Raw genomic sequence first — 55,133 nt, 5'->3', positions numbered from 1 at the left:
TTGATGGTGTGCATCCGGTTCTCGGCCTGGTCGAAGACCAGCGAGGCCGGCGATTCGAAGACCTCGTCGGTGACTTCGAGGCCGTCGAGCCCGTGTTCCTCGACGAGTTCCGCGCCCAGGTCGGTGCGGCGGTCGTGCAGGGCGGGCAGGCAGTGCAGGAAGGCGGTGTCCGGATTTCCGGTGGCCGCGAGGGTCTTGGCGTTCACCTGGTAGGGCAGGAGCAGTTCGATCCGCTCCCGCCACTTCGCCGGCTCCTCCCCCATCGAGACCCATACGTCGGTGTAGAGGTAGTCGGCGCCGCGCACGGCCTCCTCGACGTCCTCGACGAGAGTGATCCGGGCACCGCTGCCCAGCGCGAGCTGTCGGCTCGCGGCGACCACCCGCGGCTCCGGCCAGAGCGCGCGCGGTGCGGCGATCCGCACGTCCATGCCCAGCAGACTCCCCATGGTGAGCAGGGAGTTGGCGGTGTTGTTGCGGGCGTCGCCCAGGTAGCAGAAGGAGATGTCGGTGAGCGGACGGCGGCTGTGCTCGCGCATGGTGAAGACGTCGCACAGGCTCTGGGTGGGGTGGCAGGCGTCGGTCAGGCCGTTGTACACGGGCACGCCGGCGTGGTTGGCGAGTTCGGTGACGGCGTTCTGCTCGAAGCCCCTGTACTCGATGGCGTCGTACATCCGGCCGAGGACGCGGGCGGTGTCGGCGATGCTCTCCTTGTGGCCGATGTGCGAGCCGTCCGGGCCGAGGTAGGTGGTCATGGCGCCCTGGTCGGCGGCGGCGACCTCGAAGGCGCAGCGGGTCCGGGTGGAGTTCTTCTCGAAGATCAGGGCGATCCTGCGGCCGGTCAGCCGGGGCGTCTCGGTGCCCGCCCGCCGGGCGGCCTTCAGCTCGGCGGCGAGGTCGAGGAGGTGGTGGATCTCGGCGGCGGTGAAGTGCAGTTCGCTGAGGTAGTGCCGGCCGCGCAGGTCGATGCTCATGGCTGTTGCTCCTCGGGTGGGTTGCTTCGCGGACGGGGTCAGCGGACGGCGTCGCGCTGGATCGGGCAGCTCATGCAGCGCGGGCCGCCCCGGCCGCGGCCGAGCTCGGAGCCGGCGATGGTGACGATCTCGACGCCCTGCTTGCGCAGGTACGTGTTGGTGGTGGTGTTGCGCTCGTAGCCGACGACGACGCCGGGCTCCAGGGCGAGGAAGTTGCTGCCGTCGTCCCACTGCTCGCGCTCGGCGGAGCGGACGTCCTGGTCGGCGGAGAGGAACCGGACCCGCTCCAGGCCGAGGCCCTCGGCGAGGGAGCGGGCGAGGTCGGCGTCGGGGCGGACGTCGAAGCCGGTGGGCCGGTCGGGGGCGGGCACCAGGGTCCACGACCGCAGCGGCTCGGCCAGGCCGGGGTAGCGGGCGAAGGTGTCCCGGTCGATCATCGTCAGGACGGTGTCGAGGTGCATGAAGGCCCGGCTCGCGGGCAGGCGCACGGCGATCACCCGCCGCGCGGCGCCGTACTGGAACAGCTTCTGGGTGAGCTGCTCGACGGCCTGCGGCGTGGTCCGCTCGCCCATGCCGACCATGACCACGCCCTCGCCGACCACGTGGACGTCGCCGCCCTCGATGGTGGTGCCCGTCTCGGGGGCGGTGCCGTCGAACAGCGGAGGGGCGGTCTCGGCGAACAGCGGGTGGAAGCGGTAGACCGCGGCGGTGTGCAGGGTCTCCCGGCGCCGGGCCGGGCGGGCCATCGGGTTGAGGCTGTAGCGGGCGCCGATCCAGCAGGAGTTGTCGCGCGGGAAGAGGTGGTTGGGCAGCGGCGGGAGGGCGAAGTCCTGCTCGCCGAGGGTGTGCCAGCGCAGGCTGTGCGGGTTGCGCAGCGGCAGGTCGTCCTTGAGTACACCGCCGATCAGGTACTCGGCCAGCGTCCGGCCGTCGAGTTCCTCGCACAGCTCCCGGACCGGGTCGACCAGGGCCGGGCCCACGGTCGCCGGGGTGACCACCTGCCCCAGCAGCCATGCCCGGGCCGGTGGCAGTTCGAGGGTCTCGCCGAGCAGGTCGGCGTAGTGGTGGACGCGGACGCCGTGGTCACGCAGCACCTGGGCGAAGGCGTCGTGCTCCTCGCGGGCGCGCTTGGCCCACAGGATGTCGTCGAACAGCAGCTCGTCAACGTTGCGCGGAGTCAGCCGGGACAACTCCAGGCCGGGGCGGTGCAGGATCACCTGGTGCAGGCGGCCGGTCTCGGAATCGACTCGCAGGACGGACATGGGCGGTACTCCTTCGTACTCGGTGCGGGTGGCACGTTCGTGCTCGGTGCGGGCGGCGCGTCCGTGCTCAGTGCAGGTGGCGCGGGGAGAGTGTGCGGCGCAGGGCGGCGGCCAGGCCGGTCGGCCGGGGGGTGGTGGCCCGGTCCGCGCCGCTCGGGGCGGTGTGCGGCCGCTTGAGCCAGATGTAGCCGGGGATGCCGAGCAGGACGGTGAACAGGCCGTAGTAGACGGTCTGGTAGCCGCTGCCCTGGATGGACCAGTACGAGAAGGCCAGGGCGAGCAGCGCGACGGTGACGTCCCGGGCGAACCTGCGGCGGTCGAGCTCGGCGCGGCCCTGGCGGACCAGCCAGTACAGCTGGGCGGCGGCCGACACCAGGTACGGGATGACGGCGGTGAGCACGCTGAGCAGCACGATCTCCGTGAAGACCTGTGTGAACCGGGTGTAGCTGACGACGGTGAGCACCGAGGCGAGGACCGTCGCGGAGACGATGCCGAAGACGGGCACCTCGCGCCGGGTCCTGGTGAAGGCGGCCGGGAAGAGCCCGTCCCGGGCCGCCGCCATCGGCATCTCGGCGCAGATCAGCGTCCAGCCGTTGAGGGCGCCGAGCCCGGAGATGATCGCCGCGGCCGCGACCAGGTTCCCGGCCCAGGTGCCGCCGGCGATGTTGTTCACGGCGTCGGTGAACGGCGCGGTCGAGCCGACGAGCCGGTCGTGCGGAACGGTCCCGAACACCGCGAGGGTGCCCAGCAGGTAGATGCCGGCGCAGGCGAGCGTGCCGTAGACCGTCGCGCGCGGCACGTTGCGCCGCGGGTCCCGGACCCGGCCGGCCGCCACCGAGGCGGTCTCCAGCCCGATGTAGCTGAACAGGGCGATCGCCCCGGCCGCCGAGACCGCCCCGAGCGCCGAGGTGCCCGAGGAGTTGAAGGCGCCGAAGTTGCCGGAGCTGATGAACAGCAGACCGGCCGTCGCCATGAACGCCAGCGGCAGGAACTTCAGGACGGTGGTGACCACCTGGAAGGCCCCGATGCTGCGCACGCCGGCGAGGTTGACGGCGGCGGGCAGCCACAGGCCGGCCAGGGCGATCGCCACGGACCCCCAGGTGTGGTGACCCTTGTTCACGAACACCTCGACGTAGCCGACCCAGGCCACCGCGATGGCCGCGTTGCCCGCCCAGGCGGTGATCCAGTACGACCAGGCGGTCAGAAAGCCCGCGAACTCGCCGAACGCCTCCCGGGCGTAGACGTACGGGCCGCCGCTGCCGGGCGTCCGCTCGGCCAGGCGCCCGAACGTGGCCGCGAGCGCCAGCGCGCCGACGGTCACCAGCGCGAACGCCACCAGTGCGACCGGTCCGTAGGGAGCCAGGGCGGACGGCAGGGCGAACACCCCGGTGCCGATGATGCTGCCGACGACGAGCGCCGTCGCGGCCGGCAGTCCGAAGGATCCGCTCTGCCGCGGCGGCCGGTCGGCCGGCGCTCTTCTGTGCTCGGCTGTGGACATGAAGGTGCTCCTTCGTGACGGGCCAAAGGCCGGGAGCGACTGCGGTTTCCGCGTTCGCTGAGGTTGATCCTCGAAGGGCGGGGGCCTCACGCAGCAGGGGTCAACGGTCCCTCCCGTGGTTGCCGCACGTCCCGGTGTGGACGTCCCGAGAGTCCCGGCAGGGCGCGCCGAACGACTTCGTGCTCCCGGTGCTCGACGTGTGCGCCCCGCGCTCGCCACCGCGCCTCGCGACCCCTCGGGACCAGTGGCCCCGCCTCGGGTCCCGTCGGTCCCTGGGCCACCGTCACGTCCGGCCTCGAGAGTGGCGTCCGGCCACCCACCGGGCGGCGGCCGTCCCCGGGACCCGGTCCCCCACGAAGGAGTTGACGGACATGCCCAGCACTTCCGGACTCGTACGGCCCGTCAAGCGCGCACGGTCGCTGCGCCACCATCTGCGCAGCGCCTGCGGCTCCGCGCGCAACCCGCTGTGCCGCCCGCTGGACCGGGCCCGGAGTCGCGCACTGCTCCTGGCCGCGCTCGCCCTGGTGGTGGCCGCCCTCGCGGGCACCGGCGTCGCGCTCACCGACCTCGCGGCCGGGCAGCGCGGGGCCGCGCTGGCGGCGGCGCACCGCCACCGGCTGGACGCCGTGCTGCTGGCGCCCGCGTACCAGGTGGCCGGTCTGCCCGACGGCATCACGCGGGCCCGGTACCAGGCCTTCGCCGAGTGGACCGCGCCCTCCGGTCAGCGCGTCAGCGACACGGTGGACGTCGACCGGCCGACGTCCACCGGCACCGTCACCCGGATCTGGGTGAACGACGACGGCCGCCCCGCCGCCGCCCCGCCCGGTGCGGTCGACGTCACTGCCCACGGCGCGTTCCTCGGGCTGTTCGTCCTCGCCGCCCTCGCCGCCCTGACCGGCGCGCTCCTCGGCATCCGTCTGCGCGCTCTCGACCGCCGGGCCGACCGGCTCTGGCAGCACTCCTGGACCCGGCTCGAACCGCTCTGGACCGGCCGCACCGCCCACTGACATCCACCGGAGCGTCCCGGCACCGGCCGGCGCGCCGCCACCCTCGACCGCCGACCAGCCCACCGGAAGGAGCCCGCCATGCCGGGACAGCCCCTCGACGACGGCACCGCGCACGCCCTCGTCGCCGCGGCCGCCGCCGCCCCGTCCATCCACAACACCCAGCCCTGGCGCTTCCGCCTCGACCCGACCCAGCGCACCTTCGAGGTGCACGCGGAGGACCGGAACGCCCTACCGCACTCCGACCCGGACGCCCGCGCGGTCCACCTCTCGATCGGCGCCGCGCTGTGCAACCTCGCCGCGGCGGCCGTCCACCTGGGCTGGGAACCCGTCGTGCGGCTGCTGCCCGGGCCCGGCGGTCCCGGTCCGCTGGCCACCGTCCGCCTCGCGGGCGCCCCGCGCGCCGCCCTGCTGCGCCGGCCCGACCTGAACCAGGCCATCTGGCGCCGCCGCAGCAGTCGGCTGCCGTTCCTCCCCGACCCGGTACCCGGCCCCGTCCTCGCCGAACTCGCCGAGGCCGCCCGAACCGACGGCGCCCAGCTCCGCCGCCCGGGCGCGGACGAGCGCGACAGGCTGCTCGACCTCACCGCCGAAGCCGAACAGCGCTCGGCCGCCGACCCGCACCGACGGGCCGAGAACCTCGCCTGCCTCGCCGCCCCCGGCGCGGCCACGGGCCTGCCCGGCTACGCCCTCGGCCCGCGGGACGGCGCCGGTCGACTGCCGGTGCGCGCCTTCGCAGACCCCACGGGCGGAGTGGCCGCGGAGCGGGCGGCCTTCGAAGCCGAACCGCAGCTGCTCCTGCTCACCACCCGCCACGACCGACGGGCGGACTGGCTGCGGGCCGGCCAGGCCGTGCAGCACGTCCTCCTGCTCCTCACCCTGCACGGCCTGCGCGCCTCCGTCCTGCACCAGGCCCTGGAGTGGCCCGACCTGCGGAGCCGGATGGCCGGCCCCGGGCCCGAGCGCGGCGCCCCGCAGATGCTGCTGCGGATCGGGTACGGACCGGCCGGCTTCCCCACCCCGCGGCACCCCACGACCGTCCTCCTCGAACAGCCCGGAGTCCTGACACCCGTCCGGTGACCGGTCCTCCTTCGACGACGAGGAGGCCCCTCATCGACTCGATCACGGCGGGCGCCACCGGCTACGCGCCGAAGCAGATCAGCGGGACCGACCTGGTCACCGCGATCCGCACCGTCGCCGCCGGTCAGTCCATGCTCGATCCCGACGCCACCGGCCGCGTGCCGGCCCGGCCGCGCCGCAACCACGCTCCGCGAGGGGCTGACGAACCGGCAGATCGGCGAGCGGCTGTACCTCGCCGAGAAGACGGTGAAGAACCACATCTCCCGGCTGCTCGCCGAACTCGGCGTCGAGCGGCGAGTCCAGGCCGCCCTGATCGCCAACCGGCCCTCACCCCCGCGTAACGCCGGGCCCTCGGCCCCCCCGGGCCCGGTCCGCTCGGCGGTCGGGCAGGGACCGAACGGCCCTCCCCCGTTCCGCGTGCGACGCGAACAATCGAAGGCATGGAACCCGACCGCATCCCCACCGCGCACGCGGCCCTGGACGAGCAGCACTGCTTCCGCCTGCTGGCCAGCAGCTCGGTCGGCCGCGTCGTCTACACGGTCGGCGCCCTGCCAGCCGTCCTGCCGGTCCCCTACCGGATCGGCGGGGACGGCAGCGTGCTGCTGCGCGTCGCCGCCCGCTCCGAGCTGGTCCGCGCGGTCTCCGGGGCGCTGGTGGCGTTCGAAGCGGGCGAGATCGACGGGACGGACGGAACCGGCTGGAGCGTGACCGTGCTGGGACGGGCCGACGTCTCGGAGGTCTCCGACGAGGAGGCCCCGTCCGGCGGCGAGGCCCCGTCCGACGAGGAGGCCCCGGCCGGCGGCGAGGCCCCGGCCGGCCGGGAGGCCCCGTCCGGCCGGGAGGCCCGCGTCGCAGAGGTGCCGTCCGCCCCGGTGGTCCGGCTGCCGCGCCAGGTCTCGATCCGGATCCGGCCCGAACTGGTCACCGGCCTCCTGCTGCCGGACACCCGGCCCTGACCGCGGGAACACTCCGGCCAACCGGTCAGACCGGTAGCGGGACCGACCAGACCACCCGGGTGCCCCCCTCCGCCGGGCGGACCAGCTCGAACGACCCGCCCAACGTCTCCGCCCGCTCCGCCAGGTTCCGCAGCCCGCTGCGCCGCCCCTGCTCGGGGACGCCGACCCCGTCGTCCTGCACGGACACCACCACCCGACCCGCCGCCGCCTGGAGCGTGACCTCGACCCTGCCCGCCCCCGCGTGCCGGGCCGTGTTGCTCAGCGCCTCGGCCAGGACGGCGAGGACGTGCTCGGCCACCTCCGACGGGACATCCGTGTCCAACAGGCCCTCCATGCTCAGCCGCGGCGCGAACCCGAGCACCGCCTGCGCCTGCTCCACCGTCCGGACGGCCCTGGCCCGCAGGCCGTGGCCGGTGGCATCCTCCCTGGCCCGGAGCCCGAAGATGGTCGACCTGATGATCTTGATGGTCTCGTCCAGGTCCCCCACCGCACGCAGCACCCGGTCCGAGGCGGTGGCGTGGTCGATGAACCGGGCGGCGCTCTGCAGCGTCATCCCCGTGGCGAACAGCCGCTGGATGGCCAGGTCGTGCAGGTCGCGGGCGATCCGGTCGCGGTCTTCCAGCATCGCCAGCTGCTCGGCGTCCCGGCGGCGTTCCGCCAGCTCCAGGGCCAGCGCGGCCTGGTCGGCGAAGCCCAGCAGCGGGCCGATCTCCCGCTCCGTGAACTCGGGCCGGCCCGCCTCCCTGGCCAGCAAGAGCACGCCGTCGATCTGCCCCTCGGCCCGGCCCAGCGGCACCGCGACCGCCGGTCCGAGCCCGGCGAAGCGGCTCGGACCGGCGGAGAGACGGGGATCGCCTGCCAGGTCCGCCGTGGTCACCGGCACCCCCGAGGCGCAGGCCGCACCCGACAGCGACCCCTCCAGCGGCACCACTAGGCCCGACCGGCCGGCCGCGTCGCCGCCGAGCGCCAGTTCCACCCGGACCGTTCCCGTCCCCGGCACCGGAACGGAGACGTCCGCCAGGTCCGCGCCGGTGATCTCCCGCGCCCGCTGAGCGATCAGCTCCAGCACCTCGGAGCGGGATCCGCCGGACAGCAGGGCGCGGGTGATCTCCGCACTCGCGCTCAGCCAGTGCTGCTGGCGCTGGGCCTCCTCGTACAGCCGGGCGTTGTCGACCGCCACCCCTGCCGCCACGGCCAGCGTGGAGATCACCGCCTCGTCGTCGGCGTCGAACTCCTCCCCGCCCTGCTTGTCGGTCAGGTAGAGGTTGCCGAACACCTCGTCGCGCACGCGCACCGGCACCCCGAGGAAGGTCCGCATCACGGGATGGTGCGCCGGGCAGCCCACCGACGACGCGTGCTCGGAGAGGTCGGCCAACCGCAGCGGCGCCGGGTGGCGGATCAGCTCGCCGAGCAGGCCCCTGCCGGTCGGGTAGGGGCCGATCCGTTCGATCTCCTCGTCCGACAGGCCGACCGTGTGGAACTGCGAGAGGGTCTCCCCGTCCGGCGCGATCACCCCGAGCGCCGCGTAGCGGGCGTCCACCAGGACGGCCGCGGCCTCCACGATCCTGCGCAGCACCTGCGTCAGGTCCAGCTCCCGGCCGACCGACAGCACCGCCTCCAGCAGGCTGTGCACCCGGTCCCGGGTGCCCCGGGCCGCGTCGATCCGGGCCTGGAGCTCCTCCAGCAGCTCGTCCAGCCGCAGTTGCGGCATCCGAGACCGTACCGCCTCGCTGCTCACGAGCACCCTCCTCATCGCCGCGGTCGCCGCCGATTGTCGCAGATGGCGCCGAACGGCGGGTGGCCACCACACCACTTCCGCCCTCCCCACGGCCCCTCGTCCCGGGACCTTCGGTTCGCGACCGGGGCTGGTCGGCCCCTGTATCCGGGCACCGACCCGGCGGGAGTCTGGTCACCGGACGGGACCGCGGCCGCCGGTGCCGCGGCCGTCCGCTGACCAGGGAGGTCACTGACATGTCGCACGACGTGGTGGTGGGGATCGACGGCTCGACGCAGAGCGCGGCGGCGGCCGGATGGGCCGCCCGGGAGGCCCGGCGGAACGGGCTCGCACTGCGGATGGTCCACGTCGCCGGGGGCGAGGTCGACGCCCTGGAGCGCGAACTGGGCGGCGGGAACGCGCTGCCGCGGCCGGTGGCGGCGATCCGGGACCGGATCACGGCCGCGCTGCCGGAGCTGGCGGTCTCCTGCGAGATCGTCCCCGGGAACCCGGCCTACGCGCTGGCCGCCACGTCCCGGCGGTCCTCGGTGCTGGTCCTCGGGTCGCGTGGCCTCGGCGGCTTCACCGGGCTGCTGGTCGGCTCGGTCGGGCTGCGCGCCGCCGCCCGGACCGACTGCCCGGTGGTGCTGGTCCCCGCGGGAGCGGGCGGCCCCGCCGAGTCGGACGGACCCGCGGGACCGGAAGTGACGGAGGAACCGGCCGCAGCGCCCGGCGAGGTCGTCGTCGGCGTGCAGGGCGACCGGCCCTGCGACGCCGTGCTCGCCTTCGCCTTCCAGCACGCGGCCGCCACGGGCGCCCGTCTGCGGGTGATGGAGAGCCGCGACACCTACCACGGCCCGTACACCACCGAGGCGCCGGTGGGCGTGTGGGAGATCGGGGAGTCGCTGGCGGCCTCCGAGCAGGTGCGGCTCCAGGACGCGCTGGCGCGCTGGCGGGACAAGTTCCCCAAGGTCCGCACCGAGGCGGAGGTGTGCGCCTGGAGCCCGGGCCGGATGCTCGTGGAGGCCTCCCGCACCGCCTCGCTGGTCGTGCTCGGGCGGCGCGCGCCCGCGCACCCGATGGCCGGACCCCGGCTGGGGGCGGTGGCCCAGTCGGTGCTGCACCACACCCACTGCCCCGTCGCCGTCGTGCCGCACCGTTGAACCACCGGTCGCACCCGGGTCCCTGACACGGGACCAACCGCGTAGCGGACCCGGGACCTTCGGCCGCGAGCGGGTCCCATTGGGCCGATCCCCCGGCGCCCCGCACGAGGAAGCCTGGAGGGGACGGCGCGCGCGGCACCCGCCCGGCGCCCTGACATCGGACGATGATCCGGAAAGGCAGTCCAGCATGGCCCGTCGCCCGCTTCCCGAGTCGAAGGCGGCTCCCGAGAGCAGCAGCCTTCCCACCCCCGAGCCGACCGCCGTCGACGCCCTGGTGCGCAACGCGCTCGACGCGCTGGCCGCGTACGCCTCCTTCACCCAGGAGCAAGTCGACCACATCGTCAAGAAGGCCTCGCTGGCCGCACTGGAACGGCACACCGCGCTCGCGGTGCTGGCCGTGGAGGAGACCGGCCGCGGGGTCTTCGAGGACAAGGCGGTCAAGAACGTCTTCGCCTGCGAGAACGTCACCCATGTGATGGCCCGGACCAGGACGGTCGGGGTCGTCCACCGGGACGAGATCGACGGCATCGTGGAGATCGCCGAGCCGGTCGGCGTGGTCGCGGGCATCACCCCGGTGACCAACCCGACCTCGACCGTGATCTTCAAGTGCCTGCTGGCGCTGAAGACCCGCAACCCGATCGTCTTCGCCTTCCACCCCTCGGCCCAGCGCTGCTCCGCCGAGGCCGCCCGGATCGTCCGGGACGCGGCAGTGGCGGCCGGCGCGCCGGCGCACTGCGTCCAGTGGATCGCCGAGCCGTCGATGGACGCCACCCACGCCCTGATGAACCATCCGGACGTCGCCACCATCCTGGCCACCGGCGGCAACGCGATGGTGCGGGCCGCGTACTCGTGCGGCAAGCCGGCCCTGGGCGTCGGCGCGGGCAACGTGCCGGCGTACGTCGAGCGCGGCGCGGACCTCAAGCGGGCGGTGAACGACATCGTGCTGTCCAAGTCCTTCGACAACGGCATGATCTGCGCCTCCGAGCAGGCCGTCGTGCTGGACGCCGGGATCCGGGACGCGGCGCTGGCCGAGTTCCGCAAGCTGAAGGCGCACCACGCGAGCGCCGAGGAGAAGGCGCTGCTGGAGCGGTACCTGTTCGGGGCCGGCGACGGCGCCTCCTGCTCGGGGGCGCGGCTGAACTCCCAGGCGGTGGGTCGCTCGGCGGCGCAGGTCGCCGAGGCGGCGGGCTTCGTGGTGCCGGCCGACACCTCGGTGATCCTGGCCGACTGCGACCAGGTGGGGCCGCAGGAGCCGCTGACCCGGGAGAAGCTGTGTCCGGTGCTGGCCGTGCTGACCGCCGGTTCACGTCAGGAGGGCGTCGAACTGGCCGCCGCTATGGTGGAGTTCGACGGCCTGGGACATTCCGCCGCGGTGCACACCGAGGACGCGGCGTTCGTGGAGGAGTTCGGGCACGCGGTCAAGGCCTGCCGGATCATCTGGAACGCGCCCAGCTCGCACGGTGGCATCGGCGACGTCTACAACGCCTTCACGCCCTCGCTGACCCTGGGCTGCGGCAGCTACGGGCACAACTCGGTGTCCGGGAACGTCTCGGCGCTGAACCTCCTCAACATCAAGCGGATCGGGCGGCGCAACACCAACATGCAGTGGTTCAAGGTCCCGCCGAAGATCTACTTCGAGCGCAACTCGGTCAAGTACCTGGCGAGCATGCCGAACGCGCACCGGATCGTCGTCGTCACCGACCGGACCATGGTGGAGATCGGCCACCTGGAGCGGATCCGGGGCGTGCTCGGCCGGCGCCGTGACCCGGTCGAGGTGCGGGTCATCGACTCCGTCGAGCCGAATCCGAGCATCGACACCGTCCGCAAGGGCGCCGCGCTGATGCGGGAGTTCGAGCCGGACACGATCATCGCGCTGGGCGGCGGCTCGCCGATGGACGCCGCCAAGGTGATGTGGCTGATGTACGAGCACCCGGAGGTGGAGTTCGCGGACCTGAAGGAGAAGTTCTTCGACATCCGCAAGCGCGCCTTCACCTTCCCCGACCTGGGCGAGAAGGCCAAGCTGGTGTGCGTTCCGACCACCTCGGGCACCGGCAGCGAGGTCACCCCGTTCGCGGTCATCACCGACACCGCCACCGGCCAGAAGTACCCGCTCGCCGACTACGCGCTCACCCCGAGCGTGGCCATCGTGGACCCGGCGCTGACCACCCGGCTGCCGAAGGACGTCACCGCGGACACCGGCTTCGACGCGCTCACCCACTGCATCGAGACCTACGTGTCCGTCTACGCCAACGACTTCACCGACGGGCTGGCGCTGCAGGGCATCAAGCTGATCTTCGAGAACCTGGAGCGCGCGGTCCTCGACGGCCCGGACGACCCGGTGGCACGGGAGAGGATGCACAACGCCGGGACGATCGCCGGAATGGCCTTCGGCTCCGCCTTCCTCGGGGTGGTGCACGCCATGGCCCACACCCTCGGCGGCACCTTCCACGTCGCCCACGGCCGCACCAACGCCCTACTGCTGCCGCACGTGATCCGCTGGAACGGCTCCGCCCCGGCGAAGGTCACTGGCTGGCCGAAGTACCGCAGCTACACCGCCCCCGAGCGCTACCAGGCCATCGCCCGGATGCTCGGCCTGCCGGCCGCCACCCCCGAGCAGGGCGTCGAAGCCCTCGCGGCGGCGGTCGAGGAACTACGCGACAAGGTCGGCATCCCGCGCTCCTTCAAGGCGGCCGGAGTGGACGAGGCGGCCTTCCTCGTCGCCCTGCCGCAGCAGGCGATGAACGCCTACGAGGACCAGTGCGCCCCCGCCAACCCCCGGATGCCGATGGTCGCCGACATGCAGCAGCTGATGCGCCGGGCCTACTACGGCGACCAGGCCTGAGAGAGGACACCGCGATGACCACCTCGCAGCACAAGCGGACCACCGACATCGCCGGCGCCTGGGACGGCTTCAAGGGCGGCCTGTGGCGCGACGCGATCGACGTCCGCGACTTCATCCAGCACAACTACACCCCGTACCGGGGCGACGCGGCCTTCCTGGCCGGCCCGACCGAGCGGACCACCGAGGTGTGGCGGCAGATCACCGCCCGCTTCCCCGAGGAGCGGGCCCGGGGCGTGTACGACGTCGCCCACGACATCCCGTCCACCATCACCGCGCACGCGCCCGGATACATCGACCGGGAGCGCGAGTTGATCGTCGGCCTGCAGACCGACGCCCCGCTCAAGCGGGCGATCATGCCCAACGGCGGCTGGCGGATGGTCGCCGGCGCGCTGCGCACCTACGGCTACCCGGTCGACCCGGAACTGGAGAAGGTCTTCACCCGGTACCGCAAGACCCACAACGACGGCGTGTTCGACGCCTACACCCCCGAGATCCGGGCCGCCCGCAAGGCCGGCCTGATCACCGGCCTGCCGGACGCCTACGGGCGCGGCCGCATCATCGGCGACTACCGCCGCGTCGCCCTCTACGGCGTGGACCGGCTGGTCGCGGCCAAGCTCGCCGAGAAGGCCGGGCTGGACCCGGCGCCCACCGACCCGGCGCGGCTGGAGGAGACCATCCGCGGGCGCGAGGAACTCGCCGAACAGATCCGGGCGTTGGGCGAGCTCAAGGAGATGGCCTCGGCGTACGGGTACGACATCTCGGGCCCGGCCGCGACCGCCCGCGAGGCGATCCAGTGGCTCTACTTCGCCTACCTGGCGGCGATCAAGGAGCAGAACGGCGCGGCGATGTCGCTCGGCCGCACCTCGACCTTCCTCGACGTCTACCTCCAGCGCGACCTGGCCGACGGTCTGCTGACGGAAAGCCAGGCCCAGGAGCTGGTGGACGACTTCGTCATCAAGCTGCGGATCGTCCGCTTCCTGCGCACCCCCGAGTACGACGAGCTGTTCTCCGGGGACCCGACCTGGGTCACCGAGTCGATCGGCGGCATGGGCGCGGACGGGCGGACGCTGGTCACCCGGACGTCCTTCCGCTACCTGCAGACCCTCTACAACCTGGGGCCGGCGCCCGAGCCCAACATGACGGTCTTCTGGTCGCCGCAACTCCCTGCGGGATTCAAGGAGTTCTGCGCCCGGGTGTCGATCGACACCTCCTCGGTGCAGTACGAGTCCGACGAGCTGATGCGCCCGCGCTTCGGCGACGACACCGCGATCGCCTGCTGCGTCTCCGCCATGGAGGTCGGCAAGCAGATGCAGTTCTTCGGCGCCCGCGTCAACCTCGCCAAGACCCTCCTCTACGCGATCAACGGCGGCCGGGACGAGCTGACCGGCGCCCAGGTCGGCCCGGCCACCGAGCCGGTCGGCGGAGCAGTGCTCGACTACGACGAGGTACTGGCCCGCCTCGACGAGCAGTTGGAGTGGCTGGCCGGGACGTACGTCCACGCGCTCGACGTCATCCACTACATGCACGACAGGTACGCCTACGAGCGGATCGAGATGGCCCTGCACGACCGGGACGTCCGGCGCACCATGGCCTGCGGCATCGCCGGACTCGCCGTGGCCGCCGACTCGCTGTCCGCGATCAGGTACGCCGAGGTCAGGCCGGTGCGGGACGAGACCGGCCTGGTCACCGACTACCTGGTCGACGGCGACTACCCGGCGTACGGCAACAACGACGACCGGGCGGACGCCATCGCGGTGTGGCTGGTCGAGGAGTTCATGGCGAAGGTGCGCAAGCACCCCACCTATCGGGGCGCCGAACACACCCAGTCCGTCCTGACCATCACCTCCAACGTCGTCTACGGCAAGAAGACCGGCAACACCCCGGACGGACGGCGGGCCGGCGAGCCCTTCTCCCCCGGCGCCAACCCGATGAACGGGCGTGACGCCCACGGTTACGTGGCGAGCGCGCTGTCCGTCGCCAAACTGCCCTACGACCACGCCGAGGACGGCATCTCGCTCACCAACACCGTCACCCCGGACGCGCTCGGCCGCACCCCCGAGGACCGGGTGAGCAACCTGGTCGGCGTGCTGGACGGCTACACCACCTGCCGCGGCTTCCACATGAACGTCAACGTCCTCGACCGGGACACCCTGCTGGACGCCATGGACCACCCGGAGAGGTACCCGCAGCTCACCATCCGGGTCAGCGGCTACGCGGTCAACTTCGTCCGGCTCACCCGCGAGCAGCAACTCGACGTGATCGGCCGCACCTTCCACGACGCCCTGTAGCCCTCGCCCCCGCTCGCGGTGCCGACGCCTCCCCGACCGAGGGCGTCGGCACCGCGCCTCGCAGGAAGAGCCCCCATGCCCTCCACCGCCAAGCCCCCGGTCACCGGCGTGCTGCACTCCTGGGACCTGTCCACCGGCGTCGACGGCCCCGGCACCCGCTTCGTCGCCTTCCTGGCCGGCTGCCCGCTGCGCTGCCTCTACTGCCACAACCCCGACACCCGGTCGATGCGGCACGGACGGCCCTGCACGGCCGACGAGATCGTCCGGGAGGCCGCCAAGTACACCGCCTTCGTCCACGCCTCCGGCGGCGGTGCCACCATCAGCGGCGGCGAACCACTGCTCCAACCCGCCCTCACCGGCGAGCTGTTGCACCGCCTCAAGCACGAACTCGGCCTGCACACCGCGCTGGACACCTCTGGCTTCCTCGGTGCCCGTGCCACCGACGCGCTGCTCGCCGACACCGACCTCGTCCTGCTCGACATCAAGTCCTGGGACCGCGCCCTCTACCACCACCTGACCGGGCAACGGCTCGCCCCCACCCTGGACTTCGCCCGCCGCCTCGCCGACCTCGGCACCGAGGTCTGGGTCCGCTTCGTCCTCGTCCCGCACCTGACCGACCCCGCCGCCAACGTCGAGGGCGTCGCCGCCTTCGCCGCCTCGCTCGGCAACGTCACCCGGGTCGACGTCCTGCCCTTCCACAAGCTGGGCGCCCCCAAGTGGCACGCACTCGGCCTCGGCTTCCCCCTCGCCGACACCCCGGTGCCCACCCCGGCGCAGGTCGCCGAGGCCCGATCGGTGTTCGCCGCGCACGGACTGCACGCGGTCTGAACATCGGCGTCGGCCCGGAGCCCGCGCGGGGCATCGCCGCTCGCCGTCCTCGTTCAACCCGACGTGGCCGGGCGAAGGCGCCTGCGGATGTGGCGAGGAGTCAGCAGGTCCTGGTCCGCGAGGATGTCCAGGAAGGCGGCGCTGACGGGGTCCGGGGTGGTGCGGGTGTAGGCGGTCAGCGGACGGCTGACCGGGGGGTCGGGGCGCAGGACGGCACCGTTGAAGTGGGGCGGGATGGCGTTGGCGGGGACGAGGGTGGGGCCGAGTCCGGTGGCGGCGTACTTGGCCGCGGCGGGGGCCTGTTCGGTGCGGACCGCGGCCTCGGGGCGGAAGCCGGCGGTGGCGCATGCCCGGTCGAGGACGTCGGCCAGGCCGCTGTCGGGCGTGTAGTGCACCCACTCCCGCTCGGCGAGGCCGGCCAGATCGATGCGGGGCGCGCGCGTGTTCCGGGCCGCGGGGTCGTCGGTCCGGGTCACCACGAGGAATTCCTCCGTGCCGAGGTGGCGGACCGGCCCCTCCCAGCCCGGTGGCGGCGGTCCGACGGCGATGTCGGCCTCACCGGCGGTCATGGCGGCAGTCAGCTCCTCGGTGCGTCGGTGTTCGAACAGGCGGACCCGTACGCCCGGGTGGTGGCGGCGCCAGGTGCCGAGGGCGGCGGGCAGCAGACCGTGGCTGATGGAGTAGAGGGTGGCGAGGTGGAGTTCGCCGGTGGCGAGGCCGGCGGCCCGGCGGGCCGCGGTGGTGGCGCGCCGGGCCTCGGCGAGTGCGGCGCGGGCGTGCGGGAGCATGGCCCGCCCCGCGGGGGTGGGGCGCACGGCGCGGGGCAGGCGTTCCAGCAGCGGGCCGCCGATCTCGCGTTCCAGGGCCTGGAACTGGTGGGAGAGTCCAGGCTGGGTGATGTGCAGGCGCTCTGCGGCGCGGGTGAAGGAGCCCTCGTCGACGATCGTCACCAGGTACTCGAACTGTCGCAGCGTTGGCATGTGCTCAGCCTATGGGTTTCATAGGAAACATTCCTTGGACGCATGGCGGCCCCGGTTCGCAGGATGGTGCCCTGACCGGCGACCGGTGCCGCCCGCGCCGCGCTCGCGCAGATCGTCTCGACCCTGCGCGAAACGCTCCACCCACGACAGGAGACCCCGTGAACACTCCCCCGCCCGGGCCCGCGATCACCGTGGGCAACATCGCCCTGTCCTTCCACCGCGCCGCCGCGGCCGTCACCCGCCGGGTCCTGGAGGCCCACGGCCACCGGGTCGAGAGCATCGAGGCCCCGCACGAACAGCTCTTCCGGCTCCAGGCCGACGGCCGGGTCGACGTCCTGGTCTCCGCCTGGCTGCCCTCCAGCCACGACACCTACCTGTCGGCCCACCGGGAGCGGGTACACGTGCTCGCCCCGCACTACCACCCTCACTGCGTGTGGGCGGTGCCGCCGTACGTCCCGGCCGACGCGGTGCGCGAGGTACGCGACCTCTCGCGCCCCGACGTGGCCGCCCGCATGACGCGCGCCATCGACGGCATCAACCCGGGCGCCGGCATCAGCCGTTTCTCCGCCCGGGTGGTCGCCGCCTACGGCCTCGACCGGGTCGGCTACACGTTCACCCCCGGCACCGAGGCCGGGTTCATCGCCCGCGTCGAGCAGGGGATCGCCGACCGTGAGTGGTTCCTCATCCCGCTCTGGCGCCCGCAGTACCTCAACCGCCGTCACGACCTTCGCCCGCTGGCCGAGCCCAAGGGCCTGCTGGGCACCGTCGACGCCGCCTCCCCCGTCATCCGACGGGCGAGCATCGACCTCGTCCACCCCGACGCACTGGCCCGCCTCGACGCCCTCCACCTGGGCAACGACGGCGTCGAGGAACTCGACGCCTGGATCAACGACGACGGCCTCACCCCGTTGCAGGCCGCCGACCGCTACCTCACGGCCCACCCGTAGGCCGCACGCGGACCGGGCGGTCCGGGACGAGGCCCGGTGGACTGCCGCAGGTTCCGTCGGGGCGGCTAGGACGACAGCGGCGGGGACTGCGCAGGAGCGTCGGCACCTCCGTGGCGCAGCGTCTCCAGGGATGAGCCGCGTCGGCGCCGGACCAGCTCGCGCAGGGTGCTGACGTTGCGGTAGCCGACCCGGCCGGCGATGGCCTCGGCGCTGAGCGTGGTGGTGCGCAGCAAGAAGGTGGCCTCGTCCAGTCGGATGTCCTGGACGAAGTCCAGGGGTGATCTGCCGAGGACGGTCTGCGCGGTGCGCTGCAGGGTCCGCTGGCTCACGCCGAGCGTGCGGGCGGCTTCGGCCAGCGGGGGCGGATCGGCCAGGTGTGCGCGGGCCCACCGTTCGAAGGCGGCCATCAGCGGATCCGCCTGGGCCAGCTGGGTGGGGAGCGCGAAGGCGGCCTGCGACGGCCGGTCCCCGATCAGCAGGTACCGGGCGACGAGGTCGGCGAGGGCGGGGCTGTACCGCTGCACCACCCACAAGGCGAGGTCGATGTGGGCGAAGGCCGCGCCCGCGGTGGTGACCGGGCCGTCCTGGATCAGTGTCCGTGAGTCCTCCAGCACCACACCGGGGTACCGGGCGCGGAAGGCGGGACCCAACCACCAACTCGTCGTCGCACGCTTGCGCTCGAGCGTGCCCGACTCGGCCAGGAAGAACGCTCCGCTGCACGCGGCGGCCAGCGGGGTTCCGGAGGCGGCGGAGGCGGCGGCGAGGTCGAGCAGCCAGGCATTGGCGGGCGCGCGGACCGCCGCGACCACCCGGTCGGGGGCCTGGAAGCCCACCGCCGGCATCAGCAACAGGTCGGTCACGTGCGTGAGCTCCCCGGCCGGAACGGTCGCCAGGCTCAGCCCGTTCCCGGTGCGGACCTGCGGCCCGCCGCCGACCACGGTCACCGAGAACGGCGGCGCGCCACCGTCCCGCGCGCTCAGCGAGTTCGCCGCGCCGAGCACGTCCATGATCGCCGAAAGTCCCGAGTCGAAGACGCCGTCCACCGCCGCCATCACAATCCGCATGGCGCAAACGGTACTCGAAACGTCGTTTCCGCCGCTCGCGGCAGATCGACCGTGACCATAGCGTCTTCCCCGGGCCGGAATTCCACTCTCCGGCCCGCCACCGCGAAGCCATCGAGGGCGTCGCGGCTTCCCGACTCACCATGGAGATCCCGTCATGACCCTGAAGCTCGGAGTCCTCGCACTGCTGACCGCCAAGCCGGGCAAGGAAGCGGACCTGGCCGCCTTCCTGGACGCCGGCCGCGCCGTCGTCGAGGACGAACCCGGCACCCGGGTCTGGTACGCGTTCCAGGTCGACGGCGCGACCTTCGGCATCTTCGACGCCTTCGCCGACGAGGACGCGCGCCAGGCCCACCTCACCGGCCGCATCCCGGCGGCCCTGTCCGAGGTCGGCCCGGAACTGCTCGCCGCCGCCCCCGACATCCGCCTGGTCGACGTCCTCGCGGTCAAGAACGCATCCTGAAGGAGCTGCCGCCGCGCCCGGCCTCTGCGCCGGGTGCGGTTCGCCGACGCCCGCGTCGCCCTGGAGGCCTGGCGGTGACGCGCCACGGCCACGGGATCAAGGTGTAGGTGCGTTGCCGTAGACGTATTCACGTGGTCCCTCTGAGGTCTGTGCGCGTCGGGCCGGACGCCCGGCGCCGGCGTAGAGTCAGGTGCCCGTGCCTGGCGGGCCATCGGGGTCGTCGGGGTACACGGGGGCATCGAGGAGGGGCCGACCAGCACGCCGACGTGATCAACCACCCCGCGACATCACCAGTTCGACCTCAGCAGTCGGCCTCCAGCAGCGGGGCTTCACCTTGCCGACGTTGTGCGGAAGCTCCCCTCCCCGGCTTCCCTCGGCGGGTTCGCTCCGCCCATGCGGCCACCGGAGGTCCTGCCGCACCCAGGCCCGCGAAGAAAGCGCCGAGGAGCAGCCAACCCGCGTGTCCGAGCGCAAGGACTGCTCCGGTCAGGATCATCGGGGCGAGGGCTTGGCCTGCGTCGAAGCCGATACCGAAGAGTCCCTGATACTGCCCTTGGGCATGGTCGGGTGCGAGACCGAAGCCGAGCGCGAAGCCGCCCGACGACTCCCACACCTCTCCAACGCTGTGGATGCACACGGCCAGGACCGCGAGCACCGGTGCGACCCACGCGGGAACCTCAGCTGTCAGTGCCATCAACGGACAGCTGATGAGGAACAGGAGCCCGGCGAGACGGAAGGCGCGGCCGCCCTGTCGTGGGGTTTCCACCTTGGCGCCGAGTCTGCTCTGGAGCAGCGCGCAGACGCCGCTGTTGATCGCGTAGACCGCTGCCACGGTCCAGCGCGGTGCGTCGGTGTGGCCGGTGAGCCAGATCGGCAGCAGTAGGGAGACGGTCTGGTACTGCAGGCCCATGGCGCTGTAGAGCGCAACGAAGGACACGTACGGCCGGTCGGCCAGGACGGACCACTGACGGTGCTCCTCGGGCCGGGGCAGAGGCCGGTAGCTCGGGACGCCCAGGAATGCGATCAGTCCCGCGCAGGCGAAGCTGGCGGCGTTTGCGAGGATCAGCCAGGTGTAGGCAGGGCGAGTGTTGATCTGGATGGCGAAGGCCGCGCCCAGGGTGCCCACGACGACGCCGAGATTGACGAAGGTCCGGAGTCTGGCCCGGAAGGCGGCAGGGCGTTCACCACCGACTCTTGCGATGAGCGCACCGCCTGCGGCGCCGCCTGCCGTGGCAGCCAGCCGGTCCAGAGTGGCGACGAGCGTGAACGCGAGCCAACTGTCGATGAAGACGAAAGCCGCCATGGTGGCGGCCTGCAGGGCGAGGGCCATCAGCCAGATCGCGCGTGGCCCGTACCGGTCGGCCAGATTCCCCGCCGGTATGCCGGCCGCCAAGCCGCTGAGGCCGGCGATCGTCAGACCCGCTCCTACCTGTGTGGCGGGCAGGTGCACCACGAACGTGAAGTAGAGGATGGCAGCGGTGTTGAAGAGACCATTGCCCACCCTGTTGACGAAACTGGCGGTGATCAGCGCTCGCTGCGGGCCGAAAGTCGGCTCGCCGAAAACCCGTTGCCCGGACCCCCTCCTGACCATGTCGATCAGGCTAACAGGGCACATCGTGTGCGGTCGACGTGACCCGGCCCCTGTGTCCGCTCCGCACGATACGGTTCATGGCCTGCAACTGGAGGTGGGGCATGGGTCGTTGGGGAATCGGGACAGGGTACCCGAATGATCAGCGAACCTGACCAGCACCCGAACAACCCGCGGATTCCGGCGGCTCCGCTCACCATGCGCTGATGACCGGCGCGTCGGGTTCGTGCTGCCGCCAGGCCTCGTCGAGGCGCGCGAGCCGGTCCGCGGCGGCGATGCCGCGTAGGGACGCGACCTTGCCGTCGCTCACTTCGAACGCCACGGCGCCCACGACCCGGTCGCCGACCACGGCGAGGACGGCCGGGGAGCCGTTGACCAGCGCGATGTGCATCGCGGGGGAGCCGCCGGCCAGCCGCCGCTTCGCCGGAGTCGGCTTGAAGCCGGCCCGCACGCAGAGGGCGACGCGCTCGCGCGTCTCGTACCGCAGCAGCCGCCTCGCCAGTCCGGCGCCGTCCGAGACCATGGTCACGTCGGCGGTGAGCATCGCCACCAGTCGTTCGGTGCGCCCCGACGTGGCGGCGGCGAGGAACGCCTCGACGATCCGGCGCGCGGACGCCGGGTCCACCTCGCCGCCGCGGCGCTCGGCGGCGACCCGGCGGCGGGCCCGGTGGACATGCTGCTGGCTCGCGGACTCGGTGATGCCGAGGATCCCGGCGATCTCGGCGTGGGGGTAGGAGAAGGCCTCGCGCAGGACGTAAGCGGCCCGCTCGACCGGCGAGAGGCGCTCCATGAGGGTCAGTACGGCCAGGGACACCGATTCGCGCTGCTCGAAGGTGTCGGCGGGGCCGAGCATCGGGTCACCCTCGAGGAGGGGCTCGGGCAGCCAGTCCCCGACCGCGCGCTCATGGCGCGCCTGCGCCGAGCGGAGCCGGTCGAGGCAGAGATTGGTGACGACCTTGGTCAGCCACGCCTCCGGCACCTCGATACGGTCGCGGTCCGCGGCCTGCCAGCGCAGGAACGCGTCCTGCACGGCGTCCTCGGCGTCGGCCGCCGAGCCGAGCAGGCGGTACGCGAGCGAGGCCAGCCGACCCCGGCCGGCCTCGAACCTGTCGATGGCTGCACTGTCCATGCGGAACAACCTACGCGGTGACCGTCACACCGGCCCGGCCGGGCGCGGTGGCCAGGCGGCGCTTGCGCGTCGGCATGCCGAAGGTCGGGTGGGCGACGCTCCACCCGGACCCCTTGAGCACACCCGACTTGAGCCGCGCGGCGGTCCGGCCGCCCAGGTACCAGGACTTCGACCGGACCTCCCCGTCCACCATCTGGAAGATCGCGTCCCGCCGGCCCAGGCTGATGTGGTTGCCGTAGTACTTCAGCCCGACGGTCGGGACCTTGCTGTCCGTCAGGCGCGCGATGATCGCGGCGGTCGCCTGCATGTTGGTGAAGCCGGCCGAGGCACAGGACATCGGCAACGGCCGGCCGTTCTCGCCGATCGCGTAGGCGCAGTCACCGGCGGCGTAGACGTCCGGGTGCGAGACCGAGCGCATCAGGCGGTCGACGACGATCTGGCCGGTCCCGGCGACCTCCAGGCCACTGGCGGCCGCGATGGGGTGCACGGCGAACCCGGCGGACCACACGGTCACGTCGGCCGGGATGGACCTGCCGTCGGCGGCGATCGCCCGTGCCTGCTCGACGGCTTCGATACCGGTGTGCTCGTGGACGACGATGCCGAGCCGGTCGAAGGCCTGGCGCAAATGACGGCGGGCCTTCGGGGAGAGCCAGGCACCCAGCTCGCCGCGGGCGGCGAGCGCGACCGAGAGGTCGGGCCGGGACTCGGCGAACTCGGTCGCGGTCTCAATGCCGGTCAGCCCCTCACCGACGACCAGCACGGTGCCGCCCTCGCCCAGTCCGGCCATGCGCTCGCGCAGACGCAGCGCCGCGGACAGGCCCGTCACGTCGAAGGCGTACTCGGCCACGCCGGGGACGCCGTGGTGGGCTACGGAGCTGCCGAGCGTGTAGAGCAGCGTGTCGTACGCGAGCCCGTCGTCCCCGCCCTCACCGCCATCGCGTCCCCCGCCGTCCTCGCTTGTCAGGGCGACGGTCCTGGCGTCGGGGTCGACGCCGGTGACGCGCGCCAGGCGCAGCCGCACCCCGGTGCCCGCGAATACGTCGGCGAGCTTGCGGAACGCGAGGTCCTGGCCGATCGCGAGCTGGTGGAGTCGCATCCGCTCGACGAAGTCGGGCGCGGCGTTGACGACGGTGATCTCGGTGTCGTCGGGCGAGAGCCGACGGGCCAGGTTTCCGGCGGCGAAGGCCCCGGCGTATCCGGCGCCGAGTACGACGATGCGGTGCTTCATGGCGTTGCCCCTGTCTCGTTCGCGTGCCCCTTGAGTTCACGTGCCCCTTGAACGGGACAGCTCCCCGATTGCTGACAGGGGCCGGGTGTGACACCGGTCACCGGGCCGAGACGAGCGGCCGGGGCTACGGCCGGTCGGCCCAGCGCGCGCCGGTGAGCCGTGGGCCCGGGCGGGTGGCGCGCCTGTCGTGGGCTGGTGACCGATCATCGGACTGTTCGGCCCGTTGTGCGTCGCCCGTGCAGGGCGAGGGCGGCAGGGGGCGGGCCCACGGGCGACGGGCCCCCGACCCTGGCGGGGACGCTCACCCCTGGCAGGGTCGGACCGGCCTCGACCTGGCGCCGCTCACCACCGAGCGACTGGTGGGGCCGCACCTGGGCGAGGCTCCACCGGTGCTCCCACTCCTCGCGGGGCAGTGAGTGCCAGAGGTCCAGCCGCCTCGATGCACACCGGCACAGTGCGCAGACGCGATCGGGTAGCCCGTCGGGCCGGTCTGAGTACCCGTACTCAGGCCGGCCCTGCCGTGGCCACCGGAGCATGGGGGCATGCAACCAGCAGCGACGCCGAGGATCGGCATCACCGCCGTCGGCTCCCACCTTCCGGCCCGGCGGATCACCTCCCAGCAGCTCCAGGACGAGGTCACCGCGGGTGGCCGACTCGCCCTGCCGGAGCGGATGTTCGAGAAGGCGACCGGCATCCGCACCCGGCACCTCGCCGCCGACGAGGAGTACGCCTCCACCCTCGCCGTCGGCGCCGCCCGGCGCGCCCTCGACGCCCGCGGCCTCGACCCGCAGGACGTGGACCTGCTGTTGTTCGCCTCCGCCACCCGGGACGTCTGCGAGCCCGCGACCGCCCACATCGTCCAGGCCGAACTCGGCACCCGGGCCCACGCGTTGGATGTCAGCAACGCCTGCAACAGCTTCCTCAACGGGATCGACCTGGCCCGCGCGATGATCCTGGCCGGACGGGCCCGGCGCGCCCTGGTCGTCACCGGCGAGACGCCCAGCCGGGCGATGCGTCGCGACCCGTCCGGCGCCGCCGAGTTCCGTGACGGCTTCGCCGGCTACACCTTCGGGGACGCCGGGGCGGCCGTCGTCGTGGAGGCGGTCGAGCGCGGGGGCATCCTCCACGTCGAGGCCGAGACCGCCTCCGAGCACTGGAAGGCCGGCGGCATCCCCGGCGGCGGATCGCGCCACCCGCGCGGCGACGAGCACAGCTACTTCCGGGGCGGCGGCAAGGAGTTGCGCGGGATCTTCGAGCAGATCGGCCCCGCCGTCCTGGCCCGCCTCGCCGCCCGTACCGGCCTCGGCTGGGACGCCTACGCCCGGGTGCTGGTGCACCAGGTGACCGTCCCGTACCTGGAGCGCTTCGTCGAGCTGACCGGGGTGCCGGCCGGGAAGCTGGTGCTCACCGTGCCCGAGCTGGGCAACATCGCCAGCGCCACGCTCGGCGTTCAACTCGGCCGCATACGACCGGAGTTGTCGCCCGGCGAAAAGGTGCTACTGATCGGCCTCGGCGGCGGCGTCAGCCTGATGACCATGGTCTGGGAGGCGTCGTGACGCTCTGGGTGATCATCCCCGCGTACCAGGAGGAAGCCCGGATCGGCGCCACCCTGCGGGCCCTCGCCGCCCAGCGGGACCGGGACTTCACGCTGCTCGTCGCCGACAACGGCTCCACCGACGGCACGGTGGACACGGTCCGCGCCTTCGCCGCCGGCGCGCCGTTCCCCGTCGAGGTGCTGGTCGAACCGGAGAAGGGCGTCGGCTCCGCGGTCGACACCGCCTTCCGGTACGCCATCGCGCACGGCGCCACCCTGCTCGCCCGCACCGACGCCGACTGCCTGCCCGAGCGGGGCTGGACGGCCGCCGCCCGGGCCGGCCTGCGCGCCTGCGGCGGGCTGGTCTGCGGCCGGGTCACCGCCCGGCGGGACGAACACGGACCGGCAGGGCGCGCGGTGTTCCGGCTGCTCGTCGCACTCGGCGCGTTCTTCGGCCGGATCCGACCCGCCCACCGCCGACGGCACGGCTACCTCGCCCCGTACCGGATGCACGCCGGGAACAACATGGCGATCACCGCCGAGCTCTACCAGGCCGTCGGCGGCATGCCCCGGCGTCCGTCGCCCACCGACCGGGCCTTCCTCAACCGGGTCCGCCGGCACACCACGGCGATCGTCCGCCGCCCCGACATGGTCGTCCAGAACTCCACCCGCCGGATCCGCGCGTACGGCGTCCTCGGCACCGCCCGCTGGTACCTGGAGCGCGGCGCCGGCCCGAACGCCGTCGACGTCCGCTGACGCCACAAGCCGCTTAGGAAGCCCATCATGCTCGACCGGCTCGCCCACGCCCTGCGCACCGACCACCCCGACCGGCCCGCCGTGCTGCACCACACCCTCACCGGCGCCACCAGGACCGCGATCCGCCGCGGCGAACTCGCCGACCTCGCCGACGGCTACGCCGCCGCCCTGCACACCCGCGGCCTCTCCCCCGGCGCCACGGTCGGCGTCGCCGTCCGGCCCGGCCCGCGCGCGCTCGCCGTGATGCTCGCCGCACACCGGCTCGGCCTGCGCATCGCCGTCCTCGACCCGACTGCGGGCCCGGACGTGCTCGCCGCCCGGCTCGGCCTCGCCCGGCCCGAGCTGGTCCTGGCCGACGCCGCCGCCCAGGCCCTGGCCAGCTGGGCCGGACCGCTCGCCCGGCGTGCCGACCTCGCGCTGCCCCGACTCGCCGCCCTCGGCCCGGTCGCCACCCTCGGGCGCCGGCTGCCCGGCTGCGCGCCCCGGCTCCGACCCGCCACCGCCCCCGTGCCGGCCGGGCGCGACGAACGCGACAGCGACGCCGTGATCGTCTTCACCTCCGGCACCACCGCCCGCCCGCGCGCCGTCGTCCACACCCGCGAGGGCCTCGCCGCCGGGCTTCGCACCGTCGCCGACCTGGTCGCGCCGCAGCCCGGGACGACCGTCCTCGGCGGTACCTTCTTCGTCCTCGTCCCCGCCCTCGCCGCCGGCGCCACCGTCGCCCTCCCGGCCCGCAGACCCGAAGCCCTCGCCCGCCAACTGGCCCGACTGGCCCCCGCCCACACCTACCTCACCCCGCCCCAGCTGCGCACCGCGCTCGCCGCCGGGGCCCGCTTCAGCGGCCGGGTATGGACGGGCTCCGCGCCCGCCGACGCCGCCCTGCTGCGCCGCGTCAAGCAGGCCGGAGCCGAACAGGCCTGGAGCGTCTACGCGTTGACCGAGCTCTTCCCCGCCGCCGCCGTCGAGGAAGCGGACAAGAGCGCCCACGACGGGGACGGCGACCTCGTCGGCCACCCGCTGCCCGGCGTCCGCGCCCGCCTCGCCGACGACCGCGAACTCGTGCTCACCGGACCCGGCGCCCGCCACCGCTACCTCGGCGAGGAACCCGACCCCTGGGTCCGCACCGGCGACCGCGCCGCCCTCACCCCCGACGGCCGGATCGTGCTCGCCGGCCGCCTCAAGGACATGGTGCTGCGCCGCGCCGAGAACATCTACCCGGGCCTGTACGAGCCGGCGCTGCACGTCCCGGGCGTCGAACTCGCCCTGCTCGTGGGCGTTCCGGACGGGCACGGCGACGAACGGCTGGTCGCGCTCGTGCAACCCGCGCCCGGGGCGGATCCGCGGCAGCTGCGCGCCGCGCTGAGCGTCCCGCTCGACCGCATGGGCTCCGCCCGGCCGGACGCCGTCCTGTTCGGCACCGTCCCGCTCGCGGGCCGCTCCCGCAAGCCCGACCGGAGCGCCGCGTCCGCCCACTGCGCAGGGGAGTTGACCCGATGAACCCGCCCGACCGCGCACCCGTCGCTCCCGGGGCCGCCGCTTCCCGGGACGTCGCGTCCCTGACCGCCGCCTCCCGCCGGGCCCGCCGCCGCGACCGCCGCGTCTACCTGCGCAGTCACCCCGTGCTCTTCGCCCTGCTCTGCGCCACGCGCCACCGCCCGGTCCTGCGGCTCGGCCGCACCCTGCTGGTCCACGGCACCGACGCCTACCACGAGGCTCTCACCCGCGTCCCGCTGCAACGCACCGCACCCGGCACCACCGGCGGCGCGGCCGCCCGGCTCACCGACGGCGGCCTGCTGTTCGACCAGGACGGCGACGACCACCGCGCCGCCCGCCGCACCCTGGCCGCCGACCTCGACACCGCCGCCCGCGCCCGCATCCGCCCGCTCTGGCAGGCCGTCCTCGCCGAACGCGTCCCCGACCTCTCCACCGGGCACCTCGAACTCGTGGACCTCGTACGGGATCTGGCCGGGACCACCGCCGCCGCCCTCACCGGTGCGCACCCCCCGGCACGTCGACTCGCCCACGCAGCAGCCGAAGCCGCCGCGGCAGCAGCCCGCGACCACCTGCCCGGCCCGCGCACGGGCCGCACCCGTGCCGCGGCCGACGCCGTCGACGCCGCGGCCCGCCTCACCGCCCTGCTGCCCGACGCACGCGACGCCATGGTCGCCGTCGCCGCCGTCAACACCACCCTCGCCGCCGTGCCCCGCGCCGTCGCCTGGTGCGCCGACGCCCGCCTGTGGCCCGCCGTCGACGAGACCACCGCACCCCGCCTGGCCGCCGAACTCCTGCGCCTGACCGCGCCCTCACCGCTGCTGCCCAGGGCGGCCGCCGCCGACGCCACCCTCGCCGGACACCCCGTGCGGGCCGGCGACCGGCTGATCCTCGTCGCCCGGCACGCCGCCCATGCCCACCGCAGCGTCCCGGCCGGCCATCCCGCCGCCACCCAGGCCATCTTCGGCGCCGGACCGCACGCCTGCCCCGGCGCGGGCCTGGCCCGCACCCAACTCGCCGACGTGCTCCTCGCGCTGGCCCCCCACCGCCCGGTCGTCGCCCGCGCCCGGGTCGACCGCCGATCCGCCCTGCCCGGCTACGCCGAACTCATCCTCCGACGGGGAAGGTCCTGATGCGCATCGCCGTCACCGGCGCCACCGGATTCTGCGGCGCCCACCTCGCCCGGACCGCCGCCGCCCTGGGCCTGGACGTCACCTGCCACGGCCGCCGCCCCGGCCCGGTCGGCCGCCACCGCCCCTGGGACGCCGCCACCGCCGATCCCGACTTCACCGGCACCGACCTCGTCGTCCACTGCGCCGCCGCCGTCGCCGACCTGCCCCCGGGCCACCCCGCCGAAGCCCACCAGCACGCCGTCAACGTCACCGGCACCGAACGCGTCCTGCGCGCCGCCGGCGGCCGACCCGTCGTCCACGTCAGCAGCGCCAGCGTCTACGACCCGCGCACCACCGCCCCCGTCCTCACCGAGGACCACCCCACCGCCACCGGCCACCTCAACGCGTACGGCCGCACCAAGGCCGCCGCCGAACGACTCGCCCTCGCGGCCGGCGCCGTCGTCCTGCGCCCCCGCGCCGTCTACGGCCCCGGTGACCCGCACCTCGTCCCGCAGCTGCTCGCCCGCGTCCGGCACGGCCTTCTGGCGCTGCCCGGGCGCGACATCCCGCTCAGCCTGACCGCCGTCGCCAACCTCACCGACGCCTGCCTGGCCGCCCTCGGCCTCACCGGCACCCCGCCCTGGCCGCCCGGCGCCTACAACATCGCCGACGCCGTCCCCTACCGCCGCGACGAGGCCCTGCGCCACGTCCTCACCGCCCACCGCCTCCCCGCCCGCATCGCCCACCTCCCCGCGCCCCTCGCCCGCCTCGCCGCCCGCACCTCCCGCATCCCCGGCCTCACCCCCTACACCGTCGACCTCCTCACCCGCAGCGTCGTCCTCGACCTCACCCGCGCCCACACCCAGGGTTGGCAGCCCGCCCACGGCCTCGCCGGGTACCGTCCGTGACACCCGGTTGGACTGAACCACCACGCGCTCGCCCCGCGCGACCGGTCGTCAGCTCGCCGACCGCACGAGCGCCCCGAGGGACGGCTCGTCCCTAACGCCGACCCACCCGAGCAGAAGCACCTCGACGCCGCCGGCCTCGACACGCCCGCCGCCCGAAACCTGATCGAGCAACTGTCCAGCCGAACGGGTGAAATGGGTGACGGGTACGCGCTGCGTGACCTCCTCGTCCACCAAGGCGTCCGCGACCGCCTCGAACCCGGCCGGGCGGCCATTCTCGAACAGGCTCTCGCCGCCTGCGCACTGGGCTCCGCCGTCCTGTCCAAGGCCGCTTACGACCAGCTGGAGGACGCCCTTGCTCGCGCCCGGGGTGTGCTCGATGAGTCCCCGTTCGACCCGGGCTCGCCCGGAGGTAATCCGCTTGAACGGCACACTCGAACAGCACCATCACCTCGAACTCGTCCACACGCTGCACCACCTCGACGCCGACGGCGGGCGCAGCCGTCTCCAACTCTTCTTCCGGGCCGCGCGCTACGGCGGCCAGGTGCGCAACGCGGAGCCGCACAAGTGCGAGGAGCTGCGTTGGTGGCCGCTCGAACAGCTGCCGGCCGACATCGTGCCCTACACCGCGCACGCCCTCGCCGAGATCGCCCGCGGCAACCCACTCTCCACCGTCGGCTGGCCGGCATGACCGCCCCCCGCCCTCCCGACGACGCCGACCGCCCGCTGCGTCCTGGAACAGCTGCGCCCCCCGCGCCAACCGGCTGAAGTTCCCATCCGTTCAGCCACTTTGGAGGCAGCACTGTGACCCTGCCCGCGGCTTGGCGCCGCACGGGGTTCCAGCCGGGGCCGGCGGGGAAGCCGTTGGTGCCGGCGTCCGGGTGCGGGGGCAGCCGGACGGCTGCCCCCGCACCCGGACGAGTCGGGTGTCGCCGTCGGGCCGGTCAGGGCCGCCGCAGCCCCTGGAGGAGCAGTTCGACCAAGCGCCTGGGATCGTAGTGGGAGTCCGTGTCGCGTCCGATGCAGAGGTTGCCGATGCCGCGCATCAGCTCGTAGGGCTGCGTTCCGGGCCTGATCTCGCCGGCGTCGACCGCGGCATTGAGCAACTGGGCGCAGACGGGCAGCAGGCGGTCGAGGAAGTAGGTGTGCAGCGCGGCGAAGCGGTCGCTGTCGGACTGCAGGGCGTCGGCGAGTCCGTGCTTGGTGACCAGGAAGTCGACGAAGAGGTCGATCCACTGGCGCAGCGCGTCGAACGGGGAGTCGACGTCGGCCAGCAGGTTCGGGCCGGCCTCGGCGCACGCCTCGATCTGGTGCTGGTAGACGGCGGTGACGAGATCCGCCCGGGTCGGGAAGTGGCGGTAGATCGTGGCCATCCCGACGCCCGCCCTGGCCGCGATCTGCCGGATCGGGGCATCGACTCCGGAGATGACGAACACTTCGGCGGCGGCGGCGAGCACCGTCTGCCGGTTGCGCTGGGCGTCGGCCCGCTTGCCGGGGGTCGACGGCTCCCTGGCGGGACCCTCGGCGGGGATCGCGTTCTCCTTCGACACCACTTGCTCCTTCGACACCGCTTGACAAAACGGAGCGCTGATCCGGATATTAATTGGAGCAGCGTTCCGTTTAGCTTAGCCGAACCGGCCGCCGCAGATCGCCCTGTCCGCGGCCGGCCACGGGAGACCGACGACCGGCCGTACGAAACCGGCGAACGGCCGGTCGCACAAGGCCGGCGAACGGCCGGCGCCTCCGAAAGGGAACCCACATCGTGAGCACATCCACCGCCACCATCGCCGACGCCCTGGGCACGCCCGTGCCGGTCCTCTCCTACAGCCCGCTCGTGCTCCCCGTACCCGGACGACCCGTGGACCTCCGGATCCGCGTCTCCGCACCCGTGACCGGAAGCGGCCTCCCCGTCCTCCTCCTCTCCCACGGCCACGGCCCCTCCAACAACCTCTCCTCACTGAACGGCTACGCGCCGCTCGTCGACTTCTGGGCAGCACACGGATTCGTGGTCATCCAGCCCACCCACCTCACCTCCAGGACCCTCACCCACCTGGTCGCCGACGCCCCCGGAGCCCCCTTCTTCTGGCGCTCCCGCACCGAGGACATGACGCACATCCTCGACCGGCTCGACGCGATCGAGAACGCCGTGCCCCAGCTCGCCGGGCGGATCGACCACACCAAGGTCGCCCTGGCCGGACACTCGCTCGGCGGCTTCACCGCGAGCCTGCTGCTCGGCGCCCGGCTCACCGACCCCGAGACCGGGGAGCGAGCGCACCTCGCCGACGACCGGATCAAGGCGGGCGTACTCCTCGCCGCGCCCGGCAGGGGCGAGGTCCAGAACGGCCCCATGGCCGAGCAGTGGCCCATCCTGCGGGGCATCGACTTCTCCACCATGACCACCCCCGCACTGGTCGTCACCGGCGACAAGGACGACCCCCGGCACTTCACGGACATGGGTCCGGACTGGCACGCCGACCCCTACACCCTCGCCCCCGGCAGCAAGACCCTGCTCACCCTGTTCGACGCGGAGCACGGACTCGGCGGAATCGCCGGGTACGACGCCGCCGAAACCACGGACGAGAACCCCGAACGGGTCGCCGCCCTCGCCCGACTCACCGCCGCCTACCTGCGCACCGAACTCCACCCCGGCGACCGCGCCTGGCAGACCGCACGCGAGGCACTGACGGCCGGCGCCGACCCGATCGGACGGGTCGAGTCCAGGTAACCAGCCCGCAGGCCGCAGCCACCGGACGGTCCGGGCCGTCGTCACCTGCCGCCCTGACCGCCCGCTGCGGGAGCAGTGCCAATGGCCTGTGACCAAGGCGCAGTTGGCCGTTCTGACCGAGGTGGCCGGGGAGCTCAGGGCGACCGTCAACCAGGTGGTGCTCGCCTGGCTGATCGGCCACCCCGTCCCGACCGTCCCGGTGGTCGGCGCCAGCTCCGTCGCGCAGTTGGACGAGAGTCCGACCGTCCTGGACCGGGGGATCAGGGGCAGTGGTAGGCGAAGGAGGTGACTGCGGTCCGAGGGGTGGGCGAGAGGACCTCCAGGGTGGCGGTGGCCTGGAGTGAGCCGTGGCCCTCAAAAGTCCAGCGCAGGACCAGGTCGGTGTGGTGGGGGCCGGCAGGCAGGTCCTGGGCGATCTCGGCGGACGTGGTGCCGTCGCTGCGCAGCCAGCGGTAGCGGAGGGTGCCGGTGCCGCCGTTGGTTTCCACGGCTGCGGTGATCACGGCGGTGCCGGCGCAGCCGGGGCCGGCCGGGTCGGTGGTCACGTCGGCGGCGGTGACGGCGAGGGCCGGCGCGTGGAAGCGCCAGAACAGGAGTGCCAGGATCGCCAGGAGCACAGCCGCCGGTACCAGCCACCGCTGGATCCGGCGGGGCCGTCGTGACCGTGGCTGGTCCGGTGCCGTCTCGCCGCGCCATACGGCGGCGGCTTGCGGCGGGACGCCGGGGCCGAAGCGGCGCAACTCGCCGGGGGCGAGCGGCTGTTCGTCCGGGGCGGCATCGACGGGGGTGGTGCCGGACGCGCGCGTGGCGCCGTGCCGCACCGTGGCGGCAGCTTCCGCGTCCGCCTCGGGTGACGGCGGGGCGGGGGTGGGAAGCGGCGCGCTGCCCCAGACCCGGGGATCGAGGAAGGTCGCGCTCTCGGCCTCATGGCCGTCGAGGCGGACCGTGGCCTCAGGATCCCGTGCGCCGCGACCCAGCCGGACGGTCCGGCCCTCCCCCACCGGGCCGGGCTCCAGGCGGAGCGTCTGTTCGCCGTCGCCCGCGCCCGGACCGAGCCGAACGGTCTGGTCTGCGCCCGAAGCGGGGGCGGAGTCGGGACGGGGCGTGGGCATGGCTTCTCCAGGACGATGGGCGGGTGACGGACCAGCAGGCACGGCAGGGGTCAGCGGGGCGGGTTGCAGAGGAAGGCGTTCATCTCGGCCGACGTCCGGCCCGGCTGCGCCGGCGCCGGGGTGGTGCCGATGCGCACGCCCCAGGTCGGAAACGTGTCGGCCGAGCCGAAGTCGTGGGTGCGGGTGATGGTGGCGCGGCCGTTCTGGACCGCCACCGTGTCGGTGGCGACGGTGACCGCGCGTCCGCCCGAGCTGTGGTACCAGCTCAGCGTCAGCGTTCCGGTGGCGGCTCCCTGGGCGGCCACCGTGACCGTGGCGGTCAGACTCCAGCGGCCGCCGCAGGCCAGGGAGTCCAGGTTCACCGTGCTGACCGTGATGGTGGCCGGGGCGACGGTCGGGCTCGGCGTGGAGGGGCTGGTCACGGGGCCCGGCCCGGCCTGGGTGGGGGCGGGGTCGGCGGGCGGCGCCGACGGCGCTCCGGCGGGGCCGGGCGGTGCGGGGTTCGGGCCGGTGGCGGGGGCGGTGGGAGGCGTGCCCGGCGCCGTGGACGTCCTGCCGGGAGGCGCGGCCGTGGCGTTGCCGCTCGGGGTGCCCGGGGTCGTCGACGCGGCGGCCGTCGGGTCCGCCCAGGCGGACGGTGTCGGGCCCGGGGTGTCGGCACCGCTCGGCGCCGGGGAGGGACCGGCCTGGTCGTGCGTGGCGAGGCTGGTGGTCGCCTCCGGGGAGGCGCCGCCGACAACCGTACGGGCACCGCCGTCGGCGGCCCCCGCGATCGCCACGCCGGCCAGCGTGGCCAGGGTGACGGCGCCGGCCACGACGCCGACGAGCACCTTGCCGCGGGTGCCCAGGCGCGCACCGCGTCGGGTCAGGATCCGCAGCGCGGCAACCGGGACGGTGTCGGCGGCCGGGACGGCGCTGACCTCGGTGCCGGAGGAACCGGAGGAGCCGTCGGCCCCGCCCAGCGAGGTGTGGGCCAACGAGGTGCCGCCAGCGGCCCCGCCCCCTGCGCCGGGCAGCAGCAACGCGAGCAGGGCGACCAGGGCCGTCAGATCACGGCGGCCCTTCTCCTCCCACTGCGGCCCGTAGCCGGCCGCCGCGACCGCCTCCAGTTCCTCGACGAACGCGGCCGCGCCGTCGGGCCGGGCCTGCGGGTCCTTGGCCAGGCCCGCCAGGATCAGCGGCCGGACCGGGTCGGGGGCCAGCTCGGCCGGGATCGGGGCCTCGGTGTGCTGGACGGCGAGTTCGGCGATGGTGGTGCCCGCGTAGGGGCGGGCACCGGTGAGGCACTCGAAGAACGTGACGGTGGCGGCGTAGACGTCACCCGCCGGGGACGCGGGCCGGCCGGCCCACTGCTCGGGCGGCATGTAGGCGGGGGTGCCGGAGACGTCGCGGTCGGCGCCGCTGGCCACCGCGATGCCGAAGTCGACCAGCTTCGACGTGGCGGCCGTGTCGACCAGTACGTTGGCGGGCTTGTAGTCGCGGTGCACCACGCCGGCCGCGTGGGCGGCGGCCAGACCCAGCAGCGAGCCCTTCAGCACCACCAGGGCGGCCTCCGCGGTGGTGGCACCCTCCGCGCGGAGCAACTCGCGCAGCGCGATCCCGTCCACCAGCTCCATCACGATCGCCGAGCCGCGCTCCCCCTCCACGTACTCGTAGAGCCGGGTGACGTGCGGGGAGTCGACCCTGGCGAGGACCTGCGCCTCCGCGCGCAGCGCGGGCGTGCCGGCGGAGGCGTGCAGGTACTTGATCGCCACCGGCGTGCCGGTCTCCCGGTGGCGGGCGAGGACGACCCGGCCGCTCGCGCCGGCGCCGAGTTCCCGCTCGTGGAGGTAGTCCGGGAGCTCCCAGCGGCGTTCGTCCCCGGGCGTCGGGGCACCGCCCGCGGCGGGTGCCGTGTCGTCCCCGCCCGGTATGTCGTCCTGGGCCTGTCTGTCGCCCTCGGTCTGTCTGTCGTCCATCGCCTTGCGCTCTTCCCGTCACTGCCTGCTCGGCTTCGCGGCGACGCACCTTACGGCACCGCAGCCGCTGGCTGGGACGCAGCCCGTGAACGGCGGGTTGCGGGCCCTCCGGTCCGGGAGGTCACGATTCGGGTGATTCGCACAGCGTCCAAACCGTTCGGCCTCGTGTCGGCTCCTCAGAAGCAGGTGCGGGCTCGGGCGAGCAGATCCGGTACTGCATGATCCGGTAGTTCTTCGGGTCGTACCCCCGACAACCTGCACGCCCGGCCCGTCGAGCAGACGGCCACCGACCACCGGTCCCTCAACTCCGAATTGCCACACCTGCTTGAGGCCGCACTCACCACCGTCTCTCCCGAGACGCCGAATCGCCCTGGCGGCGATTCGGCTATCCCTGAGCCCCCCAGCCTCCGGCCGGGGGAGACCCCCATCGCGGGAAGCCGAACCCCACGGGATGTGGTCGGTCGAGCCCCATCCCGGAAGGCCCGTCGTGGTTCAGGCCGCCCCGCCGGCCACCAGGCCGTCCAGCGCGTCGGGGTCGACGCTGAGCGTCACCCCTCCGTACGTCTCGTCGGCACTGCCCCGGTACTGGTGGATGCGGTGGCCGGTCCACAGGTCGTCGGGCAGCCCGTCCTGCCCGCTGGTCGTGGGGCGCCGGTCCCAGCGGGCGTACCAGATCGCGTCGGGCATCGGGGCGCGGCCGGCCCGGGCGGCGGCGATGATGTCCGCGATGCCGGAGTCCATGCTGGAGTAGAAGCCCGACCGGTACCCGGCCGCCCGCAGCGCCCGGGTCCAGCCGACGGTGAAGTCGACCACCGCCTGGCTGCACACCGCGTCGCCCGCCGGGTAGGCCTCCATGTCGAGGTACACCGGACTGCCCGGCCCCAGCCCCAGCGCCTGCAGCGCCGCTGCCGCCTCCCCTGCCTCCTGTCCGCCCTGCTCCTCGGCCCGGGCCGGGTCGATCCGCAGCGGTTTGTCCGCGCGCTCGGCGCAGGGCGCCTGGAGCCCGACGTGCGTGGGCACCAGCTGCCACCCCATCGCCCGGACCGTGGCGACCCACTGCGGCGTCAGCCGGGGCTGCCGGCAGCCGCGTTGGCTGCCGCTGCTGTAGATGTTCACCGCACCGTACGGCGAGGCGGTGCTCCAGACGGACAGGGCCTCCGCTGGCGGGGCCGAGCAGGCGTCGAACCCGGCCCCGGTGAACCGGTACTCCGGCAGCGGGTCCGCGGAACCGTCGGGCGGCGCGGCGAGGGGCGCGGGACGGGCGGGCGAAGGTGCGGCCGCCCGTACGGCGGCCGGCTCCCACCTGCCGGGCACGCGCCCGTGGACGGCACTGGGGAACATGACGAGCGAAGCCGCCAGGAGGGCGGTCGGAGGCAGAAGGCGCATCCCTCCGTCCTAGCCGTCCACCGCGCGCCTCCCGTGCCATCGTGGCGACGCGCCGCAGCCGTTCACCCGGAATCCGCACCCCCGACCCGCCCACCTGGGGCCGTGACTGCGCCTCAGCACTCCCCAAGGGGTGGCCGTCGAATGCCCGTCCCCGGCCGATCGGCACCTACTCCCCCGCCCGACCTGCCGCGTCGCGCTCGGCGAACACCTCGCGGGCGGCCGCGATCCCGTTGAGGGCGGCCGGGAAGCCCGCGTAGACCGCCATCTGGACGATCGCCTCGATCGCCTCCTCCCGGGTGCCGCCGACGTTGAGCAGCCCGTGCAGGTGGACCCGCAGCTGCGGGCCGGCGGTGCCGAGCGCGGTGCAGGCGGCCACCGTGGCCAGCTCACGGGTCTTCAGGTCGAGGGCGGGACGCGAGTAGACGTCGGCGAAGGCGAAGTCGACGATGTAGTCGGCCAGGACCGGGGCGATGTCCGCCAGCGAGGCGACGACGCGTTCCCCTGCCTCCCCGTCGACCCGGGCGAGCGCGTCGATCCCGCGCTCGTGCCGCTCGCCCAGCGTCTGCGTGCCGTCGGTGTCGCTTCGCGCAGGGGTGAAATCGAGCTCCGGCCGGGCCGCGAAGGCGGCCTTGGCCACGGCCATGCCGTTGAGCGCCGCCGGGATCCCGGCGTAGACCGCCATGTGGAGGACCGTCTCGACGATCCGGGCCGGCTCGACGCCGATGTTGAGGGCGCCGTCGATGTGGAAACGCAGCTGGGGAGCCGCGGTGCCCAGCGCGGTCAGGGCGGCGACGTTGATCAGCTGCCGCTGGGCGAGGGTGAGGCCGGGCCGGGCGTACACATCGCCGTAGCCGAACTCGACGGTCAGCCGGGCGAGGTCGGGGGCTGTGTCGCCGAGGCCGTTCAGGATGTCCGAGCCCTCGGGGCCGGCGATCTCGCACAGGAGGGCCAGGCCCCGCGAGAAGCGGTCGGTGGACGGGGAGGCGGGCGTGGACGCGGACGAGGAGACGGACAGGGGCGGGGATGCGACAGCGGTCATGGCGGTCTCCTTGCGGCTCGTGAAGAGGAGCAGACGTTACGGAACGTTCCGTAACGCCACGAGGCTAGGGCGCCCCCTGCCCATTGTCAAAACGAAACGTAACGTCACGCCTGGGCTAGACTCGGGCCATGACCCCCCAGCCGAAACCCGAACGCCGAAGCGAACGCGCCCGCCGCGCCATCCTGGACGCCGTCTTCGAGGTCGCCGGGACCAAGGGATACGGCAAGACCACCATCGAGGCCATCGCCGCGACCGCGGGCGTCGGCAAGCCGACCATCTACCGCTGGTGGCCGTCCAAGGGCGCGATCGCCCTGGACGCCGTCAACGACCGGATCGGCGACTCCATGGACTTCCCCGACAGCGGGGACATCGCCGCCGACCTCACCGCCCAGCTCAGCGCCGTGGCCGCCATGCTCACCGGCGACACCGGGACGCTCTACCGCGGCATCATCGCCGAGGCCCAGAGCGACCCCGACCTCGCCGCCGCCCTTCGCGCCACCTTCCTCGAACCCCGGATCCAGCGGTGCGTCCGCCGCCTCGACGCCGCCGTGGCCGCCGGCCAGCTCCGGGCCGACCTGCCCACCCGCACGATGGTCGACATCCTCTACGCCCCGGTCTACTACCGGATCCTGCTCGGCGCCGGCCCCGAGGAGACCCTGCGCAGCCCCCTCCTCGTCGAGACCGTCCTGGAAGGCCTGCGCCCCGCCTGACGCCCGCAGACCCACGGCAGAGGACGGCCCGTGTCGACGGGATACCTTGATCGCTGCCACCGTGTGCCGATGTCCCCCTCGCCCCTCCCCGAGCCGTGGCTGCGCGGTGTCACCGCCAATCCGGCGCTGAGCAGTCGGACGGCCTCGCTCGGGGGGCAGGCCCCTGACTAGGGTGAAGCAGCACGTCAATGGCCATGGACGGCCGGGGAGGGCACAGGACAGTGAAGAACAAGGGCGAGCTGGACGACCTGCGGGCACGGCTGGCAGCACTGGAGGCGGAAGTCGACCGCCTGCGCGAGGAGTCGGCGGCGACCCGCGCGTCGGCGGCGTCGGCCGACCGTGACGGCGCGGCGGCCCGCTCCTCCGCGCCCGCGCGCACCCTGGTCCCGACCGCGGAGCGCGCGGACCATACCGAGCAGCCCCAGTCGATGACCCGCCTCGCCGATGCCGTCGGCGTCATGGTCTCCGACCAGACGGAGCAGACGATGCTCCTGCGAGCGCAGACCCAGGCCCTGGAAACCCAGAGCAGCACGCTCACCAAGCACGGCCGGTTCCTGGAGAGCCTCCTGGAGGGCCAGTCCGCGCTGTTCGAGGAACTGCGCCGGGACGGCAGGTAGACACCTCGGGCGACACAGCGGTGGGAGGGGCCTGGACGAACGGCCGCCCCCCACTCTCGTGTTCACGAGCTGTCAGGCCGTCGGGACCCCGTCCGAGGGCTGCTCCGCCGGGGCCTGGGGAGGCGTTCGTTCCGAGCGCAGGGCCAGGCCCACACCGGCGGCGGCCGTGACCAGACCCAGCACGGCGAGGGGGCGGGACCACTCCCCCGCCATGGTAGGGGCGAAGGCCGGCGGCAGGACCAGCAGCGAGGCGGCGAGGGCGGCGGCCGCCGAGGCCGGGCGGATGCTCGGGCGGCTCGGGCCGAGCGCGTCGAGCAGCAGCAGGTGGCCGGCGAGCAGGACGGTCACCGCGAGCGCCCGCCACCAGGACGGCTCGCCGAGGGCGGCGAGCAGGACGGATCCGGCGGCGAGGAGGGTGCTACGGGCGGCGGACAGCCGCGCGTGCCAGGTCGCCGGGGGCGGGCCATCCGGTGCGGGGGCGGCGGCCCAGAGGGCGCCGACGGCGACCGGCAGGAGGCAGACGGGCCCCAACCGGTCGGTGAGCGTGCCGGTTCCGGTGCCTGCGGCGGCGAGGGCGAGGGCGGTGCCGATGCCGCGCAGCGCCGCGCGTTCGAGGCGCGGGGCCCGGTCGGCGCGGTGGGCCGTACGGGAGTCGTGGGTCGATGGGATCGGATTCGTGGCGCGTGGCGGGACGGTCATCGGGCGGCTCCCGTGATCCGGCGGCGCAGCAGGGGCCCGAGGGCCAGGTCCAGGGTCTCACCGGGCGAGTGGCGGACCACCGGGATGCCGCGGCCGCGCAGGGTGGCGCGCATCGCCTCGCGTTCCGTGTGCCACAGACGCAGCGCGAGGGCGTCGACCTCGTCGTCGGGGCGGGCCGCCGGCTCCCCGGCCGGGATCTCCACCACGACGAGGGGGTTGCCGCGTTCGCGGACCTGGCCGAGGACGTCGAGGATGCGCTGGTCGGCGAGCGGGGTGAAGGCGTAGACGAGGGCGTGGCCGGGCAGGGCCGCGAGCGGCAGGGGCGGGAGGGGGCCGCGGTGGGGGCGGTCCTGGCGGACCTCCAGCACGCTCTCCACGATGCGGTAGAGCTGCCGGTCCCCGGTGGAGGCGGTGAGCTGGCGCAGGCGTCCGCCGACGGCTACGAGGCCGATCCGGTCGTGTCGGCGCAGGTAGGCGCGGGTCAGGCCGGTGGCGGCGCGCAGGGTCTCGTCCAGGCTGCGCAGCCCGGTGGTGGTGTCGATGTAGTCGGCGAGGGTGTCGAGCAGGACGACCGCGTCGGCGGCGCGCTCGGCGGCGAACTGGTTGATCTGGACGGCGTCGCGGCGGGTCGTGGACGGCCAGTGGATCCGCCGCTGCCGTTCGCCGGGCACGTACGGGCGGACGCCGACGACCTCGATGCCGGTGCCCTCGTGCGCGGTGGTGTGCTCGCCGATCCGTTCGGGCAGGCGGACCGGGATCGGGGTGAGCCGGGCGGTCTCGGGGACGGGGAAGACGTCGACGGTGCCGAGGTCGGTGCGGACGGTACGGCGGGTCAGGCCGCGGGCGTCGGGCACGTCGAGGTCGACGACGCCCAGGTGACGGCGGCCCCAGCTGTCGGCGTGGAGGACGAGGTCGACGCCGGTCGGGGTGACGGTCAGGGCATCCAGGGCCATGCCGGGGCCGAGCGCCACGGTGGGCTCGGGCGGGCCGATCCGGCCGTCGTGGTGCACGGTGACGTGGACGGTGACCGGTTCGCCCTCGAAGCAGCGCTGTGGCCGGGCGGTGCTCTCGGCGGACAGCCGGGTGGGGCGACTGTGTCCGGGGGCCGCCAGTGCGAGCAGGACGGCCGCGAAGGCGGCCGGGGCGAGCAGCCAGGCGTGGCCGGTGAGCAGGGCGGCGACGGCCGCGACGGTGGCCACCGTGAGCAGGCGCAGGGTCTGCTCGCCGGGCCGCCAGTGTGGTGACGGCGGGCTGTCGGGCAGGCCGGCGGCGCTGGCACGGGCGCTGCGGGCGACGGCCAGGGCCCGGGCGCTGCGGGCGAGGCGGTCCGTGCCGACGGCGTCCGGGGCGGGGTCGGCGTCCGGGGCGGCCGGGGCGGGGTTCACGATGTCACCGCGCGGGGCAGCGTCCGGGGTGCCGGGACGGAGGCGACCAGCCGCGCCAGCACGTCGTCCGCCTCGATCTGCCGTACCCACAGTTCCGGCCTGAGCGTGATGCGGTGGGCCAGGGCGGGACCGGCGAGCGCCTTGACGTCCTCGGGGGTCAGGTAGTCACGGCCCTCCAACATGGCGTGGGCGCGGGCCAGTTGGATCAGCGCCAGGCCCCCGCGGGGCGAGGCGCCAACCTGGATCTGCTGGTCGTTGCGGGTGGCGTCGACGAGGGCGATGACGTAGTCGACCAGGTCGTCGTCGACCTCGACCCGTTCCACCGCGGCCCGCATGGCGAGCAGCTCCGCCGGGCCGGCCACGGTCTCCAGGACCGGCTCGGGGGCCGCCCGGTCGATCCTGGCGCGCAGCATCGCCGCCTCCGTGGCGGTGGGGAGGTAGCCCATGCGCACGCGGAGCAGGAAGCGGTCGAGCTGGGCCTCGGGCAGGGCGTAGGTGCCCTCGTACTCGATCGGGTTGGCGGTGGCGATGACCAGGAAGGGGTCCGGCAGGCGGCGGGTGGCGCCGTCGACGGAGACCTGGCCCTCGGCCATCGCCTCCAGCAGGGCGGCCTGGGTCTTGGGCGGGGTCCGGTTGATCTCGTCGGCCAGTAGGAGCTGGGTGAAGAGCGGGCCGGGCCGGAACACCATCTCGCCCGTGTTGCGGTCGTAGAAGGGCGCGCCGGTGACGTCCGATGGCAGCAGGTCGGGGGTGAACTGGATCCGGCGGAAGTCCAGGCCGAGGGTGGTCGCGAACGAGCGGGCCAGCAGGGTCTTCCCGAGCCCGGGCAGGTCCTCGATCAGGACGTGTCCGCCCGCGAGGGCGCCGAGCATGACCAGGCGCAGTGCCTCGGGCTTTCCGACCACGGCCCGTTCGATCTCCCCGATCACCGCGCGGGCCCGCTCTCCGGCCTGCTTCGGGGTCAGCGCCGGAAGGGTTGCGGGCACGACCGCCGGTACGGCCTCCGGCGCCGCGGCCGGGTCGGCGGGGTGGGCGGGGACGTGGAGGCTGGTGGGAAGGTCGGGCATGACGCTCCTGCGGAAACGATTCGGTCGGTCAGGGGATCGGTGCTGGGTTGTGTGGCCGCCCCGGGTCCTGGGGCACGGTGGGTCACAAGGGGTGGGTCACAGGGAGTCGAGCCGGTCGACGAGCCGGCGCAGGACCTCCGCCGGGAAGACCTCGGCCGGGGCGGGCGCCGAGGGGTCGATCCACGGCCACAGTTGGGGCCCGAGGAGTTCGGCGGCCCGGTCGCGGTCGGCCGACAGGTTCAGGCCGTGGACCTCCGCGAGCCGTACCGCGTACAGCCGTTGGAGCCGGGAGCGCAACGGCGCGGCGTCGCCCTGGGGGAGGAGGCCCTGACGGACCGTCCAACGCCAGTCGCCGAGGCCCGGCTCGTACACCGCCATCTGCCGAGGCTGGCTGCGCAGGGAGAAGGTCTCGGCTCCCGCTCCGGCCACGCGGCGGGCGACGAGCAGGCCGGTGACGGCCAGCAGGACCGCGCCGGCCCCCGCCCCGCGCCAGCCGCCGACCAGGGCGAACAGGACCTCGGCGAGGACGGCGGGCACGGCCAGCTCGATCAGGCTGTGGCGCACCGAGCCCGGCTGGGCGAGTTCACGGTCCCTCCCGTCCAGGGGATCGTCGTGTCGCGGCGCCGCGCTGCTCATCGGTGGCCTCCCGGCGCTGGTCACAGGTGCTCCCCCGCAGCGTGTGCCCCGGCGGCCGCCGGGGGTGCGACGTCCGCGGGCGCGGCGGCGTCCGCGAGCCGGGCGGCGATGGCGTCCAGGGCCGTACGGGCCCGGCGCACCTGGCTGTCGTTCATCCGGTGGGTCGAGTACCGGGCCTCGCGGAACAGTTCGGTGAGCTCCCGTGCCCCGGCGGCGTCGATCCGCTCGTCGGACAGCGCGCGGCGCAGCAGCTCCGTCGGGCTCTCCCACGCGTGCTGGGGCAGGCCGGAGGCGGCCAGCGAGCCCTCCATCGCCGCGTAGCAGGCAATCACCGCCGCCCGGGCGTCCGCACCCTCCAGGGCCCGGCGGCCGGAGGCGACGGCCTCGACGAGAGCGGCCTCGGGGCTCGCGGACCCGACTGCGGCGGGCAGCATCGCGGGCACCTCCCGGCGGCGGGCCCGCAGCCGGAGCAGCCGGAGCACGAGGACGACGGCGAGGACGAGCCCGACCGTGGCCACCAGCGCGAGCAGTCCGACGAACAGCGCCCCGAGCCCCTCGCCGACCGCCAGCGGGCCCGGTGCGGGCGTGGCGGACGGGATGGCCTCGGGACTGAGGCTGGCCACCACCGGGTGTGGGACGGACGGCGCGGAGCCAGCCCGGCCGTGCAGGACCAGCAGCAGGACCGGCACCACGGCGGCGGCCAACGGCAGCACGAGCATGGCCGTCCCCCGCAGGCGCTCGGCCCGGGGTGTCGGCCCGTCGAGGTGGCGGACCTCTTCACGGAAGCGCACCGCGAACCTGCCGACCGCCGCGGCCCAGCCGAGCCCGAGCAGCACCACGAACCCGAGGCCGGCCACCGGCCCGGTCGCCGCCGACCCCAGGAACCCGCCATCGGGCCGCAGCGCCGCGGCAGCCGACAGCAGCCCGACGACGACCAGCAGCACCCCCGCCAGCCGGCCACCCCGCCCGCGCGTACGCGACGGCAGTCCACCGCTCATGCGAACCCCCCGGTTCCCCACGCGCGCGACGGCGCGCGAGGTGCAGCGTCGCACACCAACCGTCACGGTGTCACCTGCCGTCACGGGCGGCCCGGGCCCGCCTCGCCCACCCAGGCGGCAAGGCACCTCTCCGTCCGCATACACGAGCGGACCGGTCCCGGCCCCGAGGATCCTCCCCACATCGAAGCCCACGTTGCGGCCGCACCGTACGCACGAGCGCCGACAAGAGGACCCGGGGAGAACCGGTTCCTACGCGGTGGTGAGCGCGTGCCCCAGCAGCGACATCGCGTCGGGCATCACCCGCCGCCAGAAGCCGTCCGTGTGCTCTCCGTCGGGGAAGTGTTGCTCTCGGGCTCGCGCCTGGCGCGCGACCTCGCGGGCGGCAGGGCAGAACGGGTCCTCCTGGCCGCACCACAGGCCTAGGGTGCCGACCTGCAGCCGGTCCAGACGGAGTGTCGGCTCGTGGGCCTGCCAGTCCGCCTCGTCAGCGTACCCGCCGGTGGTGCGGGCGTCCGCCCAGGTGCGGAAGACGGCCGGGCTGAGCAGCGCCACGGCGTCCAGGTTGCGGCCGGCCTGCGTACGTCCGATGGCGTACTGCAGGGCGCCCGAACCGCCCATGGAGATCCCCATCGCGGCGCGCGGCGTCGGCAGTTGGCGGGCGTGCAACCAGCCGGGAAGTTCCTCGCGGAGCATCGCCTGCGGGTCGTCGCCGCCGGGGGCCTGCTGGTGCCAGTACGTGGCGTCCCCGCCGTCCACCGCGACGACGGCGAACGGCGGCACGCCGCCCTTGACCGCGGCCGCCAGGAACTGCGGCACTCCGAGCGCCACCATGCCGTGCGCGTCGTTCCCGCGCCCGTGCAGCATCACGCAGACCGGCAGGTTCGTGCTCACCGTGGCACCGGGCGGGAGCATGGTCACCATCGTGACCTCGCGGTTCCGCGCCGCCGAACGCACCTGCTCGACCCGCACTGCTCCCGGCGCCACGTCCGGCACCGTGCCGTCCGTCCCGGTCATCCCCAGGACCTTCTTCAGCCCGACCCCACCGGGCAACCACCCCGCGAGCATCCCGCCCCCGGCCGCGGCCCCGAGCAGGGCACCGCCACCCACGACACCGACCCCGAGCCGCAGCAGTCGGCGCCGCGACACCGCGCGGTCGGCGGGGTTCGCCAGGGGCTGCGCGGGCTGCTCGGTAGCGCTGTCGATGTCCATGGTCATGTCTGTCGGCCTTTCGCCATTCGGTTTCATGGGGCGGGCGGGCGCGCGGGCGCGGGCACTGCTCCGGGGCTCGGTCACTGTGCGCGACGAGCGGGCGCGTCAGTTCACAGGAGTGGCAGTGGGCCGGTCGAGCGGACCCGCGTGGCAGCCTGGCCGAGAGCAGGCGGACGGTCAGATGTCGGCACTGTCCCCCAGTCGGCCGGCTCCAGCAAACGATCACCGTAGTGGACGAGGAATCGGACCACCTGGTTCCGCCCACGCTTCATCGTGGGCGGGCGGTCGGCGTGGCGGTGGGGTCCGGGGTGCCGAACCAGCGGGTGAGGGACGGTTGCCGGGTGGTGCTCCAGGACTTCGGTGCGGGCTTCGAGTAGGGGCTGGCGGCGATCCTGGTCAGCGTCGGGGCGACACCGCTCCCTGAAGGGCGCTCACCACCCCGTGAGCGTCGTCTTCCCGACGGCGGTGCCGGCCTCCTGCAGCCGGTGCGCCTCGCGGAGGTTGGCGGCGTTGACGGGCCCGAGGTCCCGGGTGGCGGTGGTGCGGAGGATGCCGGCGTCCACCAGGCGCGCCACCTGGGTGAGGATACGGTGCTGCATGGCCCGGTCGGCGGTCGCGAACCGTGAGCGCGTGTACATCGACTCCCAGTGGAACGCGATGCTCTTCGACTTGAGCAGGCCCATCGGCAGGGAGTCGACGTCGTCGATGGCCACGATCCGGCCGAACGGGTTGAGCACCTCCGCGTAGACGGAGAGGTTGCCTTCCGTCCCGGTCGTGCTGAAGACGTGGTCGACGCCGCCGGGCGCGACCTCGGCGAGTTGCGGGGCGAGCGGCTTCGTGTGGTCGACGACGTGGTCGACGCCCATGCGGCGGGCGAACGCGGCCGTCTCCGGGCGGGAGGCGGTGCCGATCACGGTGAGGCTGGTGAGGGCACGCGCCAGCTGGGCCACCATCGAGCCGACGCCGCCCGCGGCCGCTGTCACCAGCAGCGTGCCGGTCTGCTCCAGGGCGCCGGTGCGCAGCCCGAGCCGCTCGAACAAGCCCTCCCAGGCCGTGAGCGAGGTCAGCGGCAGCGCTGCCGCCTCGGTGAACGAAAGGGAGACGGGCTTGCGCCCGACCATGCTCTCGTCGACGGTGTGGTAGCGGGAGTTGGCGCCGGGGCGGTCGATGGCGCCGGCGTAGTAGACCTCGTCCCCGGCCCGGAATAGCTGCACGTCGCTGCCGACGGCGACGACCGTGCCTGCCGCGTCCCAGCCCAGCACCTTGGGTTCGCCAGCCGGGTCGGTGTTGCGCCGGACCTTGCAGTCGATCGGGTTGACGGCCACGGCCTCGACCCGGACCAGCAGGTCGCGCGGACCGGGCTCGGGGATCGGGAGCTCGACGTCGGCCAGGCTCTCGGGGTCGTCGATCGGCAGGCTCTTGCGGTAGGCGACGGCGGGCATCGTGGTCCTGCGGATCTCGTGGGTCATAGCCGCCACCCTAATCCTCTAACCGATCTGACGCACCGTATGGGTTTGACCCATGGAGCCGGCGGCCCGTCCGCGGGGATTCGCGGAGTTCACCCTTGCGGCCGGTCGGGCCCGTCCCCTTCGAGTGCCGCGACGAGTTGGGCCAGGCCGCCGCCGGCCACGGCGAGGGCCAGGTGGTCGTGGAAGTCGCGGCTGTGGACGATCAGGCCGTCACGGACCCTCAGCACCTGGATGTTGGCGGCCTCGAAGGTCCGTTCGGTGATGCGGTGGCGCACCCGGTAGTCGAACTCGGCGACGACGACCTCCGGATCGTCGGTCGCGCGGATCACGACGTTCGTCGCGGTGAGCTCCAGGGGTGAATGCGCGGCGACCTCGGCGAACCGCTCCGCGAGCACGGCCCGCCCCTCGAAGCGGCGCGGCCCGACCGGCGCGAAGACGGTCTCCACCACGGCGTCCTCGGAGTAGAGCTCGGCCAGCTCCGAGAACCTCCCGTCGGTGATGCCCTCCAGCAGCTTGAGGAAGACGTCGCGCGGTGACGGCGTTCCGATCATGATCAACCCCCATCGGCCTGCGGATAGAATCGGACTGGCGAGTCCGATTTCGACGATACGGACTGGACACTCCGGTTGTCCAGGGGTGGATCCGCCATGGGCGGGAGAGGAGACGAACCGGATGAGCAGCGCTCAGCGGAACCCGTTGCGGGCGGACGCGGCCCGCAACCGGGCCAGGCTGCTGGAGGTCGCCACGCAGGTGTTCACCACCCGCGGCGCGGGGGTCCCGACCGAGGAGATCGCCCGCGCCGCCGGGGTCGGCGTGGGGACACTGTTCCGGCACTTCCCCACCAAGGAAGCGCTGCTGGAGGCGGTGGTGGTGCGCAGGCTGGAGACGATCACGGCCCGGACGGCCGAGCTGATCGCCGGTGCCGAACCGGCGGAAGCCTTCTTCGCGTGCTTCCGGCTGGTGGTCGAGCAGTCCGCGGGCAAGGGCGAGTTCGCGCAGGCGCTCGCCGCGGCCGGCGTGGACGTGCACGCCTCGCTGCAGGAGTCGACCGCGCTGATGCGGGCGCAGTTGGCCCATCTGCTGGCCGACGCGCAGCGGGCGGGAGTCGTCCGCCCGGAACTGGGCCTGCCCGAGCTGATCGCCCTGCTGGTCGGCACGGGCGTCACGATGGAGCAGCTCGGGGACGAACCGGCGGCACGGGAGCGGATCTTCGAGGTGGTCTTCGACGGGCTGCGGCCTCGCTGAGCCCGCCGGGCCGGTCCCACGGCGGGCGTCCGCCGATCTCGGTTCAACAGCTGTCTCGGTTCCCAGTTACAGCATGACGAGCAGCTTGGTGCCCGGCACCAGCTTCCGGTTGACGGAGGTCGACTGGACGAACAGCGTGTACGAGGGGTTCTCGCCCGGCTTCACCGTGGCCTCCGCGTTCGGCAGGCCGAGGAGCCGGCGGGCCGCCGGGCCCGAGAACACCCTGCCGGTCATCCGGCCGGTGGCCGGGTCCTTCTCCGCCACGGCGAGCTGCTTGTTGCCCTGGATCTTCTCGCGCTTGGACAGTTCGTAGAAGGCGCAGCCCGTCTTGTAGACGTGGCCGGCGCTGGTGACGAATTCGCGGATCGAGGTCTGCTGGTCGACCGGGATCAGGATGTACTTGCCGGTGTCCAGGGCGTCGAGGTTGGCCTTCACCTCGGCCGTGTTGAGGTCCTGGCCCATGGCGAACAGGTTCCTGGTGCCGCGCACGCCCTGCTCGCGGCCCCGCAGGAAGCTGGTGGCGGCCGACTTGACGGTGCCGATGGCCTCCTCGACGCCCTGGCTGGAGTCCGCGTCCCAGATCGCGATGTTGCCCGCCGGGAAGCCGTACTCCTGGGCGGTGCGCTTGGCCAGGGAGTTCGGGACCAGGATCGCCGAGGTCCAGTGGTCGGGGAGGTCGTCCATGGCGCCCTGGATGCGGCTTATCCAGCTGCGCAGGACGGCGGTGCCCTTGCCGGCGTTCATGCGGGTGTGCTCTGGCCGCTCTCCGAGCAGCCGGAGGCGTTCTCCTCGCCGTCGGTGACGACGACCTGGAGGAAGGAGTGCTCCCCGTATCCTTCCCAGATGTTCTTCAGGTCGTCGATGGACTTCACGGCCGCCTCGATCAGCGCCGTCGCACCGTTGTCGACCTCGTAGAGGCCCCGCAGGGACGGCAGGTGCTTGACGTCCATGTCCCAGACCAGGTTCTGCACCTCGTGGTCGAAGGCGTAGAGGCTGATCCGGGTCTCGTGGCCGAGCCGGTCGGACTCCTCCTGCAGCCCCTTCACGAACTCGTCGACCACCCGGACGAGTTGCGCCGCGTGCTGGCGCATCGAACCGGACTTGTCGATCACGAGCGAAACGTGGTTGACCTTGTGCTTGATCCTGTTCGCGGACATACCTCTACCCCTTTTCCAACGCCCTTTCGACGCCTTTCCGGCGTTCCCTCCAGCGTTGTTTCCACACTACGAGGAGGCACTGACAATCCACCCTGACCTGGGGTTCCACGGAGCCGACCACCTTCGCTCCAAGAACGTGTGGATATTGACGGGCAATTAGCAGTCGGCGTCGGGCGAAGGCCCGCTCCAAGCTGCCGCGTCTCGAATGGTGGCGGCCAGGGCGCCGGGGGCGGTGAGGTGGGCGGCGTGTCCCTGGCCGGTGAGGGTGACGACTCGCGCCTGCGGCAGGGCACCGGCCAGGTCGGCCAGGCGTTCGCGCAGGTGGGCGGGGCTGAGGTCGCCCTCGATCAGGGTCGTCGGGGTTCCGAGTGCCGCGAAGCGGTCGGTACCGGTGCCGAGGGCGTCGAGAGCCTCGTCCTCCGCGATCTGCGCCGCCGCGTACGCGCACAGCTTCTCCCGCAGGCCCCCGTCGGCGAACATGGCATCGACCAGGTACGCCGGCACGCGCACGATCTCCCCCATGTGGATCCGCATCGCCTCGACCGGGTCGCCGGCCTCGAGCGCGGCGCGGGCCCGCGCCCCCGCCGGTCCGGCGACCAACTGCCTTGTCGGCATGGGCGGTTCGTAGAGGACGAGCCCGGCGAACGCCACCGGCCTCAGGAGGGCGGCCTCCAGTGCGGCCACGGCGCCCGAGGAGTGCCCCACCAGGAGCACCGGCGGCGTCAGGAGGTCCGCTACGGCGAGGACGTCGGCCGCCTCGACGGCCATCGAGTGCGGCAGGGCGATGTCCGCGCCGGGCACGTAGATCCGCCGCCGAACCCTGACGACGCGGAACTCCTCGACGAGGCGGCGGACGACGCCGTCCCAGGACGTCGCATCCCCGCCGCCCGGATGAACCACCAGCAGGATCGGCCCGGACCCGTCGTCCAGGGCGGTGACGGGACGGCCGTCGTCGGACAATGCGCGAAGCTCGGTCATGCCCACCAGCCTGCACCTGCCCACCTTCATGTCACCGGCAGACCACTGACATCCCGACGGCACACGGGCACGGCGCCGTGTACACCTCGGCCCGGTGGCATGACCTCAGGCCGGCTCCAACGGGGAGCCGCCCCAGAGGAGGCCCGTGATGATCACCCCCAGGAGCCGGATCCGGTTCGGCATCCCTCTCCGGCGCCGGCCCCGTCCGATCTGCCCGCGTGCTTGATGAGTACCCCTTGGGCAGGATGCGTGTGCACAGGGCAGGATGCGTGCGCACAGAGAGACCCCCACCCACACATTGGTACCGATGCGGACCCCGCGGGAGATGCCGGCGCCGTCCAGACGCCCCCGGGCACCTGCGCCGCACCGGGTTCACCTGCTCGCGCGCCCTGCAGACGACGCTGATGCGGTCGCCGGCGGCGAAGGCCGGGTCGGTGCGGGCGGTGCAGTCGTCGGCGTCGGGATTCCTCGAACTCAAGCGCGGCCGCACGCGCGGGCCGATCGCCGACCGACGCGAGCCGACCACCTTGTCCACCCCCGCCTCCCGGGGCGGCGGCCGTCGAGGCCGGCGTCGACAACCAGGAGCTTTGTCCGATTAGGGTACTTATGCGGCGCTGTGTCCCTGATATGGCATTCGGTCAGATGCTCGCCGGAGGTCCATGTGATGTGCATCATACGAACTTGTGTCTTCCGGGCCGATCTGTCTAGCGTTCGGGCTGTTCGCACCTGCGAACCCTGCCGCCGGGACGCCGAGTCCTGTCCACCGGTCGGCCGGACGTCGAGCAGTGCACCGGGCAGGAGCGGGGGAACCAGGTATTTCGCCGCGCCCTGCTCGGCCCGTTCGCGGACGAGACGGGTGCGGCTAGGGGTGAAGCCGCTGCGTGCGGCCGGGCTACCTCACGGCCCGAACCCGACAGCTCACCTCGCAGGCGTCGCAGAGGGACGCCCCATGCTGAATTCAGGTACCGGCCGGCATCGCCGTGCGCGCCGGAGACACACCCCGCGTCTGGCCGCCACCGCCGGGATCGTCGGCGCCGGCCTCATGCTGCCGCTGCTGAGCGCGAGCGGAGCCTCCGCCGCGCCCGGCTCCCACACGCACGCGAGCCACGCCGGGTGGCAGGAGCACCACCAGCACTGGCACCAGAGCGACTCCGATGACCAGCACCGCCTCCAGGCCGGCCCGCACGCCGCGCAGCCCTCCGCTCCGGCCTCGGCCGAAGCCTCGTACGCCTCGCCGTCGCCGTCGCCGTCCGCTCCGGCCTCCCACACCTCGGAATCCGCGACCGCGCGCCCCGGCGGCGAGTCCCAGGGCTCCCACTCGGCGCGGCCCTCCGCTCCGGCTTCGACCCCGGCGTCCCACACGTCCGCGCCGTCGTCCCCGTCCACCCCGGCCACGCACGCCCCCGCCCCCGCGGCCGCACCCACCACCCCGGCCGCCCCCACCACCCCGGCCGCGCAGACCGGTTCGAGCTCGGACGCCGTGCAGCAGGTCCTCAATCTGATCAACCAGGCGCGGGCCGCCCAGGGTCTGCCCGCCTACACCATCACGTCGGGGCTGACCAGCAGCGCCGAGGCCCACAACCAGACGATGGCCAGCGGCTGCGGAATGTCCCACCAGTGCCCGGGCGAGGCCGAGTTGGGGGCGCGGGAGACGGCCGCGGGCGTCCAGTGGAACGCCGTCGGGGAGAACATAGGCTACGGCAACGGGGTCTCCACCTCGGCCCAGGACATCGCCGCCATGGCGGTCGGCCTGACCCGGGACATGCTGAACGAGACACCGCCGGACGACGGCCACCGCAAGAACATCCTCAGCAGCGAGTTCACCCACATCGGCATCGCCGTCCACCGGGATGCCAGTGGAACCGTCTGGCTCACCCAGGACTTCTCCAACTGACCCGTCCGTCGAGGACGTAGGCCGGGGCCGGTCCGACCCCGTCCCGTGCGGGTCGGCCGCCTCCGTCCCGCGGGCACCCAGCCCGTGAGACGGAGGCGGCCGGAGGATCGGGAACGGATGAGCGGGAAGTTCCGGGTGTTCGCCCCTCGCGCCGCTGCCCGACCACTGCCCTCGGGCGCTGCGGGACCTACGCTCGCGTGAACCCGTGGCTCCGCTCCACTTTCGCCACATGCAGCGTGTAGCTCTGGTACCACTCGGCTTGCCCGCGCTTCTGCGCCGCACGGTGCTCGACGTTGCACCGCCACTCCGTGAGGGCCTCGGCGTCGCGGAAGTACCCGACGGTGATGGCCAGCCCTCCGGGAGTTTGAGCGTAGTCCATCCCCAGGTACCCGGGGATCTCCTTCACCAGGTCTTCCATGCGGGCGTTGGTCTCGCTGTACCCGCTCTGGTCCTGGGTCCGCACCGCCGTGAAGACAGCCATGTAGTAGGGAGGTTCATAGGCTTCGACGGGCGTGACAGGCGCTTCCGAGTGATCGCTCATGGCGCCACCGTAAGGCGGGATGCACCCGACGGGCCAGCTTCTCTCCGGAACGGGATGCATGAGGGATCGGCCTCTCGACCGAAGCTGTCCGAGCGCTCCTCCAGCCCCCGGAAACGACCACGAGCCCACGACCCGGCCGGGAGGACGTGCCGGAGCCGGGACAATGGGCCGATGACCAGTCAGCTCCCCCGCGGCCTCCAGCACCTCATCCCCACCTCGCGCGCCACCACCGCCGGCGAGCGCGCCGCCTCCCAGCTGCTCCACCTGCGCACCGCGACCGTGCCGGTCCCGGTGCTGGCCGCGGCCGCCGAGCTGATCGCCGGTCAGTTGGACGACCCGGACCCGGCCACCCGCGACGCCGCCGGCGCCGTCCACGCCCGCCTGCTCGCCGCCATCGAGACCGCCGCGCCCGACCGGTAGCAATTCGTGGCAGCCCGATTCCGGTGCCCTGCCGGCGGGGCCGACGGCGGTGCCCTCGATGGTCCGGGGATCCGTCTCGATCCGCGGCGGCGCCGGTAGGCCGGTGGGTGCTCGGGGCGTCGGCGCAGGCGTACGAGATGCCGGAGCGATGGCCCGGTTGGACGGTCGAGTTCTGGCAGGACCGCTGGGAGGAGCACATCGGGGCGGCCGCCGGCCGGTTCCAACCGCCACCGGTCGACCGTGCTCGCGCGCTGGCGGAGGTCCGAGCAGCTGTCGAACTCCGGAACGGCCGGCGGGCGCGCGGGGTGAACTGACGGTCGGCCACTGCAGCGTTCGAGGGGCGGCGACCGGCGGGAGGCTTCACGCGCCGGGAGGCGTTCCACCGTCCGCGGTGACGGCGGGACTCGGAGCGGCGACGGGAGCGGGAGCCGCAGCAGGGTCCGCGGCGCGGGCGTTGTACTCGGCGAGCGTCTCCCGGGTGAAGCCGAAGAAGTACGTGGCCAGGAAGCCGACGACGTAGCCGGTCACCAGTCCGCCGCCGTAGACGGCGGCGCTCGCGGCCATCCCGTGCGGGCCGGCCAGCAGGGGGAACAGGGCCCAGCCGGAGGGGCCGATGGCGGTCGAGCCGACCGCGCCGCCGAGCTGGCCGGCGGCACCGACGAAGGCGCCTCCGGCGGCCCCGCCCACGCAGGCGGTGATGAACGGGCGCCCTAGCGGCAGGGTGACCCCGTAGACCAGCGGCTCGCCGACGCCGAACAGGCCGGCCGGGAGCGCGGACCTGATGACGGCCCGGATGGAGGCGTTGTGGCGCAGCCTCAGGTGGACGGCCGCGGCGCAGCCGACCTGGCCGGCGCCGGCCATGGCGAGGATCGGCAGCAGGACGGTGGAGCCCTGCTGCTGGATCAGGGTGGTGTGGATCGGGATCAGTGCCTGGTGCAGGCCGAGCATGACCAGCGGCAGGAAGAGGCCGCCGAGCACGAGCCCGGCGAGCAGGCCGCCGTGGGCGAGCAGCCAGGTGGCGGTGTGGCCGATGGCGGTGGAGATCTCCCCGGCGACGAACATCAGGCCGAACAGGGCGGCCAGGCCGCCGAACAGGACGGTGATCGTGGGGGTGACCAGGACGTCCAGGGCGGCTGGCAGGATCCGCCTGGTCCACCGTTCCAGCTGGACGGCCAGCAGCGCGGCGCCGAGCGCCCCGACCACTCCGCCCTGCCCGGGGGTGAGGTGGTGGCCGAACGCCTCGACCTTGGCGACGCCCGCGTAGACGATCACACTGGCCACCGCCCCGCCGAGCACGGGCGTACCGCCGAACTCCTTCGCGGTGTTGTAGCCGACGAAGACGGCGAGCAGGGACATGAAGCCCGCGGAGACCGGCCCCAGGGCGGTGACCAGTGACGGTGCCCAGCCGAGGTTCGCGAGCGCCCCGGAGAGGGCGGCGACGATCCCGCACCCGATCAGGGCGGGGATCAGCGGGACGAAGATGTTCGCGATCCGGCGCAGCGCCCGTTTCGCCGGGGTCGCGTTGCGCACGCGGGTCTCCGCCCGGATCCGCTCACCGCGCCCGGCGAGGGCCTCGGCGGTGGGGACGCTCCCCGTTTCGGTCCCGCCGTCGGAGTCCAGGAGGCGGCGCAGCTGCGCGGTGGCCCCGGCGACGGCTCCCGGGCCGAGGACGATCTGGAAGGTGTCGTCCTCGACCGTGCCCAGGACGGCCGGCAGCGCGCTGAGCGCCTGGTGGTCGATCAGGGAGCGGTCGGCCAGGCCCAGCCGCAGCCTCGTCATGCAGTGGGCGACCGAGCGGATGTTGGCGGCGCCGCCGACCAGCGGGAGGATCGCCTCGGCCACGGCGCGGTTCTTCTCGTCCGACATGACGAAGGACGTACCCGGATGGTCTCGTCGCTCAACCGGCGGCGGGCGCGGACCGCTCCGGGAGCGGGTCGTCCTCGGACAGCATGGTGGTGCGCACCCGGTGCACGTAGCGGTCCACCAGGTGGCGCAGCACGCTGACCGCGGCGGCGACGTCGGGCTCCGGGACGCCGTCCAGCGCACTGGTGAGTCCGGCGGTGTTGGCCTGTTTCAGGCGGTCGAGCATCTTCCGCCCGTCGTCCGTGATCGCCACCTGGCGGACCCGGCGGTCCAGCGCGTCCTGGGTGCGTTCCACCAGTCGCTGGCCCTGCAGGCGGTCGATCTGCCGGGTGACGTGGGAGGGTTTGACCATCAGCCGGTCGGCCAGGTCGCTCACCCGGCTGGCCCCCTCGGTCTCGGCGAGCGCGCGCAGCAGGTAGACGTCCGAGCGGGCGGCCGTGATGCCCGCCTTGGCGGTACGGCGTTCGTGCTCCTGCGAACGCGTCAGCAGGTAGGCCAGCGAGGCCAGTACGGCCTCCAGGTCGGAGGCGGTGGTCCGATCGTCTTCGGCGTCCGGCATGGGGGAACTGTAGCGATCCGGTGCGGTCCGCGGCTCCGGCGGGCAGCGGTGACCGGATTTCGGACAGATTCGACCGTCACCCGATGCGCCCTTTCATCGCCACGTAACGCGAGTTAGCGTGACGGTCAGTTAGTTGCTTTTGGCACGTAAATGGCCCGGGCCCTGCCCCACCACACCTGCGGGCCCATCCGACCGGCACCGCCGGCCCCACCCAGCTCCGAGAAGGGGAGCCCCCCTGATGGCCACTGGCGCGAAGACCCCACGCTTCACCCACCCCGCCGCCCGCGGCGCCTGCCCGTTCGCCCCGCCGCCCGCCTACCGGCAGGCCCGGCAGGAGGAACCGGTCAGCCGCATCTCCCTCTGGGACGGCTCGACCAGCTGGCTGGTCACCCGCCACGAGGACATCAAGGCGGTCCTCTCCGACGCCCGCTTCAGCTCCGACTCCACCCGGCCCGGGTTCCCGTTCATCAGCGCGGGCGCCCGGCAGCTGAACTCCGGTCAGCCCACCTTCATCCGGATGGACGACCCCGAGCACTCCCGCCTGCGCCGGATGCTCACCGGCGAATTCATGATCAAGAAGGTCGAGGCGCTGCGCCCCGAGGTCCAGCGCATCGCCGACGACCTGCTGGACCGCATGACCGAAGGACGCTCCAGCGCCGACCTGGT

At 73.6% G+C, this 55,133-nt stretch carries 52 protein-coding genes, 2 pseudogenes and 1 riboswitch (2 of these 55 cut by a window edge); of the genes and pseudogenes, 26 read left to right on the top strand and 28 right to left on the bottom strand.

Annotated elements, in window-relative coordinates:
• The 3 genes from argF to ACWC9T_RS09370 all read right to left on the bottom strand — a co-directional run.
• A protein-coding gene (gene argF / locus ACWC9T_RS09380; protein WP_449820441.1) for an ornithine carbamoyltransferase crosses the window boundary here: on the bottom strand, positions 1–971 show its 5' portion. The gene continues 34 nt to the left of window position 1, outside the view; the window shows 971 of its 1,005 coding nt (coding positions 1–971); its start codon is at positions 969–971; its stop codon lies beyond the left edge, outside the window.
• 38 nt (positions 972–1,009) lie between these two features.
• Positions 1,010–2,233, bottom strand: coding sequence for an arginine deiminase (locus ACWC9T_RS09375; protein WP_449820440.1), 1,224 nt, complete (start codon positions 2,231–2,233; stop codon positions 1,010–1,012).
• A gap of 67 nt (positions 2,234–2,300) precedes the next feature.
• On the bottom strand, positions 2,301–3,731 hold the full coding sequence (locus ACWC9T_RS09370) for an amino acid permease (protein ID WP_449820439.1): 1,431 nt from the start codon (positions 3,729–3,731) through the stop codon (positions 2,301–2,303).
• Between the two features lie 371 nt (positions 3,732–4,102).
• Between ACWC9T_RS09370 and ACWC9T_RS09365 the strand changes: the two genes are divergently transcribed.
• The 4 genes and pseudogenes from ACWC9T_RS09365 (at position 4,103) to ACWC9T_RS09350 (ending at position 6,771) form a co-directional block, all read left to right on the top strand.
• Positions 4,103–4,738, top strand: a complete 636-nt coding sequence (locus ACWC9T_RS09365) for an Rv1733c family protein (protein ID WP_449820438.1) — start codon at positions 4,103–4,105, stop codon at positions 4,736–4,738.
• Between the two features lie 78 nt (positions 4,739–4,816).
• Complete coding sequence (locus tag ACWC9T_RS09360) at positions 4,817–5,815, top strand: Acg family FMN-binding oxidoreductase (protein WP_449820437.1); 999 nt, start codon at positions 4,817–4,819, stop codon at positions 5,813–5,815.
• A gap of 4 nt (positions 5,816–5,819) precedes the next feature.
• Positions 5,820–6,151 (top strand): annotated as a pseudogene (locus tag ACWC9T_RS09355) (response regulator transcription factor); the annotation flags it as partial.
• 104 nt (positions 6,152–6,255) lie between these two features.
• Complete coding sequence (locus tag ACWC9T_RS09350; protein WP_449820436.1) at positions 6,256–6,771, top strand: pyridoxamine 5'-phosphate oxidase family protein; 516 nt, start codon at positions 6,256–6,258, stop codon at positions 6,769–6,771.
• A 25-nt stretch (positions 6,772–6,796) separates the two neighbouring features.
• Here the strand turns inward: ACWC9T_RS09350 and ACWC9T_RS09345 are convergent, their stop codons facing one another.
• Positions 6,797–8,482 carry a GAF domain-containing protein gene (locus ACWC9T_RS09345; protein WP_449820453.1) on the bottom strand — a complete coding sequence of 562 codons (1,686 nt, stop codon included), beginning with the start codon at positions 8,480–8,482 and terminating at the stop codon, positions 6,797–6,799.
• A 260-nt stretch (positions 8,483–8,742) separates the two neighbouring features.
• On the opposite strand from ACWC9T_RS09345, the gene ACWC9T_RS09340 reads away from it, so the two are divergent.
• The 4 genes from ACWC9T_RS09340 (at position 8,743) to pflA (ending at position 15,606) form a co-directional block, all read left to right on the top strand.
• The gene (locus ACWC9T_RS09340; protein ID WP_449820435.1) at positions 8,743–9,648 is read left to right on the top strand and encodes a universal stress protein; all 906 of its coding nucleotides are present in this window, start codon (positions 8,743–8,745) and stop codon (positions 9,646–9,648) included.
• A 187-nt stretch (positions 9,649–9,835) separates the two neighbouring features.
• Complete coding sequence (adhE, locus tag ACWC9T_RS09335) at positions 9,836–12,490, top strand: bifunctional acetaldehyde-CoA/alcohol dehydrogenase (RefSeq protein ID WP_449820434.1); 2,655 nt, start codon at positions 9,836–9,838, stop codon at positions 12,488–12,490.
• A gap of 14 nt (positions 12,491–12,504) precedes the next feature.
• Positions 12,505–14,778: a formate C-acetyltransferase gene (gene pflB, locus ACWC9T_RS09330; protein ID WP_449820433.1), complete on the top strand. Its 2,274-nt coding sequence runs from the start codon at positions 12,505–12,507 to the stop codon at positions 14,776–14,778.
• A gap of 75 nt (positions 14,779–14,853) precedes the next feature.
• Positions 14,854–15,606, top strand: coding sequence for a pyruvate formate-lyase-activating protein (gene pflA, locus ACWC9T_RS09325; RefSeq protein ID WP_449820432.1), 753 nt, complete (start codon positions 14,854–14,856; stop codon positions 15,604–15,606).
• 53 nt (positions 15,607–15,659) lie between these two features.
• On the opposite strand, the gene ACWC9T_RS09320 is transcribed toward pflA, so the two are convergent.
• Positions 15,660–16,586: a LysR family transcriptional regulator gene (locus ACWC9T_RS09320; protein WP_449820431.1), complete on the bottom strand. Its 927-nt coding sequence runs from the start codon at positions 16,584–16,586 to the stop codon at positions 15,660–15,662.
• Positions 16,587–16,744: 158 nt separating this feature from the next.
• Here ACWC9T_RS09320 and ACWC9T_RS09315 point away from each other — a divergent pair, with 158 nt between their 5' ends.
• Positions 16,745–17,533 (top strand): glycine betaine ABC transporter substrate-binding protein, encoded by a 789-nt coding sequence (locus tag ACWC9T_RS09315; RefSeq protein WP_449820430.1) that lies wholly within the window; start codon positions 16,745–16,747, stop codon positions 17,531–17,533.
• Between the two features lie 65 nt (positions 17,534–17,598).
• Here ACWC9T_RS09315 and ACWC9T_RS09310 read toward each other — a convergent pair whose 3' ends face one another.
• On the bottom strand, positions 17,599–18,597 hold the full coding sequence (locus tag ACWC9T_RS09310) for a GlxA family transcriptional regulator (RefSeq protein ID WP_449820429.1): 999 nt from the start codon (positions 18,595–18,597) through the stop codon (positions 17,599–17,601).
• A 154-nt stretch (positions 18,598–18,751) separates the two neighbouring features.
• On the opposite strand from ACWC9T_RS09310, the gene ACWC9T_RS09305 reads away from it, so the two are divergent.
• On the top strand, positions 18,752–19,057 hold the full coding sequence (locus ACWC9T_RS09305) for a putative quinol monooxygenase (protein ID WP_396251783.1): 306 nt from the start codon (positions 18,752–18,754) through the stop codon (positions 19,055–19,057).
• Between the two features lie 301 nt (positions 19,058–19,358).
• On the opposite strand, the gene ACWC9T_RS09300 is transcribed toward ACWC9T_RS09305, so the two are convergent.
• The 3 genes from ACWC9T_RS09300 to ACWC9T_RS09290 all read right to left on the bottom strand — a co-directional run bounded on the left by ACWC9T_RS09300 (position 19,359) and on the right by ACWC9T_RS09290 (position 23,002).
• Positions 19,359–20,648, bottom strand: coding sequence for an MFS transporter (locus tag ACWC9T_RS09300; RefSeq protein WP_449820428.1), 1,290 nt, complete (start codon positions 20,646–20,648; stop codon positions 19,359–19,361).
• Between the two features lie 190 nt (positions 20,649–20,838).
• Entirely contained in the window at positions 20,839–21,774 is a 936-nt protein-coding gene (locus ACWC9T_RS09295) for a sigma-70 family RNA polymerase sigma factor (protein ID WP_449820427.1), read from the bottom strand.
• 10 nt (positions 21,775–21,784) lie between these two features.
• Entirely contained in the window at positions 21,785–23,002 is a 1,218-nt protein-coding gene (locus tag ACWC9T_RS09290; protein ID WP_449820426.1) for an NAD(P)/FAD-dependent oxidoreductase, read from the bottom strand.
• Between the two features lie 542 nt (positions 23,003–23,544).
• On the opposite strand from ACWC9T_RS09290, the gene ACWC9T_RS09285 reads away from it, so the two are divergent.
• Genes ACWC9T_RS09285 through ACWC9T_RS09265 form a run of 5 tightly spaced genes read left to right on the top strand, consistent with a single transcriptional unit; the run spans position 23,545 to position 28,803 of the window.
• Entirely contained in the window at positions 23,545–24,558 is a 1,014-nt protein-coding gene (locus tag ACWC9T_RS09285) for a 3-oxoacyl-ACP synthase III family protein (RefSeq protein WP_449820425.1), read from the top strand.
• The gene (locus tag ACWC9T_RS09280) at positions 24,555–25,292 is read left to right on the top strand and encodes a glycosyltransferase family A protein (RefSeq protein WP_449820424.1); all 738 of its coding nucleotides are present in this window, start codon (positions 24,555–24,557) and stop codon (positions 25,290–25,292) included. The genes ACWC9T_RS09285 and ACWC9T_RS09280 overlap by 4 nt, the downstream gene beginning before the upstream one ends.
• Positions 25,293–25,319: 27 nt before the next feature.
• On the top strand, positions 25,320–26,789 hold the full coding sequence (locus ACWC9T_RS09275; protein ID WP_449820423.1) for a class I adenylate-forming enzyme family protein: 1,470 nt from the start codon (positions 25,320–25,322) through the stop codon (positions 26,787–26,789).
• Complete coding sequence (locus ACWC9T_RS09270; RefSeq protein ID WP_449820422.1) at positions 26,786–27,916, top strand: cytochrome P450; 1,131 nt, start codon at positions 26,786–26,788, stop codon at positions 27,914–27,916. The genes ACWC9T_RS09275 and ACWC9T_RS09270 overlap by 4 nt, the downstream gene beginning before the upstream one ends.
• The gene (locus ACWC9T_RS09265; RefSeq protein WP_449820421.1) at positions 27,916–28,803 is read left to right on the top strand and encodes an NAD-dependent epimerase/dehydratase family protein; all 888 of its coding nucleotides are present in this window, start codon (positions 27,916–27,918) and stop codon (positions 28,801–28,803) included. Before ACWC9T_RS09270 ends, ACWC9T_RS09265 begins: the two co-directional genes overlap by 1 nt.
• Before the next feature lie 48 nt (positions 28,804–28,851).
• Here ACWC9T_RS09265 and ACWC9T_RS09260 read toward each other — a convergent pair whose 3' ends face one another.
• Entirely contained in the window at positions 28,852–29,232 is a 381-nt protein-coding gene (locus ACWC9T_RS09260; RefSeq protein WP_449820420.1) for a hypothetical protein, read from the bottom strand.
• Between ACWC9T_RS09260 and ACWC9T_RS09255 the strand changes: the two genes are divergently transcribed.
• Positions 29,222–29,491: an NUDIX domain-containing protein gene (locus ACWC9T_RS09255; protein ID WP_449820419.1), complete on the top strand. Its 270-nt coding sequence runs from the start codon at positions 29,222–29,224 to the stop codon at positions 29,489–29,491. The two genes, ACWC9T_RS09260 and ACWC9T_RS09255, sit on opposite strands and share 11 nt — an antisense overlap.
• 253 nt (positions 29,492–29,744) lie before the next feature.
• Here the strand turns inward: ACWC9T_RS09255 and ACWC9T_RS09250 are convergent, their stop codons facing one another.
• Positions 29,745–30,332 carry a TetR/AcrR family transcriptional regulator gene (locus tag ACWC9T_RS09250; RefSeq protein ID WP_449820452.1) on the bottom strand — a complete coding sequence of 196 codons (588 nt, stop codon included), beginning with the start codon at positions 30,330–30,332 and terminating at the stop codon, positions 29,745–29,747.
• Between the two features lie 230 nt (positions 30,333–30,562).
• Here ACWC9T_RS09250 and ACWC9T_RS09245 point away from each other — a divergent pair, with 230 nt between their 5' ends.
• Positions 30,563–31,525 carry an alpha/beta hydrolase family protein gene (locus ACWC9T_RS09245; protein ID WP_449820418.1) on the top strand — a complete coding sequence of 321 codons (963 nt, stop codon included), beginning with the start codon at positions 30,563–30,565 and terminating at the stop codon, positions 31,523–31,525.
• A 64-nt stretch (positions 31,526–31,589) separates the two neighbouring features.
• Complete coding sequence (locus tag ACWC9T_RS09240) at positions 31,590–31,814, top strand: aldo/keto reductase (protein WP_449820451.1); 225 nt, start codon at positions 31,590–31,592, stop codon at positions 31,812–31,814.
• Here the strand turns inward: ACWC9T_RS09240 and ACWC9T_RS09235 are convergent.
• From ACWC9T_RS09235 to ACWC9T_RS09220, 4 genes are all read right to left on the bottom strand, one after another.
• Positions 31,786–32,637 carry a hypothetical protein gene (locus ACWC9T_RS09235; RefSeq protein WP_449820417.1) on the bottom strand — a complete coding sequence of 284 codons (852 nt, stop codon included), beginning with the start codon at positions 32,635–32,637 and terminating at the stop codon, positions 31,786–31,788. The genes ACWC9T_RS09240 and ACWC9T_RS09235 overlap by 29 nt on opposite strands.
• Before the next feature lie 50 nt (positions 32,638–32,687).
• Complete coding sequence (locus ACWC9T_RS09230) at positions 32,688–34,595, bottom strand: protein kinase domain-containing protein (RefSeq protein WP_449820416.1); 1,908 nt, start codon at positions 34,593–34,595, stop codon at positions 32,688–32,690.
• A 492-nt stretch (positions 34,596–35,087) separates the two neighbouring features.
• Positions 35,088–35,981, bottom strand: coding sequence for a DUF1906 domain-containing protein (locus ACWC9T_RS09225; RefSeq protein WP_449820415.1), 894 nt, complete (start codon positions 35,979–35,981; stop codon positions 35,088–35,090).
• A gap of 166 nt (positions 35,982–36,147) precedes the next feature.
• A complete protein-coding gene (locus tag ACWC9T_RS09220; protein WP_449820414.1) occupies positions 36,148–37,020 on the bottom strand; it encodes a carboxymuconolactone decarboxylase family protein in 873 nt (290 codons plus the stop codon).
• 128 nt (positions 37,021–37,148) lie between these two features.
• Between ACWC9T_RS09220 and ACWC9T_RS09215 the strand changes: the two genes are divergently transcribed.
• Together ACWC9T_RS09215 and ACWC9T_RS09210 are read left to right on the top strand one after the other, a co-directional pair.
• Complete coding sequence (locus ACWC9T_RS09215) at positions 37,149–37,730, top strand: TetR/AcrR family transcriptional regulator (protein ID WP_449820413.1); 582 nt, start codon at positions 37,149–37,151, stop codon at positions 37,728–37,730.
• Positions 37,731–37,951: 221 nt separating this feature from the next.
• A complete protein-coding gene (locus ACWC9T_RS09210; RefSeq protein WP_449820412.1) occupies positions 37,952–38,347 on the top strand; it encodes a hypothetical protein in 396 nt (131 codons plus the stop codon).
• A 72-nt stretch (positions 38,348–38,419) separates the two neighbouring features.
• Here the strand turns inward: ACWC9T_RS09210 and ACWC9T_RS09205 are convergent, their stop codons facing one another.
• From ACWC9T_RS09205 to ACWC9T_RS09180, 6 genes are all read right to left on the bottom strand, one after another.
• Positions 38,420–39,046 carry a hypothetical protein gene (locus tag ACWC9T_RS09205; protein WP_449820411.1) on the bottom strand — a complete coding sequence of 209 codons (627 nt, stop codon included), beginning with the start codon at positions 39,044–39,046 and terminating at the stop codon, positions 38,420–38,422.
• Positions 39,043–40,431 carry a DUF58 domain-containing protein gene (locus ACWC9T_RS09200; protein WP_449820410.1) on the bottom strand — a complete coding sequence of 463 codons (1,389 nt, stop codon included), beginning with the start codon at positions 40,429–40,431 and terminating at the stop codon, positions 39,043–39,045. The genes ACWC9T_RS09205 and ACWC9T_RS09200 overlap by 4 nt, the downstream gene beginning before the upstream one ends.
• The gene (locus tag ACWC9T_RS09195) at positions 40,428–41,498 is read right to left on the bottom strand and encodes an AAA family ATPase (RefSeq protein ID WP_449820409.1); all 1,071 of its coding nucleotides are present in this window, start codon (positions 41,496–41,498) and stop codon (positions 40,428–40,430) included. The genes ACWC9T_RS09200 and ACWC9T_RS09195 overlap by 4 nt, the downstream gene beginning before the upstream one ends.
• A 96-nt stretch (positions 41,499–41,594) precedes the next feature.
• The gene (locus tag ACWC9T_RS09190) at positions 41,595–42,134 is read right to left on the bottom strand and encodes a hypothetical protein (RefSeq protein ID WP_449820408.1); all 540 of its coding nucleotides are present in this window, start codon (positions 42,132–42,134) and stop codon (positions 41,595–41,597) included.
• 20 nt (positions 42,135–42,154) lie between these two features.
• Positions 42,155–43,132: a DUF4129 domain-containing protein gene (locus ACWC9T_RS09185; RefSeq protein WP_449820406.1), complete on the bottom strand. Its 978-nt coding sequence runs from the start codon at positions 43,130–43,132 to the stop codon at positions 42,155–42,157.
• Between the two features lie 249 nt (positions 43,133–43,381).
• Positions 43,382–44,347, bottom strand: coding sequence for an alpha/beta hydrolase (locus ACWC9T_RS09180; RefSeq protein ID WP_449820405.1), 966 nt, complete (start codon positions 44,345–44,347; stop codon positions 43,382–43,384).
• Between the two features lie 224 nt (positions 44,348–44,571).
• On the opposite strand from ACWC9T_RS09180, the gene ACWC9T_RS09175 reads away from it, so the two are divergent.
• Positions 44,572–44,718, top strand: a complete 147-nt coding sequence (locus ACWC9T_RS09175; protein WP_449820404.1) for a hypothetical protein — start codon at positions 44,572–44,574, stop codon at positions 44,716–44,718.
• 54 nt (positions 44,719–44,772) lie between these two features.
• Here the strand turns inward: ACWC9T_RS09175 and ACWC9T_RS09170 are convergent, their stop codons facing one another.
• Both ACWC9T_RS09170 and ACWC9T_RS09165 read right to left on the bottom strand, forming a co-directional pair.
• Positions 44,773–45,810 (bottom strand): zinc-binding alcohol dehydrogenase family protein, encoded by a 1,038-nt coding sequence (locus ACWC9T_RS09170; protein ID WP_449820403.1) that lies wholly within the window; start codon positions 45,808–45,810, stop codon positions 44,773–44,775.
• A gap of 89 nt (positions 45,811–45,899) precedes the next feature.
• Positions 45,900–46,361 (bottom strand): nuclear transport factor 2 family protein, encoded by a 462-nt coding sequence (locus ACWC9T_RS09165; RefSeq protein WP_449820401.1) that lies wholly within the window; start codon positions 46,359–46,361, stop codon positions 45,900–45,902.
• Between the two features lie 121 nt (positions 46,362–46,482).
• On the opposite strand from ACWC9T_RS09165, the gene ACWC9T_RS09160 reads away from it, so the two are divergent.
• Positions 46,483–47,055, top strand: a complete 573-nt coding sequence (locus ACWC9T_RS09160; RefSeq protein ID WP_449820400.1) for a TetR/AcrR family transcriptional regulator — start codon at positions 46,483–46,485, stop codon at positions 47,053–47,055.
• Between the two features lie 66 nt (positions 47,056–47,121).
• Here ACWC9T_RS09160 and ACWC9T_RS09155 read toward each other — a convergent pair.
• Positions 47,122–48,212 (bottom strand): annotated as a pseudogene (locus ACWC9T_RS09155) (VWA domain-containing protein).
• 156 nt (positions 48,213–48,368) lie between these two features.
• Complete coding sequence (locus ACWC9T_RS09150) at positions 48,369–49,190, bottom strand: alpha/beta fold hydrolase (RefSeq protein WP_449820399.1); 822 nt, start codon at positions 49,188–49,190, stop codon at positions 48,369–48,371.
• Between the two features lie 778 nt (positions 49,191–49,968).
• Positions 49,969–50,137, top strand: a riboswitch (cyclic di-AMP (ydaO/yuaA leader).
• Positions 50,138–50,139: 2 nt separating this feature from the next.
• Here ACWC9T_RS09150 and ACWC9T_RS09145 point away from each other — a divergent pair.
• Positions 50,140–51,084 carry a CAP domain-containing protein gene (locus tag ACWC9T_RS09145; protein ID WP_449820397.1) on the top strand — a complete coding sequence of 315 codons (945 nt, stop codon included), beginning with the start codon at positions 50,140–50,142 and terminating at the stop codon, positions 51,082–51,084.
• A 187-nt stretch (positions 51,085–51,271) separates the two neighbouring features.
• Here the strand turns inward: ACWC9T_RS09145 and ACWC9T_RS09140 are convergent, their stop codons facing one another.
• A complete protein-coding gene (locus ACWC9T_RS09140) occupies positions 51,272–51,625 on the bottom strand; it encodes an antibiotic biosynthesis monooxygenase family protein (protein ID WP_449820396.1) in 354 nt (117 codons plus the stop codon).
• A gap of 171 nt (positions 51,626–51,796) precedes the next feature.
• On the opposite strand from ACWC9T_RS09140, the gene ACWC9T_RS09135 reads away from it, so the two are divergent.
• Positions 51,797–52,045, top strand: a complete 249-nt coding sequence (locus tag ACWC9T_RS09135) for a hypothetical protein (RefSeq protein ID WP_396249103.1) — start codon at positions 51,797–51,799, stop codon at positions 52,043–52,045.
• Positions 52,046–52,182: 137 nt separating this feature from the next.
• Positions 52,183–52,359: a hypothetical protein gene (locus ACWC9T_RS09130; protein WP_449820395.1), complete on the top strand. Its 177-nt coding sequence runs from the start codon at positions 52,183–52,185 to the stop codon at positions 52,357–52,359.
• Positions 52,360–52,405: 46 nt separating this feature from the next.
• On the opposite strand, the gene ACWC9T_RS09125 is transcribed toward ACWC9T_RS09130, so the two are convergent.
• Together ACWC9T_RS09125 and ACWC9T_RS09120 are read right to left on the bottom strand one after the other, a co-directional pair.
• Entirely contained in the window at positions 52,406–53,911 is a 1,506-nt protein-coding gene (locus tag ACWC9T_RS09125; protein WP_449820394.1) for a PTS transporter subunit EIIC, read from the bottom strand.
• 31 nt (positions 53,912–53,942) lie between these two features.
• Entirely contained in the window at positions 53,943–54,467 is a 525-nt protein-coding gene (locus ACWC9T_RS09120) for a MarR family winged helix-turn-helix transcriptional regulator (RefSeq protein ID WP_449820393.1), read from the bottom strand.
• 238 nt (positions 54,468–54,705) lie between these two features.
• Here ACWC9T_RS09120 and ACWC9T_RS09115 point away from each other — a divergent pair, with 238 nt between their 5' ends.
• Positions 54,706–55,133: the 5' portion of a cytochrome P450 gene (locus tag ACWC9T_RS09115; protein WP_449820392.1), read on the top strand. The gene runs 772 nt beyond the window's last position; only the first 428 of its 1,200 coding nucleotides appear in the window; it begins with the start codon at positions 54,706–54,708; its stop codon lies off the right edge, out of view.

This window comes from Kitasatospora sp. NPDC001159, assembly GCF_053598235.1.
Note: the sequence above shows the minus strand (reverse complement) of the source record. Positions and strands in the feature narration are given on the sequence as shown.

Bases quoted from the DNA above. Each gene is read 5' to 3' on its own strand.
- ACWC9T_RS09350 (WP_449820436.1), top strand. From the start codon at position 6,256: ATGGAACCCGACCGCATCCCCACCGCGCACGCGGCCCTGGACGAGCAG.
- ACWC9T_RS09310 (WP_449820429.1), bottom strand. From the start codon at position 18,597: ATGCGGATTGTGATGGCGGCGGTGGACGGCGTCTTCGACTCGGGACTT.
- ACWC9T_RS09205 (WP_449820411.1), bottom strand. From the start codon at position 39,046: ATGACCGTCCCGCCACGCGCCACGAATCCGATCCCATCGACCCACGAC.
- ACWC9T_RS09215 (WP_449820413.1), top strand. From the start codon at position 37,149: ATGACCCCCCAGCCGAAACCCGAACGCCGAAGCGAACGCGCCCGCCGC.
- ACWC9T_RS09375 (WP_449820440.1), bottom strand. From the start codon at position 2,233: ATGTCCGTCCTGCGAGTCGATTCCGAGACCGGCCGCCTGCACCAGGTG.
- ACWC9T_RS09370 (WP_449820439.1), bottom strand. From the start codon at position 3,731: ATGTCCACAGCCGAGCACAGAAGAGCGCCGGCCGACCGGCCGCCGCGG.
- ACWC9T_RS09220 (WP_449820414.1), bottom strand. From the start codon at position 37,020: ATGACCGCTGTCGCATCCCCGCCCCTGTCCGTCTCCTCGTCCGCGTCC.
- ACWC9T_RS09345 (WP_449820453.1), bottom strand. From the start codon at position 8,482: ATGCCGCAACTGCGGCTGGACGAGCTGCTGGAGGAGCTCCAGGCCCGG.
- ACWC9T_RS09295 (WP_449820427.1), bottom strand. From the start codon at position 21,774: ATGGACAGTGCAGCCATCGACAGGTTCGAGGCCGGCCGGGGTCGGCTG.
- ACWC9T_RS09225 (WP_449820415.1), bottom strand. From the start codon at position 35,981: ATGCGCCTTCTGCCTCCGACCGCCCTCCTGGCGGCTTCGCTCGTCATG.
- ACWC9T_RS09300 (WP_449820428.1), bottom strand. From the start codon at position 20,648: ATGGTCAGGAGGGGGTCCGGGCAACGGGTTTTCGGCGAGCCGACTTTC.
- ACWC9T_RS09195 (WP_449820409.1), bottom strand. From the start codon at position 41,498: ATGCCCGACCTTCCCACCAGCCTCCACGTCCCCGCCCACCCCGCCGAC.
- ACWC9T_RS09230 (WP_449820416.1), bottom strand. From the start codon at position 34,595: ATGGACGACAGACAGACCGAGGGCGACAGACAGGCCCAGGACGACATA.
- adhE (WP_449820434.1), top strand. From the start codon at position 9,836: ATGGCCCGTCGCCCGCTTCCCGAGTCGAAGGCGGCTCCCGAGAGCAGC.
- ACWC9T_RS09165 (WP_449820401.1), bottom strand. From the start codon at position 46,361: ATGATCGGAACGCCGTCACCGCGCGACGTCTTCCTCAAGCTGCTGGAG.
- ACWC9T_RS09145 (WP_449820397.1), top strand. From the start codon at position 50,140: ATGCTGAATTCAGGTACCGGCCGGCATCGCCGTGCGCGCCGGAGACAC.
- ACWC9T_RS09275 (WP_449820423.1), top strand. From the start codon at position 25,320: ATGCTCGACCGGCTCGCCCACGCCCTGCGCACCGACCACCCCGACCGG.
- ACWC9T_RS09360 (WP_449820437.1), top strand. From the start codon at position 4,817: ATGCCGGGACAGCCCCTCGACGACGGCACCGCGCACGCCCTCGTCGCC.
- ACWC9T_RS09120 (WP_449820393.1), bottom strand. From the start codon at position 54,467: ATGCCGGACGCCGAAGACGATCGGACCACCGCCTCCGACCTGGAGGCC.
- ACWC9T_RS09265 (WP_449820421.1), top strand. From the start codon at position 27,916: ATGCGCATCGCCGTCACCGGCGCCACCGGATTCTGCGGCGCCCACCTC.
- ACWC9T_RS09135 (WP_396249103.1), top strand. From the start codon at position 51,797: ATGACCAGTCAGCTCCCCCGCGGCCTCCAGCACCTCATCCCCACCTCG.
- ACWC9T_RS09290 (WP_449820426.1), bottom strand. From the start codon at position 23,002: ATGAAGCACCGCATCGTCGTACTCGGCGCCGGATACGCCGGGGCCTTC.
- pflB (WP_449820433.1), top strand. From the start codon at position 12,505: ATGACCACCTCGCAGCACAAGCGGACCACCGACATCGCCGGCGCCTGG.
- ACWC9T_RS09140 (WP_449820396.1), bottom strand. From the start codon at position 51,625: ATGAGCGATCACTCGGAAGCGCCTGTCACGCCCGTCGAAGCCTATGAA.
- ACWC9T_RS09305 (WP_396251783.1), top strand. From the start codon at position 18,752: ATGACCCTGAAGCTCGGAGTCCTCGCACTGCTGACCGCCAAGCCGGGC.
- ACWC9T_RS09190 (WP_449820408.1), bottom strand. From the start codon at position 42,134: ATGAGCAGCGCGGCGCCGCGACACGACGATCCCCTGGACGGGAGGGAC.
- pflA (WP_449820432.1), top strand. From the start codon at position 14,854: ATGCCCTCCACCGCCAAGCCCCCGGTCACCGGCGTGCTGCACTCCTGG.
- ACWC9T_RS09285 (WP_449820425.1), top strand. From the start codon at position 23,545: ATGCAACCAGCAGCGACGCCGAGGATCGGCATCACCGCCGTCGGCTCC.
- ACWC9T_RS09235 (WP_449820417.1), bottom strand. From the start codon at position 32,637: ATGCCCACGCCCCGTCCCGACTCCGCCCCCGCTTCGGGCGCAGACCAG.
- ACWC9T_RS09180 (WP_449820405.1), bottom strand. From the start codon at position 44,347: ATGACCATGGACATCGACAGCGCTACCGAGCAGCCCGCGCAGCCCCTG.
- ACWC9T_RS09185 (WP_449820406.1), bottom strand. From the start codon at position 43,132: ATGAGCGGTGGACTGCCGTCGCGTACGCGCGGGCGGGGTGGCCGGCTG.
- ACWC9T_RS09125 (WP_449820394.1), bottom strand. From the start codon at position 53,911: ATGTCGGACGAGAAGAACCGCGCCGTGGCCGAGGCGATCCTCCCGCTG.
- ACWC9T_RS09270 (WP_449820422.1), top strand. From the start codon at position 26,786: ATGAACCCGCCCGACCGCGCACCCGTCGCTCCCGGGGCCGCCGCTTCC.
- ACWC9T_RS09130 (WP_449820395.1), top strand. From the start codon at position 52,183: ATGCCGGAGCGATGGCCCGGTTGGACGGTCGAGTTCTGGCAGGACCGC.
- ACWC9T_RS09365 (WP_449820438.1), top strand. From the start codon at position 4,103: ATGCCCAGCACTTCCGGACTCGTACGGCCCGTCAAGCGCGCACGGTCG.
- ACWC9T_RS09150 (WP_449820399.1), bottom strand. From the start codon at position 49,190: ATGACCGAGCTTCGCGCATTGTCCGACGACGGCCGTCCCGTCACCGCC.
- ACWC9T_RS09170 (WP_449820403.1), bottom strand. From the start codon at position 45,810: ATGACCCACGAGATCCGCAGGACCACGATGCCCGCCGTCGCCTACCGC.
- ACWC9T_RS09320 (WP_449820431.1), bottom strand. From the start codon at position 16,586: ATGCCAACGCTGCGACAGTTCGAGTACCTGGTGACGATCGTCGACGAG.
- ACWC9T_RS09340 (WP_449820435.1), top strand. From the start codon at position 8,743: ATGTCGCACGACGTGGTGGTGGGGATCGACGGCTCGACGCAGAGCGCG.
- ACWC9T_RS09160 (WP_449820400.1), top strand. From the start codon at position 46,483: ATGAGCAGCGCTCAGCGGAACCCGTTGCGGGCGGACGCGGCCCGCAAC.